The sequence below is a fragment of the Microcoleus sp. N9_A2 genome, assembly GCF_036701775.1.
Lineage (GTDB): Bacteria > Cyanobacteriota > Cyanobacteriia > Cyanobacteriales > Microcoleaceae > Microcoleus.
Window position 1 is genome coordinate 1 of the sequence record NZ_JAUBRH010000024.1, and the last position, 57671, is coordinate 57671.

A 57671-nucleotide genomic window follows, 5' to 3' on the forward strand; every position below is an offset into this window, starting at 1 on the left:
GATTACCCTGTAGAAGCCAGTCATCCCCCGATTTCTCGGTTTCGACTGAACGAATCGCACTTGTACGAAGCATTCACGTCAGAATTAATTAATTGACCCGTCGATGTTTTGTACAAACCACGCTTAATCCGTTTACCAGTAAACACAGGCTCTTTTTCTGTTTTACCGTAAACAGGAATTGGATCTAAACCCAGAAAGTTGGAGCGGGACGTGTAGGATTCTTCCTTCACAATTACCGTGATTCCCGCCAACCGAGCTTTGTACTTCAACATTTCAATTAATCGAGAGTGAGGAATGCTGACAAAGTTTTGATTAGTTCTATTCCCTAACTCGATTTCAGTTTTCCACTGGGCATTCTTGCCAATTACTAACGTCCCAATTTGTTCTGCTGTCAAACGATCAACAATCACACGACTGGTATGATGTAAGTAATTATCGACTTTCTGATTGCGACAGCGTGTTAATCGCTGAATCCGTGGTGAAGTTTTGCGATTTCCTCTCAATTGGGATTGTAATTTTGCTTGGCGTTTGTTGTAGAACTGGTTGATCGATTTTAATGGTCGCCCGTTAATCAACAAAGGGATAAATCCCGGTTGATTTGAAGTTAGCGCTACTAAATTATCCAGCCCCAAATCAATACTAGCTAAAGAGTTGGCCTCGCCAAGGGTGGACTCCGGTTCACGGAGACTACGCTCAGTACAAGCATCGTAAATTACCTCAATTACATAGGAATCACATTTCGGAACCAGTCTAACTTGGCAAACCTGGTCGGGGCTGACTTTGGTTTTAATTGAAAGCTCAGTACCCGAAAGCTTAATGATTCCCTTTTTCAACTGTTTGCTACTAATCGCTTGAATTGTGTAGATTAGAAGGTTTCGCCCTTTGATTTTATCTTTGTACTTTGGCAGTTTTGGGCGACCAGTGAATTTGGAAGAATCAGCCTTGTAAGCTTTAACCGCCTCAAAAAAAGATTTCCAATTCTTGTCTAGCACCATCAAGATTTGCTGGCTGACTTTGGCAGGCAAAGCCTTGTAGGCTTCATGAGACTTCATCAAGCGGTTCATTTCGTTATAACTGACATACTTCCATCCATAAATAAAGCTCTGACGAATGACGTAATTGGCGGCATTGTAGAGGTTTTTGGATTTGAAAGCTAATTCGTCAATTTGGGCGAAACGGTGTTCCGTTGATTTAATGATGTGCTTTTCTGTTAGCTGCATTTAAGGCTTCCATTTTTTAACCTATGTGTAGTTCACTCGACCACCATGATAAGATCATACTACCATTGTTTATAATTGCTTATAAACTCAACGAAGTTTTACAATACTAGGATTTACGCAAAAAAACCGGGTTGCTGTGCAAAATTGTGGGTTGGGAAACGAAAATTTTATGAATAAACCTGGTTTCAGACAGTAACTGTATCCAGGACTCTATATCTGATTTCTGGCTCTGCGCTCAAGCTTTTTTCCCGCGTACTTGAATGCGTTTGTCGGTTTTTTGTTTCTTAATCCAAGAGACAAATTTCTGGAGTTCAGGGTCATTTTTGAGCTTTTCCAGGGTGTTGAGCTCTTGGGCGAGGTGTTTGTTGTCAAATAGAGAGTGAATCTGGCGGTGACAAGCGGAGCAAATGTCGATTGTCGGGCTTGGATCTTCATTTTTCCGCTTGGTGTTTTGTTTGGGGATGAGGTGATGGGCGGTTAATGCTTCCATTTGTCGATCGCACAATTCGCACTGCATAATTTTCTCAATGCTGCTGGATACGAAAATTGCTACTTTTAGTTTAGCGCGATCGGCTTTGAGGAGGTGAATGAAGCTCCATCGCACTCTCCAAACAATAAAAAAACCCCCAATTGGGGGTCATACAAATCTCTTGTGGCAGAGGTTGAAAAGCCTCTGGGATCACAAAATATACAGTAACAGAAACAAAACAATCCAAATCACATCGACAAAGTGCCAGTAAATCTCAGTCGCTTCGATTCCGAAGTGGTGCTCACTAGAATAGTGACCTTGCGCGCGCGATCGCCACACCACCGCCACCATCAGCAGCACTCCTAACGTAACGTGCAAGCCGTGAAAGGCAGTCAAAACGTAAAAGCAACTGGCATACAAATTAGTCGTCAAGCCAAACTCTAAATGAGCGTATTCGTAAACCTGACCGAACAAGAAAACTGCCCCCATAGCAATAGTTACGAGCAGCCAATTACGCATTCCCACCGCATCATTTTTTTTGATTGCAGTATCCGCATTGTGAATCACAAAACTGCTAGCAATCAGAATTACCGTATTGATTCCCGGCAGCAATAACTCGCGATCGGGCGTACCTTCAGGAGGCCACACGGGGGCCATCGCCCGATAAATCAAATACGCGGCAAACATACCGAAAAATATCATGCCTTCAGCGCACAGGAAGACAATTACACCTAACATTCGGTGGTCGGGATGCTCTACACCGTGTGCTTCTACCTCCGCCTCGTGGTGGTAATTCAGGGCTGTTTTTGCCGGATCGATCGCTGGAATTTGCATAATAAATTGGTAATGAAGAAGTCAGTTGTCAGTTGTCAGTTGTCAGTTGTCAGTTGTCAGTAGGCATTAGTCATCAGTCAACAGTCAACAGTCAACAGTCAACAGTCAACAATGCCCAATGACTAATGCCTGATGACTAATAACTATTCGCCATCTTGACTTTCATCAGCAGGAGAATCAATATTTACCTCTGATTCAGGAGCGACCAAAGTTGCAGTACCGCCAAAGAAAGTTGAAGCTTGAGCCTCAGCAATAGGAATACCTGTTTTCTGGGCGTTACGGGTGGCATTTTCCCTCAGCTTGAGCCTGAGACGTTCCCCAGTATTCTGAATTTTTTCCATGCCGTAATCGTAAGGCCCCGTTGCCAATACCGGCACTCCTTCAAAATTTTCGATCGGGGGCGGCGAAGTCGTCATCCATTCCAAACTCAAAGCTTGCCAAGGATTGTCACCTGCTTTCGGGCCGTACCTCCAGCTCCAAATCACATTAATGATAAACGGGATTGTAGACACTGCCAGCATATAAGCACCGATCGTGCAAATGACATTAATTGTGGTAAATTTCGGGTCGTACATTGCCACCCGCCGAGGCATTCCTTGCATCCCCAAAGCGTGCATTGGTAGGAAAGTTACAGTAAAGCCAACATAGGTTAAAACAAAGTGAACTCTACCCCAAAATTCATTAATCATCCGCCCCGTCATTTTGGGGAACCAGTGGTAAAAAGCAGCGTAAATTCCAAACACTGAGCCGCCAAACAGCACGTAGTGTAGGTGAGCTACGACAAAATAAGTGTCGTGAACGTGAATGTCGAAAGGTACGGAAGCTACCATGATCCCGGTGATGCCGCCGAGGACAAATGTTGAGATAAAACCCATCCCAAATAGCATGGCGCTGACAAGCCGGAGTTTGCCTCCCCAAATTGTTGCCAACCAGCTAAATATTTTAATCCCAGTTGGTACGGCGATGATCATAGTGGTGATCATAAAAAACATCCGCAGCCAGCCGGGAGTACCGCTGGTAAACATATGGTGCGCCCACACGATCAAGCCCAAAAAGCTGATTGCGAGACTGGAATAGGCGATCGCCAAATAACCAAAAATTGGCTTGCGGGAATGCACCGGCAAAACTTCTGAAATCACCCCGAAAAAGGGCATAATCATAATGTAAACTGCCGGGTGCGAATAAAACCAGAATAAATGCTGGTAGACGATCGGATCGCCGTTGCCGGTGGGGTTAAAAAATGCCGTCCCCGCTAACAAGTCAAACGACAGCAAAATCAAAGCTGCGGCTAACACTGGAGTAGCAATCAAAGTCAGCGCTGAAGTCGCAATCATCGCCCAGCAAAACAAAGGCATATCATTGAGACCCATGCTCGGAACCCGCATGGTAAAGATGGTAACGGCAAAATTAACCGCCCCCAAAATTGAAGAAGTTCCTAGTATTAAGACGCTGAGAATCCAAATTTCTTCTCCGGCTTGAGCAGTAACTAAGCTCAAAGGCGGATAGGAAGTCCAACCCGCCTGTGGAGCTCCTACCAAAAAACTGCTCAACAGCAACACGCCGCCTACGGGAATCAGCCAAAAGGCGATCGCATTTAGCCGGGGAAATGCCATGTCTTTTGCCCCAATCATTAAGGGGATCAAAAAGTTAGCAAATCCGGCTCCGGCGGGCACAATCCACAGGAAGATCATCACCGTCGCGTGAACAGTAAATAAACTGTTGTAGAGTTCGGGGGTGACAAAATCGGAGTCGGGGGTGGCGAGTTCTGTTCGCACCAAAGTTGCCATCACGCCGCCGATTAGATAGAAAATAAATGTTGTGACTAGGTATTGAATACCGATGACTTTGTGGTCGGTATTAAAAGTGAAGTAGTCGCGCCAATGTCTATGGGCGGGCGCTGTTCCGCGAGCCTCAGTGTTTGCACTTTCTTGGAACTGTGCTTGTGTCATAGTTATTAGTCATTAGTTATTAGTCATTAGTTATTAGCTTAGGATAAAATACCCAGTGCCAGAAACTAATGACTATTTTTAGTGATGAGTTGGGTGAAGTTGTTCTAGGGTTTCGGAATTAATTTTTATTTCCCTGACGTAGGGAGCCAAAAATTCACCGTCTGACAATTCCCCAGGATTGACTGCAACTGCTTGCTCTAAGTTTTGACTGCTAGCAACTTGCTGGCTTTGCAGCCAACCGTCGAATTCTTCTGGCGTGTGAACGACTGCTACAGCTTTCATCGCTCCGTGATAAGCGCCACACAATTCAGCACAAACAACCCGGTATTCGCCGGTTTTAGTTGGTGTAAATCTCAGTTCGCTCGGCCGCCCAGGAATTGCATCTTGTTTGAGGCGAAATTCCGGCAGCCAAAATGCGTGCAGCACGTCTTGAGCTGAGATATTTAGCTGTACGTCGCGGTTGACTGGCATATGCAGTTCGCCGGAACTAACACCGCTTTCTGGATAGCTAAAAATCCAGGCGTACTGCAAACCTGTGACATTTACAACTAAGTCTGCTGGTTTGTTTTCATTTTCTGGGGAAGCGCCGACGCCTAGAGCCACAAGTTTTCTAGACGGAATTTGTGGGGTATTTTGACCTGTTTCTGAGAGTGTGGCGGCGATCGCACTTCCGCGCATTTTAGAGTGCGCTTGCATGGTGCCGTGGTCGTGATTGCCCATCGGATCGAGGCCTCCCATTGAGTTGTAAATCTCAAAACTGTAGACTCCGATTCCTAAAATAATCACCGCCGGCACGGCTGTCCAAAGAATTTCTAAAGGAAAGTTGTCATGCCAAGGCGGCCCGTCTGTGTTGTCTCCTGGACGGCGGCGATATTTAATTGCAGCAAAGATGAGAATTCCCTGGACCATGATAAATAGTCCAGTGGAAATGGTCATCATTGTATTGAATAGTGCGTCTATGTCGGATGCTTCGTCAGAGGCGGCGATCGGCATCAAACCGTGATTCTGCCCGTACCAGAGACTGATCAGAGTCACTACGATGCCGGCGAGCATGGTGAGGATGGAACTTGGAATGTTCACGCTGGTACTTCTTAATAGCGACACTTCTTCGCTTAAAAAATGAAAGAAGCGCCTCTGGGTTATCAAGTTTTAATTGTAAATGGTATTTTTAGTAAAATGTCTATCTTAAGGGTTACTTAAGGCTTAGTATGTTTGACTGAGCGATCGCCAGTGCACACAAATACGTCTTTTGTACCTTGACAAAAATGATTAAAAATGGTAAGCAATTGCTCTGTTTGGCTGCTAAATTTGAGATTGTTTCTCAAACACCATCAAATGCTGCTGGGGCAACATATCTTTTGTCTCTTTCCATACTAAACCGACGGCGGCCATTTCTTTTTTTACCTGCTTCTGCGTCATTTTGTGCAAACCTTTAATGGGAATCAGCGGGTTTTCGCCCCGATACTCGATCGATACCGTGCGGCCTCCCGGTTTGAGTGCTTTGACAATTCCTTGCATCATTTCTCTGGGATATGCAAATTCGTGATAAGCATCGACCATTACAACTAAATCTACGCTATTTTCCGGCAAATTCGGATTGTCCATACTTCCCAAAACTGGCTCAACGTTAGCGATATTTTTTTTTTTTTTATTCAATTCCAGAAAATTAATCATTTCCGGCTGCACGTCAACTGCTAAAACCTTTCCTTCTGGAACTAAGGGAGCGATGCGAAAGCTAAAATAGCCAGTTCCAGCTCCAATGTCGGCGACAATATCGGTTGGTTTTAAATCGAGATTGTTGACTAATCGAGCTGATTTTTCTTCCATGCCGCGAGACGGTCTTTCCAGCCAACCAGCGCCTTGATATCCCATGACTTGGGCAATTTCTCGACCCATGTAAAATTTGCCTGTTCCGTCGGGATTGTGGACGGTTCGCTGCTGGTAAATTGTGTCGCCATTTGCGGTTTTACTTGCTGCTGCACAGGCATTGAGCGGCAACAGGCAAATTATTGCTAAGATAATTGCTGCTAGCGGTTTGAGGAATTGTCGGTTTTTCACAATCGTCCTAATTGTATGTTTAATTTTTTCATTACCAGGCTCTGCGGGGTAATGCAGGAGCAGAGGAAGAGCTTCGCGAATATCGAGAATAGTTTAAAATTTAGCTGACAGCGGATTCTAACAATTTAATTGTACCAGAGTCAGCGTCAATTTCAACTTCTAGACCGATCGGCAAAGTGAACTTATCCCGAATGTGTCCCACCATTGAACCGTACCACGCGGGAATCTTCAAAGGGCGAATGTGGTCGGACAAGACTTGAGGTAAGGTTAGGGACTCTTGGGGTTTTTCAGCTTCGCACTTGGTACAGTCTCCGAAAATAAAACCGGATATTTTATCGAGAATGCCCGCTAATTTGAGCTGCGTCAACATTCTATCGATTCGATAAACTTCTTCGCCCACTTCCTCGACAAACAAAATACAATTTTCCCACTCCGGCAAATAAGCCGAACCCACCATTGCGGCTATTACTGATAAATTGCCACCAATTAGTTTTCCCCTAGCTCTTCCGCCCGTGATTGTTTGAACTGGCACGGTTTTGGAGTTTTGCATCGTAACAGAACCTCCGTCAAACAAAACTTTCTTGAGGTAATCTACTGTAAAGGGGCTCCAAGTTGACGCACCTAAAGGGCCGTGAAAAGTAACTATATTAGTTTTAGCATAAATCGCCAATAACAGCGCAGTAATATCGCTGAATCCCATAATAATTTTGGGATTGTTGCCGATAATATCGTAATCCAGGAGCGGCAATATCCGAGCACAGCCCCAGCCGCCCATCCCGGTAAAAATAGCTCGCACTGAGTCATCGGCAAAGGCTGCGTTGACATCGGCGGCGCGATCGGCATCCTTGCCTGCTAAATAGCCGTAGCGGTCGTAAAAATGCTCTCCCAATTTAACTTTTAATCCCAGCTTTTCGATAACTTTAAAAAAATCCTCGATTTCTTTTTTGTAGTTGAAAGCCGCAGGATTAATTAAAGCTACTGTATCGCCGACTTGCAGGCGGCGCGGCTTATCGATCGCACTTTTGGGAGATAGGTTGGTTTGGGCGAGGGGCAAAAGCTGAGTACCAATAGCAGTCAGCCCAAAAGTTGTGAGCAGAGCGCGGCGGCGGAGAGTCATAGCTGTTAGGTAATTTTTGCTATAATTGTATAGCAAAATCTCTGCCATATCAGTTTAAAATTGCGAGTTTACAATGAAAACCGACACTAAAATCTCAGCTAAAAAATCTTGGGCTAAAGCTTTAGCCCATCCTGCTGGAGAGTTTCCGCTGACTCAGCTATTGGTTAAAAGCGGTAAAATTCCCAACGGATTGCGCGGAACTCTCTACCGCAACGGGCCCGCACGTTTGCAACGCGGTGGCATGAATGCGGGACACTGGTTTGATGGCGATGGTGCAATTTTGGCAGTACATTTTACCGATGTCGGTGCTGCTGCTGTTTATCGCTACGTGCAAACACCGGGATATCAAGCTGAAGAAAAAGCCGATAAATTTCTCTACCCTAATTACGGCATGACAGCACCGGGCCCTGCGTGGCTGCGGTGGACTAAATCTGTGAAAAATGCTGCCAATACTTCAGTTTTAGCTTTGCCCGATCGTCTTTTAGCTTTGTGGGAAGGCGGCTTGCCTCACAGCCTGGATTTGCAAACATTGGAAACTCAGGGAACGGACGATTTAGGAAGTTTAGAGAGCGGATCTTCTTATTCAGCTCACTGCAAGCGCGACCCGATTACTGGGAATATTTTTAACTTTGGAATTACACAGGGTGCTAGTACAAAGTTGAATCTCTATAAAAGCGATAGTACAGGCAAAATATTCCAAAAAGCAACAATTGCTTTAGATGGAATTCCGATGATCCACGATTTTGTTTTTGCAGGGAAGTATCTCATATTTTTTGTGCCACCGATGCGACTAAAACCTTTATCGGTTTTAGCTGGAATTAGCAGTTACAGCGAGTCTTTTGAATGGAAACCCGAGTTAGGAACGCAGATATTAGTTGTTGACTCGGAAACTCTGTCTTTAGTTAGTTGCGGCGAAACCGAACCTTGGTTCCAGTGGCATTTTGCTAACGGTTTTGTCAAGGAAGATGGTTCGGTGGCTGTAGATTTTGTGCGCTTCGCTGACTTTCAAACTAATCAGCGGCTGAAAGAAGTAGCGGCGGGTGAAACTCGCACCGATGCGGAGGGGACTCTGTGGCGGGTTCATCTCAATCCTCAAACTGGCAAAGTGACAGCAGCCGAAGAATTGCTGGATCAAGCTTGCGAGTTTCCGATCGTACCTGCTTCAGAAATAGGGCAAGACGCACGATATATCTATCTGGCAATGTATCGGCCTGACGTTGATATTGTAGCGGAACGTTATGGTGCGATCGCCCGTTTGGACACGCAAAGCCGCAATCTCACAATTGCCGACTTGGGCGAAAATCGCTATCCCACAGAGCCCATCTACGTTCCAGATATTTCCTCGGAGAAAGGTTGGATAGTAACAGTTGTTTACGACGGCAATTCTGACAGCAGCGAAGTCTGGATATTTGACAGCGACGGACTTTCCCGCGAACCTGTTTGCCAGCTAGAACTACCTGGTGTCATACCTTTGGGCTTTCACGGCACTTGGAAATCGGCAGTCTGAGAAAATTGTAAAGAAGTGTTACGGAAGATTTATTAAAAATTGTTGCCGCTTCTGTGTCAAGTTGTTAAGGTGTGTGTAGATAGGAAATTCTCATATCTAGGAGGTGTGGAATTGATAATCTGCATTGCTCAATTATCCTGTGCCAATTCGCACGAATCCCCGGCGATTGTAAGTCGCGGTTGCACAGGATATCGTCTGCCTCTGCGGACTAAAAAAAGAGGGGTAATTAAGCCCTGGCGAATAACCCATCCCGGCGAATATTCCCGGCCAATTTATTCGCAGCTACACAGGCAAAGTCCGCCTCCACGCAGTGAAGAAAGAGGGGTTCTCCAACCCCGGTAAATGACAAATTTGCGGTGAATATCCCCGGTGAATAAATTCGCGGCTACGCAGGCAAAGTCCGCCTCCGCCGACTGAACAAATCCCCGGCGGATAACCAATCTCCGGCCAGTTTATTCGCGGCTACACAGGCAAAGTCCGCCTCCGCGAACTGAATAAAAGCGGTAATAAAGCCCGCTTGGCCAGGATTTATGACTAGGTTTGCCCATCTCAGCTTTGTCTGCTGGCATGAGGTTACAAGACCAGATAATTAACTGATTTCTGGCAAACCCAAAGTTTAGTTCAGCTCACGCGCACGTTAGCGATTCAACAGTTTTTGGTTTTGAGTTAACCCCACAAGTAAATGAGGTCTATCGAAACAAGATAGCCTTTTCAACAATTATGAATTATGAGTTGTTACCGCCAAAACATTCAACTCATAACTAATAATTCACAACTCACAACTCATAACTCCGTGCCGCGGTGAGCATCTACCAAAAGGTTTAATCTATGCAACTTCAAGGAAAAACAGCTCTTGTTACAGGAGCTTCGCGCGGAATTGGGCGATCGATCGCCCTGGAATTAGCCAGACAAGGAGTCAAACGTTTGTTGATTGTGGCGCGCAACCGCAAGCAATTAATTGAACTGGCAGAGGAAATCGATGTTTTTGGCACAGAAGTAGTGCCGTTAGCTTTGGATTTAACTCAGTCAGTAGCGGTGAATATTGCGATCGCCCAAGCTTGGCGAGATTGCGGCCCGATCCACCTGCTAGTCAACTGTGCAGGCGTCGCGCACCAAGCATCATTCTTGCGTTCCCCGCTGCCATTAATCGAGGAAGAAATCGCCTTGAATTTGCTGGGAACCTACACAATTACCCGCTTGATAGCTCGCAGAATGGCGGCGCAAGAAGACGGAACAATCGTCAATGTTTCGAGCTTGATGGGCAAAATTGCTGCTCCGACAATGGCAACTTATTCTGCTACCAAATTTGCCATTTTGGGATTTACTCAAGCTTTGCGTAGCGAGTTAACTCAGTACAATGTTCGAGTCACTGCTTTGCTACCATCTCTAACAGATACGGACATGGTGCGAGACTTGGAGCAATTTCGCTGGGTAGTGCCCACAACTCCCGAAAAAGTTGCCCTAGCGCTTGTCGCGGGATTGCACAAAGATGCGCCGGAAATTTTGGTAGGATACCAAAGTCATTTAGCGGTTTGGTGTCACCGAATTGCTCCTTGGTTGCTGGATTTTGTGTTGCGGATGGCGACTCCAGAACTTCGGGATAAATCGCGGGGCCGTAAATTGCGGGAGGCTTTAGCTAGCGGGCGATAAACCCTTTTATGGGCGGGCTCTCCGGCCCACCCCACAAGAAAACTCATTCTTTTGTGGAACGGGCATCTTGCCCGTTCCTAAGCGCACCTTACATTTGGCAAACACTCTAACTGTTAGTCACTCATCCTCATCAAAAAATAGCGATGGTAAATCCCGTTCTCCCCTCACCACCCTGATAATTTCAATTCCACTGTCTATCGCCCGATAAAGAATAATGTAACCCATGAGAGGAAGCCCCCGCACAGAAGCAGCTACTTCCTCGTAACTACGACCCATCTTAGGAAAGTTAATTAAATTGCGACACTTTCGATTGAACTCCTCGACAAACTGTTCTCCGGATTCAATATTTCTAGCTGCAAAGTAATCGGAAATTTCATCTAAATCGCGACTAGCTTCTGGAGAAACAATGTAGCGACTCATCTTTAGTTCTCCCGCATTTTCCGAAATTTTTCCTGCAATCTTGCTATGACTATTTCTCCATCAATCCCTTCACCGCGATCGAGTTGAGCTATTCCTCTTGATACTTTTGGTCGCGTTTCTTCTACCCATTTTTGATAGCTGTTGCTCTCTTTGGGCTCGCTGTTGTCGGCTAGGAGTTCTAATGCCGCTGCGATTACCTCCTCCGCCGAATGATATCTGCCACTTGTAACTTGTGCTTCTATGAATTTTTCCTGCTCAGGCTTGAGAGTAATTTTCATGGGGGTTTACCTCTGAGAACCTTTAGCTATTATATCATTTCCACTCCCCTTGCAAGGTAAAAGCCGCCCAATAATAGGGCGACTTCCATTTTTCCTGCTGCATCATTTCGATCTGCGCCGCCCTCAAAGCTGCCGCCGGCGCTAACTTTTGTTGCAGCATTTTTTGATAAAACTTTTGCATTAACACAGCAGTTCCTTCATCATCCACACTCCACAAACTCACCGCTACCCGCTGAGCACCTGCATACATAAAACCCCTTGTTAATCCCACCATTCCTTCGCCTTTAACATTCTGTCCCATGCCCGATTGACAAGCACTTAAAACTACTAAATTTGCTGACAGTTTCAAGTTGAAAATATCGGTGAGGCGCAAAAAACCATTGACAAGATTGCCCTTGTCATCTACCATCGACATCACCATTCCTGACAGTTCGGGATTTTTACTGTTGGCAAGGCCGTGGGTGGCTAAGTGAATGATTTGATAATTGACTAAATTTCCATCGGTAGCGGTAGTGCGACTGGCATCAAAATCAAATATTTGACGGCTAGAAGCTGAGGGGAATAAGCTGGATATTGTTTGGGCTTCTTGGCGGGTAAATGGTAGACGATCGGGGGGCCATTTTATCTCGGAAGCGCGAACCGAGCGATTTAAACCGAGGTTATTTGCTTCTAATTTTTCTGTTGTTGCTTGGGTGATTTTTCCTTTAATTCTTTCATCGTCTGGACTGAAAACAGGGTCTGCTAAAATTGCTAAAGTTTGGGTGGGCGGTTTTCTATCTCCGTAATTTTGCCTGAGAATAGCGAGAGTTGAGGCGGAAGGCAGGGTAATAATTTCATGTTCGGCAATTAAGGGAACATTGGTATTTTGTCCGGCGGTAGTGGCAAGAGTTAAAGCTGGGAAAGGGGTATAGTGCAGCACGCCGTCGGGAACAATTAATAAGCGTTTGTTTCCTAATTGGGCTGCGGCGGGCTGTAAAATTAATTGACCCAGATTGGCACTCGCTTCGGCAACTTTTTGGGGAATATCTCTCTGAGTTGGGCTAGTTACTGCGTCTCGGAAATTGCGGGCTGCTGTTTCAATGTCTGCGCGTTTTGGCAATTCATAGCTAGTTAGCCCGGTTGATGTCACAACCCACAAATAACTGCGGTCTGGGCCGAGGGAATACTGCAATAAAATCGTGTTGTCATCGAGAATCTGTTTCTGAATTTCTGTCAGTGTTAAAGGTTGGGGTTGGGTGAGGGCAGCGTAGCGGGAGCTGGCGGTACGAATCTTGGCTTGAAGTTGCTGATATTGTTCCAAAAGTGCGAGGCGCTGTTTGTCAATTTCATCGATTTTAGTTGGATTGGGGTTGGGGCTGCTGATTGTTTCGATGCGCTGCTTTTCAATGGCATCGAGTTGCTGTTGCAGGCTCTTTTCTTGTTGCAGTAAATCGGGGGAAATACCTTCGCGAATGTTGGCGTTACTTTCTTGGAGAAGTTCGAGGAGACTGCGGGCTCTCGAATGTTCGCTGGCTTCTAAGGCTTTGGTATCATAACCGGATTTAGGATTAGTTTTATGCAGTTGCATTAACAAATCGATGTAGAATTCGTAGTAGTTTTGGACGGTGGCAAAGTATGAGCTGCGGAGTTCTGGGCTGGCTATTTTGGTGCGGAGGTTTTCGATGATTTTGATAGAGGACTCAATGTCGTTGAGGGCTTCGCGAAGATTATTTTGGTCGCGTTTGACAAAAGCCCTGTTGTAAAGGGTGACGGCTTCCCCGCTGCGATCGCCTACTGCCCGACTCAGGGGCAGCGACTGGCTGTAATACTCTAGCGCTTTCTGTTTTTCTCCCAAATCTGAGTAGACGGTGCCGATGTTGTTGAGGGTGGCAGCTTCCCCGCTGCGATCGCCTACTGCCCGTCTCAGGGGCAGCGACTGGCTGTAATACTCTAGCGCTTTCTGTTTTTCTTCCCATTCTGAGTAGACATTGCCGATGTTGGTGAGGGTGACGGCTTCCCCGCTGCGATCGCCTACTGCCCGTCTCAGGGGCAGCGACTGGCCCAAATACTCTAGCGCTTTCTGTTTTTCTCCTAAATCTGAGTAGACAATGCCGATGTGGCTGAGGGTGACGGCTTCCCCGCTGCGATTGCCTACTGCCCGAAACAGGGGAAGCGACTGACTAAAATACTCTAGCGCCTTCTGTTGTTCTCCCAATTCTAAGTAGACTACGCCGATGTTGTTGAGGGTGATGGCTTCCCTGCTGCGATTGCCTACTGCCCGACTCAGGGGCAGCGACTGGCTGTAATACTCTAGCGCCTTCTGTTTTTCTCCCAATTGTGAGTAGACATCGCCGATGTTGGTGAGGGTAACAGCTTCCCCGCCGCGATCGCCTACTGCCCGAAACAGAGGAAGCGACTGGCTGTAATACTCTAGCGCTTTCTGGTTTTCTCCCAAGTCTGAGTAGACAGTGCCGATGTTGGTGAGGGTAACAGCTTCCCCGCCGCGATCGCCTGTTGCCCGAAACAGGGGCAGCGACTGGCTGCAATACTCTAGCGCCTTCTGTTGTTCTCCCAATTCTGAGTAGATACCGCCGATGTTGTTGAGGGTGGTAGCTTCCTCACTGCGATTGCCTACTGCCCGAAACAGGGGAAGCGCCTGACTAAAATACTCTAGCGCTTTCTGTTGTTCTCCCAATTCTGAGTAGATACCGCCGATGTTGATGAGGGCGTAAGCTTCTTCACTGCTATCGCCTGTTGCCCGAAACAGGGGAAGCGACTGACTAAAATACTCTAGCGCTTTCTGTTGTTCTCCCAATTCTGAGTAGATACCGCCGATGATTCTGAGGGCGAGAGCTTCGGCACTGCGATCACCGAGGATTCGAAATAGGGGAAGGGACTGGCTGTAACACTCTAGCGCTTTCTGTTGTTCTCCCAAGTGTGAGTAGACGGTGCCGATGTTGTGGAGGGTGGCAGCTTCCCCGCTGCTATCGCCTGTTGCCCGAAACAGGGAAAGCGACTGGCTGTAATACTCTAGCGCCTTCTGTTGTTCTCCCAATTCTGAGTAGAGTAAGCCGATGCTCGTGAGGATACCAGCTTCTTGATAGCGAGCACCCGCTCTTCTATACACCTTTAATACTTCTTCAAGTTTGAAGATCGCATTTCTTTTTGAGTCCGCTGTTTCTTGCTGGACAAGTTTCTCTGCCTCTTTATATACTTTTTTGGCAGCCTCACTACTGTTAGTTTGTGCCGTGTGTACGACTTTGCCAACGGACACGGCTGCTGCAACTGGCTGACTTAGCTGAACCGAAAGTGCGATCGACATACCAGCCAAAACCCATTGAGTGCGATCGAACATAGCCACCCCTTTTGTATTTTTGTCAATCTTAATCACTAGCTCGCTTAGTGTAAAGGCAGGAAGAAGTCAGGGCGATCGGCATTTTTGCTAGAGTTAACGAGTAGGTGCGATTCCCTGCGGGATCGCTACGCCGCGCGTACTTTTTCCCAGCATGAACAACATCCTAACTACCCCCGATCCGGTAACAACCCACTGGGATTGCCCCGAATGCGGCGGCACCGGTACCCTCAGCCCAGAAATTTGCCCTGTTTGTCTCGGAGCAAAATACATCGATCTCGCAACAATAACTAACTGGATGCTCGATTTTATGGAATCTCGTGGCTGCGATCGAGCTGAGATCGATCGATTGCGAACCGAAAGCCCAGACCCCCTAACATTAACTTTTTGCCTCGAAGTTTGTATCGCCCTTAAATAAACAATTTACCAGTTACCAATTACCAATTCCCTATTCCCAATATTCAGTGTCCCTTAACCGGATGTTGACCGTAAAAAGGCAAAGCATCCGACCAATCAGGACGACTTCCTTGTTTCCACTCCAAATAAGCCAATTCCAACACACTAGAAACCGACCAACCCAACTCGCTGCCAACTTCAATTAACTGATAAGAATTTTCCCAACTTTCCAACTTTTCCTGCCAGGATTCCGCCGTCATTACAGTATCGGTAAACAACTCAGTTAAACCAGAATCTTTGTTAACTGAATAAACCGCGCCAAACAATTGATCCCGCTGTGCAGGCATTTGCAGCGCAATATCCTGATTTGAGGTAGATTTTTTACTGCTGCTGCAAGCGACAGCCGCCAAAGTTGAAACCGCAAAAACCGGAATATCCAACTGTTGAGCTAAAGTGCGCGCCGTCACCATACCCATCCGAGTGCCCGTGAAACCTCCTGGCCCCTTCGCCACTGCAATAAAAGCCAAATTCGCCCAAGTTTGCGGCTGAATAAACTCGACTAAATACTGATGCAAATGAGTTGCTAAATCGCGATCCAAATTCCACGTTTGGCAGCGAGAATCCCCGGCAAAATTGCTGATGGCTAAACCGAGTTCGCGACTCGCTGTGTGCAGGGCTAAGCCATATTTTTTAACTGATGTTCTGTCTTGGGGATTGCTATTCACGATTACTGATAATTTTCCTTAACAAAAAACAGAGGCAAAGCCACAACTAAGCAACCCAAAAGAACGCCAAATATTCCCGTATTTAAAATTCTTGAATTACCCATGCCACCAGTTATTAAAAACAGCAATACTAAACTTGCAAATAAATTTTTATTTGCAAATTCTTTTTGTTGGGAAACTTGATGCTTCACCGTCATAAAACCAGAAGCAACTATTAGCGCGAACCAAGAATTAAAAATTACTATTTGAGAGCCAAAGATAAACCAAACTAAGGCAAACATTAGCGTATCTAGCCAAAAATCCTGAGTTTTCAACTTCGGCAGCCAAAATTCTTGGGTAGCAACAGGGGCGATTTTTTTGACTAATTGATTGTGTTGCAGCCGCACGAGTTTGTTTCTCAATTGAATCTTGGGATCGATTTGCAATATTTGCTTCCACTCCGGGCGACGAGAATTGTTGAGTCTTCCCAAAAGCTTCACGGCTGCGACTTTATTTAACTCCAAATCGGTGAGTCTGGTGGCAATTATTTGAGATAAGTGCGGATAGTAAACGGGGTTGTCTTCGGTTCTGTTGATGACGATATTGAGCTGTTGCTTGGCTTGACTGACTTGGATTGTAACATTGTACGGGGCGATCGCCTCTTGTAAAGCTTGCTGAATTTCGGCTTGCTGTTGGCGAGTGAAAAGCGACACACCGGGCGCAGGTGTAACCACCCGTTCTGCGGGCGTTTCCGGCGCGTCTAGCATCGGCTGTGCGTCTAAATACACGGGTTGGGGATTCAAGTGCCGGATGACTGCTGATGCTGAGCTGTAGCGCCGATTGGTGGCACTTTGAAGCATGGTGTCGAGGATGCGGCCGAAATCATCGCTAACAGCAGTCTTCAAATAATTTCGCCAAGCCCAAGAATCCTCGGTGCTGTCGAACAAATCGAAGGGAGGAATGTGAGTCAGCAAGTGAATGCAGGTAACGCCCAAACTGTAGATATCGCTGGCAAAAACTGCTTTTCCCATCAATTGTTCTGGGGCTGTATAAGCAGCACTGCCGATGATTGTACCTGTTTGCGGCAACCCGGTTGCTGTTACTTTCTTAGCTGCACCAAAGTCTACTAAAACGATATCTTTTTGGAAAGGAGAGGGTTGATAGGAACTTTCTAAGGCTGGTAAAGGAGTTGGAGATAGTCGGCGGCGAATGATATTTTCTGGTTTGATATCGCGGTGAATAACTTTGGATTTGTGGACGAAGTGGAGCACTGGCAATAAATCGTTGAGGATTTGCCGAATTTGATTTTCGGTGAATGCTCCTTTTTGTTCTAATTCTCTGGCTAGGTTTTTGCCGTCTATAAATTCTTGTACTAAATACTGTCTCCCGTCTTGTTCAAAATGCGCGATTAATTCTGGAATCTGGGGATGTTTTCCCAAGGTTTCTAGCTGGGCGGCTTCTTGGTGAAATAGTTGAGCGGCTTTTTCTGCTGCGGTATTTTGCTGCAAAAATTGCTTGATTACGCACTGCGAAAAAATCAGGGGTTTGGTTTCATCAACTGCTAGAAATGTTCGGCCAAAGCCTCCTTGCCCGATCGCCTTTATGGTACGGTAGCGAGATGCTGAGGGCGATTGTTCGTTAGTTAACAACAATTTTGAGCCACAACTTTGGCACAATTCTGCATCACCTGGGTTTTGCGGATTCTGACAAGTTGGGTTTAAGCAATAGCTCATTTGATTTTAGATTTTAGATTTTAGATTTTAGATTTTAGATTTAGGAATTGGGCATTGGCCAAACAGGGCATTGGGCATTGGCCAAACAGGGCATTGGGCATTGGCCAAACATGGCATTGGTAATTGGTAATTGGTAATTGACAACCCCAAGCTAGTAACACATAACTAATGACAAACGATTCATGACCAGTGACAAATAACGTTCGCTAGGGGCTGAAAGCACTGATAACTAATGACTGATGACTGATGACTAATGACTAATGACTGATGACTGATGACTACTGCCAACTGCCAACTGACTAATAACTTAAGTCGGTACGAGTTCGCCGGGCCGCAATTTTGCCCATTTACCGGTCTCTTGCTTGAAACTTTCACAGCCGACTACATCCCATTCCATTTCAATTTCGTCTTGGCGGGGGCGGATATTGACGTTGATGGTGGGTTCTACGGGGTCGAAATCGGGTGTTTCGGTGAGGTGGATTTGTTCGTGCTGTCCTTCTACGGCGTGGTAGGTGAAGCAGCGGTCTACATAGTGGCAGTTAATACAAATACACATTCTTGATATCCTCTGTGCATTTCAAAAAGATTGGTGAAATTTGAGCTTTCTGTTAATCTAGCGTAGCAAGAGTTTAATTGTTTGTAAGGAAAGTAGATTTTTGTTGCGATGCCGATTAATTTGCCAACTGCGCTATCTCCTGAGACTTGGCCGTTCGATTTGGAACTGCTGACACCGCCTGTTTATCTGGTGGGCGGTGCGGTGCGGGATGCGCTGCTGGGACGCCGATCGCACTATTTTGATTTGGATTTCGTTATGCTAACACGGGCGGTGAAGACTGCTCGAAAAATTGCCGATCGCACGAAAGGCGGATTTGTCTTGTTGGATGCGGAACGACAGATTGCGCGGGTGGTGTTTGCGGGCGGTACGGCGGATTTTGCGGAGGCTTTGGGGGGGAGTCTGGAGGGGGATTTGTTGCGCCGGGATTTTCGGATAAATGCGATCGCCTGCAATCCTTTTACCGGAGAAATCATCGATCCTTTGGACGGTCAAACTGATTTGCGGTTGGGTTTGCTGCGGATGATTTCGCGATCGAATTTGGAAGACGATCCGCTGAGGTTATTAAGAGCTTACCGCCAAGCGGCGCAGTTGGGTTTTGCGATCGAACCGGAAACTCAATCTGCGATTCGAGAATTAGCGCCGTTGTTGAGTCGGGTGGCGGTGGAACGGGTGCGGACGGAATTAGGTTATTTGTTGAGCAATCATAACGGTATTCCTTGGATTTGTCGCGGTTGCGAAGATGGTTTGTTTTCGATTTGGTTTGCAAGTGCGATCGACCGTTTCGATATCTTGACAAAAATCGACTCCTGTGCTGCTGATTTGGCGGCAATTTATCCAGACTTGGGGAGAGAATTTGGGCGATCGATTCGAGATACAATTAAAACGCCGTTGTTGGCAGTTGGGAAGTTGGCTATTTTAGCAAATTCCGACCCGACAATCGCTGAAACAGAGTTGCTGCGGTTGAAGTACAGCAATGCAGAGATTAAAAGTGCGATCGGGCTTTTGAAATACTTGCCCAAACTGCAAGCAAAACCGATTGCAGAAATGTCCTTGCGAAAACAATATTTTTTGTTTCGGGATGTAGGAATAGTATTTCCAGTTTTAGCAGTTTTAGCCCTAGCCGCGGGAGTCGCAGTTGATGATATTTCCCTGCTAATTAATCGCTACCTCGATGCCGATGACATTATCGCTCATCCCACCCAATTAGTTAGCGGCAATGAGTTAATGGAATCTTTGAATATTCCCAGAAGTCCGCTCATCGGTCAATTATTAATGGAGATTCAATTAGCGCGGGTAGAAGGGAGAATTGCGACTCGCGAAGAGGCGCTGAAACTGGCCGCCGACTTGATTGAAGTTGATTAATATTTGGGAAATATCGCAACAACAGTCTTGCTAGAAGCCAGTTCACCAACCATCTGTAATTCACATCCCAAATATCTATCAACCAGCCCCAGCGATCATCTGTAAATGCGTCTACATTTATCTGCGTTGCATCTGCTTGACATCTGCGGTTTAATTATCAATCTAAAAACAATGCAATAAGTTTATTTAAGGCTGGCTGTTAATTCGGCCGGCAATTGAAACTTACCATCTGCACCCGCTTCCAACTCAAAAAATTGCAAGACAGCATCAACATTCAGCGGCCCGTAAATGTGCGGGTAATCTTCACCAGCGGCAAATTCATACTTAACTTCAGATTCTACTTTCTCCGAATCAATCCACAGCAGCAACAATCCTGTTTGTCCCACAAAAAATTTATTAGCAGATTTCACAACTTGCGGCAAAGTCGAACAGTGGATAAATCCTTCAGTATCTAGCGTATCCCCGCGATAGAATTGCACTTGTTTGGCTTGTTCCCACTGTTGGCTGCGGGTGATGTGAAAGATAACGCTCATAATTAGATTGGTTTTAAGTGCGACTGGTACAAAACTTACAAATGCGGGGTCAAAAACTCGGTTTCTGTACCAAAATATTTCGCTATTAGCGACAATTTTTCAAAGAAACCGGATTTTTTTGCCTTCGTTGCGCCGCAGTACAATTCGACAAGGAAAACTCCCGCCGCAACTTACTGTCAGCGTCTTAATTTTAGCACCGATCGCCCGCGCTGCACCCGGAGCCACGCCAGTCATTTTTTCTGTTTGCTGACGGTAATCCTCACTAGAAACTTAGCACGTCACCAGTACATCCGATCGCCCGAGAACTCTCATATCTTCCTCATCGAGTTCGACTGGTGTACCGCTGCGAATTAGTTCCACAAAATCCTCATTCGGCACCATAATGCACAAAGTGTACAAACGTTCATTGCCCGTATTTTTAATTACATGAGTACCGGTTGGAGGCACTAACAAACTATCACCCGGTTTAATACTAACTGTTTTGCCGTCGCAGGTGGCTTCCCCTGTTCCTTTGAGTACAAAAAACATTTCTACTGCAAATTGATGGCGGTTAGGAGGAGTTTTGCCACCCGCATCGAAGATTTCGATGCAAACTGTTAAGGAAACATTAGCTATTACCGGATCGAAGACGATAGCTAATCTATTAGTATCGCCCGGACTGATGCGAAATGCTTGGTAGTCTTTCGGAGATTTTATCACAGGAATCATGCACTGATTTGTCATTTTTTTATTGTTAGTTATGGTTGAAGGCAGTAGTCAGTAGTCAGTAGTTATTGGTTGTTGGTTGTTGGTTATTGGTTATTGGTTATTAGTTATTAGTTATTGGTGGCCACTCACAAATAATGTCAGACAAATAACAATGCTATAGATAGCCAATGCCCAATTCCCAATGCCGAATGCCGAATGCCGAATGCCGAATGCCCTGTTTGGCCAATTCCCAATTCCCAATTCCCAATTCCCAATGACTAATGACTAATGACTACTGACTGTTATTTAATTGCTTCTAACATAGCCTGAGAATCAGACAAAAAGCCAAAACATTGTTTAACGTTATAAAGAGTAGCTTGCCAGCAATAATCTGGCGATGTCGTAGCGGTACAATCTTTGACTAAAATACAGTCGTAACCGAGGAAATTAGCATCTTGCAGTGTAGCCATGACGCACTGATCGGCGTTTACTCCTCCGAAGAAAAGTGTAGTTCTGCCGAGGTTCCGCAAGATACTATCTAAAGGAGTATCCCAAAAGCCACTCATCCGATATTTATCCACACAAATATCCTCCGGTTTCTGTTCCAATTCATAGACAACCTGCGCCGCCCAACTCCCCGCCATCAGTACAGGTGCGCCGTTTTTTGGCAGGGGATCTCCCAAACCTACGCCGTCGCCTGTGGGATTGTAAACGTGACGGGAAGCTGCACTAATATTGAGTAAATCGGGGCGGTTTCCCCAGTTGATCCAAATAATTGGCATTGCGTGCGATCGCAATTTTGGCAGTAAATTTTGTAAAGGATTAATTGGAGTGCGCGCAGGTGTAACATCGACGCCGATGTGTGCTAGCCAACCGTCGGGGTGACAAAAATCATTTTGCATATCTATCACCAACATTGCTGCTTTTGCTAAATCCAAACGCAGGGTTTTCGTTTCTGTTTCTAGGATAACAGGTTGAGGCGCGATCGGCGATCGGGTGATGTCGGCAATTTTTTCATCAACTTTCCAAGCATTCGGGGCTACGCCCAAGGTGCGGAGAGAATCGGGATTCATATTTTACGTTTAAGTCGATTGACTTACTTAAGGTTAGCAGGCACTGACTAAAAGATTAAATGACATTAAACATTACAATAGTAATAGATGTGAATTCACCAGAAGGGGTCAATCTGTGAGCTTTACAATTCAAAATGTTTTAATTCCCGTTGAGGGTGGTTATACAACCGGAGACGTGCAGGTGGTGGATAATTGCATAAGTGCGATCGGGTTGCACAATCGGTACTTTAATACCATCTATTACCAAGGAGAGAATAAGAGGACTGCAACAGTAATCGACGGCAAAAATAAGCTACTTCTACCCGGTTTTGTCAACGCGCACACCCACTCTTCTGAAATGTGGCAGCGCGGGATTATTCCGCCTTTACCTCTGGAATTGTGGCTGACCGACTTGTACGATTTTACCCCACTCGAACCCGAACAAATTTATTTAAGCGCCTTGGGAACAGCGGTAGAAACTTTGCTATCCGGCGGTACGAGTGTCGTAGATCATTTAGTTTTGATTCCGGGGCAAGAATTAGAGACAATTGCCGCCGCGGTTCGCGCTTATCAAGAAATCGGCATCCGCGCTTTTATCGGGCCGTTAATTCAAGATGAATCTCTGACAGCGGGAATGCCTGCGGGCGAGGGCGGCATCGAACACGCGGCTTACATTCGCTCGACAAAGGCAACTTTAGAACTCATGGAAGCCGTTATCAAACAGTTTCACAATCCCGAAAAAGGTGTTAATATATTGATGGCACCGACGGGAATTCAACTGTGTTCCGATGCTTTGTTTGAAGGCTGCATCGAATTGAGCGATCGCTACAATCTTTGCCGCCACGCCCACCTCCTAGAAACCTCAGCCCAAAAACAACTAGCTCACGAAAAATACGGTTGCAGCGCCGTCGAACACCTGCAAAAAATCGGTTTTTTAACTCCTCGTACTTCCTTAGCCCACTGCGTCTGGCTGGAAGATTCGGACATCGCAATTCTAGCAGAAACTGAATCGACTGTTGTACACAATCCCCTGAGCAACCTGCGGTTGGGAAGCGGGATTGCACCGATTTTGAAATGCCGCCAAGCCGGAGTAAACGTATCTTTCGGCTGCGACGGCGCCGCTAGCAACGACTCTCAGGATTTGCTGGAAGCAATTAAAATGGGTTCGATTTTGCACAATATTACGGATTTGGATTACCGCCACTGGATTACGTCGCGAGAGTCTGTAGAAATGGCATCGCTGGGAGGAGCAAAAGGCTTGAATCTTGCCGATGAAATGGGTTCGCTGACTGTCGGGAAAAAAGCAGATTTTGTGCTGTACGATTTAACCAGTTTATCATTGTTGCCGCGCACCGATCCGATCGGCTTGCTAATATTAGGGCGCCCGACTAATGCGGTACACAGTGTTTGGGTAAACGGCAAGCATATTATTGGCGAAGGTAAGGTAAAAACCATCGATGTTGATGCTTTGAGGCGGGAATTATTCGATCGCAGCGAGTGGACTAGCAAGCGTCAATCGCAAACCGTGAGCAAGATTGAATCGCACTACCGCCAAGTGATGAAATTGCCTGGTTATTCTTAAGGGATCGCAGAAATACTCGGCGGTTGAAACCGCGGCTATACAGACAAAACCCGCCTCCGCGGGTTGAAGAATAAAGGTGCGCCATGCGCACCCTACAGTATGATGTTAAACTGTGGTGTTTGCGAAAAATTGATGATTAAACTGCACAAATGGCGGCGGATACTGGCTTTAATAGTTGTTTTTGCGATCGCCCTTACCTCCTCCGCCCTTTTCTCCCCCCGTCTATTGGCTCAAACCCCGCCCAAAACCCCAACAACCGAATTGCGAGGCGTGTGGCTGACTAATATTGACAGCGACGTTATTTTCTCGCGCAACAGCATCATTAACGCTGTAAATCGACTGGAAACACTCAACTTTAACACCATCTATCCTACGGTTTGGCAAGGAGGCTACACGCTTTATCCCAGTGCAGCAGCCAAAAAAGTATTCGGAAAGTCGATCGACCCATCACCCGGATTGAAAGACCGAGACATACTCAAAGAAATTATAGCACAATCGCACCCAAAAAATATAGCAGTAATTCCTTGGTTTGAATTTGGTTTCATGGCACCCGCCGAATCAGAATTAGCCACACTTCACCCCGACTGGTTGGCGAAGCGGCGCGACGGTTCAACTATTTGGAAAGAAGGCGAACACGATCGAGTTTGGCTGAATCCCTTTCATGCCGAAGTACAGCAATTTATCTTAGATTTAATCCTAGAAATTGTCGATAATTACGATATAGATGGAATTCAATTTGACGACCACTTCGGTTTACCAGTAGAATTTGGCTACGAACCGCTAACAGTGTCAATGTATCAGGAACAAATCAAAAGCCCTCCTTCCAATGACCCCCGCGAAACCTTCTGGGTGCGCTGGCGCGCCGACAAAATCAACGACTTTATGGGACGAATTTCCCGGGCCATCAAATCCCGCAAACAAAAATGTATTGTCAGCTTATCTCCCAACCCCCTGCACTTTGCTTTGCCAGCCCACTTGCAGGACTGGTTTAGCTGGGAAAGACGCGGCTATATCGAAGAACTTATAGTGCAGGTTTATCGCAGCGATATCAAGCGTTTTAACGCCGAATTGGAACGGGAAGAACTCAAATTAGCTAAAACGCACATTCCAACTGCGATCGGCATTTTAACAGGATTGAAAAATAATTCAATTCCGCTGAAACTCATTCAAGATCAAGTCCAAGAAGTGCGAAAAAGAAATTTTGCAGGCGTTTCCTTCTTTTTCTACGAAAGTTTGTCGAATTGGGCTAACGAAACCCCCGAACAGCGCAATTTGGCATTGCAAGAATTATTTCCCACAAAGATGCAGCGCCCGCCATCCGAAGGTAGAATTTGAAACTAACGGTTAAAATGAGAAAAATCATAAAGCGCTTAGGAATTGTCATCTTATCTTTTACCGCTTGCCTAACAATTGGCTATCTCACTCCCACAAAGTGGGGAAATTACTCGCAAACAGATTGTACGGTTTCCGTGCAAATTTATAACGGAGGCATCCACACCGAAATTATTGTTCCAGTTAAAAATGAATATTTTGACTGGAATCAATATTTACCGCTAACAGAAATAGGACGCGATGCGACTTCCGATTATAAATATCTATCTTTTGGCTGGGGAGATAGAGCTTTTATGCTAGAAAATCCCAGCTCAGGAAGTATCAACCCAGTTACAGGTTTCAAGGCGCTTATTTTCCCTAATCCATCTACCGTACAAGTCCAAGGTTATCGGGTTTTTCCCCCAGATCGAGAAACCAAATGTGTTAAAATGAGCGGAGAAAATTATTTGAGGATGGTAATTTTTATTCAAAATACATTCCAATTAGACGGCGGAGGTAATAAAATAAAAATTAGCTACGGCTACAACAAAAACGACAGTTTTTATGAAGCCAAAGACAGTTACTCTATTTTGAGAACTTGCAACGACTGGACGGCAGAAGCTTTGCGAAAAGCTGAGGTAAATACTCCTGTATGGTCAACTCTATCGTCATCGATCATGTTTCATTTAAACAGCGGTTGCGAATGTATAGTCAGTAGTCAGTAGTCATTTGTTATTTGTTACTCGCTTGGGGCTGGCAATAACGAATAACCGATTACCAATTCCCGATGCCCAATTCCCAATTCCCAATTCCCAATTCCCAATTCCCAATTACCAATTCCCAAATCATGAATGTAATTCCAGCGATCGACCTATTGGACGGAAAATGCGTCAGATTGTATCAGGGAGACTACACCAAGTCTCAAACTTTTAACGACAATCCCGTCGAAGTCGCCAGACAGTGGGTAAATCAAGGCGCGACAATGCTGCATTTGGTAGACCTCGATGGGGCAAAAGCGGGTCATCCCGTCAATCAAGCAGCCATTGAGGCGATCGTCCGCGCCGTAGACGTTCCCTGTCAAGTAGGCGGCGGAATGCGCGATCGCGCTTCTGTTGCTGCTATCCTCAATTTAGGAGTCAAGCGCGCCATTCTCGGGACTGTCGCCGTCGAACAACCGGAATTAGTAGGCGAATTGTGCGCCGAATTTCCCGGTCAAATTCTGGTGGGAATCGATGCCAGAAACGGTAAAGTTGCTACTAGAGGCTGGTTGGAAACTTCAGAAGTTTTAGCAACAGAATTGGCGCAAAAAATGGCCGAATGGGGGGCAGCAGAAATTATTTACACTGATATTCACCGCGATGGTACTATGGAAGGGCCGAACTTGGAATCTTTGCGCGAAATTGCTAACGCTATTTCGATTCCAGTGATTGCATCGGGCGGCGTTAGTTCGATCGCAGATTTGTTGACATTGTTGGCATTGGAACCAATTGGTGTCAAAAGCGCGATCGTCGGTAGAGCAATTTATACCGGTGATATCTTGCTAAAAGAAGCAATTCAAGCTGTCGGACAAGGGCGGTGGCAAGATGTTCCCCCAGATTTGGGTTCTTCCAGTTTTGCTTGAACATCTGAATCCGGTGCCGCCAGCCTTTAAAAAACTGGAACTCCTAAGTTTGTGTGCATCTAGAATTATCTGATTTGAATGTCTTTCTTATCATCATTGTACCATGTTTTTAAACCCAACAATGACAGCTTTAAGTTCTGGGATAGCATCCTTAGTTGCTCCCATACCTTTGTTAGCAACAGTCGATCCCGAAAATTCGCCGCTCGTTCTGAGCGGAGTTCTGCTCAGTTTGGTAGTGATTTATCTTGCCAGCAAATTAGGCGCGGAAGCGGCTCTGAAGTTTAATCTTCCACCTGTTTTGGGTGAACTTGTAGCAGGGGTGATTGTTGGCGTATCCGCTTTGAACCTGATCGTTTTTCCCGAAGGCGGACTGTCAGCTTCCAACTCAGGAATTATGACTGTTTTGCAGTCGATAAATTCTATGTCCCCTGCCGCCGTCACCAGCGTGTTTGAATCGCAGAGCGAAATCGTTTCTGTGCTGGCTGAATTGGGGGTAATTATTCTACTGTTTGAAATTGGTTTGGAGTCGGATCTCAGACAACTCAAAGAAGTAGGAATTCAAGCCACCTTTGTCGCTGTTGTCGGCGTAGCAGTTCCCTTTGCAGCCGGTACTGCGGGCTTGATGATAATTTTTCACACAGCGGCGATTCCGGCAATTTTTGCCGGGGCTGCTTTGACGGCAACCAGCATCGGAATTACATCGAAAGTTTTGTCTGAATTGGGAAGGCTCAAATCAAAAGAAGGTCAAATCATTGTCGGTGCAGCAGTGATTGATGACGTGCTGGGAATTATTGTCTTGGCGGTAGTTGCTAGTTTAGCGAAAACAGGTGAAATTGATGTTGTTAATGTCATCTATCTGATCGTCGGTGCAACTACATTTCTGCTAGGTTCAATTCTGTTGGGCGGCATCTTTAATAAAACCTTTGCCTCAGCAGTTGAAAAACTCAAAACTCGCGGTAATATCGTTATCCCGGCATTTATTTTTGCTTTTTTCATGGCTTTTATCGGCAACGCAATTCATCTCGAAGCGATTTTGGGTGCATTTGCGGCTGGTTTAGTGCTAGATGAAAGCGATGCCCGCAACGAGTTGGATGAGTTGATTAAACCCGTCGCTGATTTGTTTGTACCCATCTTTTTTGTGACGGTGGGAGCGCGCGCCGATTTGGGCGTTTTGAACCCAACAGTGCCGGATAATCGGGCGGGACTTTTGATTGCCGTGTTTTTGATTGTAGTGGCGATTTTGGGCAAGTTGATAACTGGTTGGGCGGTGTTTGGTCAGCCTGGAATCAATCGATTGGCGATCGGAGTTGGGATGATTCCTCGGGGCGAAGTCGGGTTAGTTTTTGCCGGTATCGGTTCGGCTAGCGGGGCTTTGGATAAGCCGCTGGAGGTTTCGATTATTATCATGGTAATTCTGACGACTTTTTTGGCTCCGCCTTTTCTACGGATTGCCTTTGGCGATACGGTAGAGCCTCCAGCTAGCGGGGAACCTTCCAGCGAGCAAACAGCAATTGGCGGGTGATTATCTGTTGGGTATCTAACAAATAAAGAAACGGCGTCGTGCCGTTTCCCTACTAAAATTAACCCGCAATTTAACTGGTTCCTAGGCTCATCACCTGGGAACTTTTATCACTCTTGCTCTGCCTCGCTTTAACTGGTAACGAGTAAAAGCACTATAATTGTGGGAAATACTTGATCTGGTATTTGCAGCTATGGTTCAAACAACGGAACATCTTTACATTGTCAGAGATCAGCAAATTCTCAGCGGTGAGCCGATCGTCAAGGGCACGCGGACATCTGTTAGGGCGATCGTTGAAACTTGGCGTATGGGCATTTCACCTGAAGAAATTCCCAACGGTCTTCCTCACCTAACGCTGGCACAGGTATTCGATGCGTTGAGCTATTACAGTGACCATCAAGATGAGATTAATACTTATATTGAACGCAACCAAATTCCTGATGATTTAATTATGCAAAGTCTCAGAAACCGGGTTTATCAGAAAATTTGAGTTGGGTAGCGTAATATTTAGGAAGAAACCGGGTTTCTGGCAATTCTGCAAAGTCTAAGAAACCCGGTTTCTGGGAAAATCTAAGTTGAGTAGCGTAATATTTAGGAAGAAACCGGGTTTCTGGTAATTATCCAACAAATTTCACCTGCAATTTACCAAAAAAAATAAGGAAACAAAAACAAATAAGGATGCGGTACTGCCGCATCCCTATAGAAATTAACTCAATTTGCTATTACTTAACAAACAGCATTTCTTGATAAGTAGGCAGCGGCCACAAATCATCAGCCACTTCACCTTCCAAAGCATCAGCATACTGCCTAACCTCATCCATCAAAGGGCGAATTGTTTGCGAAGCGTACTGCATATGCTCGTCTGTTGTAGCAAAATCGTGTTTGGTCAAAGCATCAGTCAACTTGCTCGCAGTATCCATCATTGACTTAACCAGAACCGCTACTTTTTCGGCAGTGGCTTTTTCCAATTCAATGCCAATTTCTTTCAACTTATAAATCGTGGTAGAAAGATCGGACAAATAGCTCACCGCTGCCGGATAAATCATAGTTTTCGTCATGCTCAGTACCAGTTTTGCTTCGACTTCAATTGCCAGCAAATACTGCTCTGCATACACGTCATAACGGCTTTCGAGTTCAACCGGAGTCAGAACACCTGTCTTTTTAAACAAGTCCTCAACGTATCCTTCCTTCAACGCGGACAAAGCATCTGCCGTAGTCCGCAAGTTGGCTAAACCCCGTTCTTCAACAGCCATTTTGTGCCATTCTTCAGAATAGCCGTTGCCACCAAATAGCACCGCGCCGTGCTCGTCCATCACTTCTTTCAGGAGGGTTTGGATAGCAGCATTCAGTTCAGTGCCCTTAGCCAAGTCGCTTTCTAATTTGTTAGCAACCCAGTCCAAAGAATCTGCAAGAATAGTATTCATTGCCACCAGCGGGCCGGAAACAGATTGACCGGAACCTACAGCACGGAATTCAAAGCGGTTTCCCGTAAAGGCAAAGGGCGAAGTCCGGTTTCTGTCGCCGGCATCTTTTACGAAAGTAGGCAGTGTTTCTACGCCTAAATTCATGATTCCGCGATCTTTAGAACCTTTAACTCCGCCCTTGCTAATTTGCTCGAAGATATCTTCTAATTGCGAGCCCAAATAGACGGAAATAATTGCTGGTGGAGCTTCATTAGCACCCAAACGGTGGTCGTTGCTGGCAGTTGCAACTACTGCGCGCAACAAGGAGCCGTATTTGTGAACGCCGCGAATTACAGCGCCGCAGAACACTAGGAATTGTATGTTAGAGTGCGGTGTATCGCCGGGGTCTAATAAGTTGCCTTGGGTGGCGTTACCGACTGACCAGTTGACGTGTTTGCCGGAACCGTTGATTCCTGCGAAGGGCTTCTCGTGCAGCAAGCACATAAAACCATGTTTCTTCGCTGTGTTGCGGAGAATTGTCATGGTTAATTGTTGGTGGTCACTGGCGACGTTTGCTGCTTCAAAAAATGGTGCAATTTCAAATTGACCGGGTGCTACTTCGTTGTGGCGGGTTTTGGCAGGAATTCCCAGGCGGTACATTCTTTCTTCTACTTCTTGCATGAAGACTTGAACGCGCTCTGGGATTGCTCCAAAATAGTGGTCGTCAAATTGCTGACCTTTGGCCGGAGGTTTGCCAAAGAGGGTGCGACCGGCTAGCAGTAAGTCGGGGCGGCTGTGGGCGAAGTTGGAATCTATTAGGAAGTATTCTTGTTCGCAACCGCAACTGGAATTTACGGGAGCAACTTCGGTGTTTCCTAACAGCTTTAATACTCTGGTTGCTGCTTTGTTCATGGCGCCAATGGAGCGCAAAAGCGGGGTTTTCTTGTCTAGGGCTTCACCTGTCCAAGAGATGAAAACAGTGGGAATGCACAAAGTCATGCCGTTGTCTGTTTCCATGACATAGGCGGGGCTGGTGACATCCCAGGCTGTGTATCCGCGAGCGGCGGCGGTGGAACGAATGCCGCCGTTGGGAAAGGAGGAACCGTCGGGTTCGCCTTGTACTAAAAGTTTACCTGCAAATTCTGAGATGACGGAGCCGTCGCTTTGGACTGAGATGAAACCGTCGTGTTTTTCGGCGGTGCTGTTGGTTAGCGGGTAGAATACGTGGGCGTAGTACAGGGCTCCTTTGGAAATGGCCCAATCTTTCATTGCTACTGCAATTACATCAGCTACGGAAGGATCGAGGGTTTGCCCGGTTTGAATGGTATTTTTTACTGATTTGAAAATATTTTTGGGCAGTCTTGCTTGCATTTGGCTCAGACTAAAAACGTCTGTTGCCCACATATCTTCTAACCGCTTGGGAGGCTTGGGTGGGGTCAGTTGGCGGTTGACGATTTGAGAAATTGCTTGAACGCGCGATTGGTTTCCACTCATGGTTATTTTTATTGGGATTAGGGGAGCAGTAGTTGTGAAAAATAGGGGTTAGGGCAAGTCTAACCGTTGATGAATCTGTTAGATTTTACTAACATTTTTAGTCAAGGCTAACTTTTTGGAGAAGGCCTTTTTTGGCAGGATCTGAAGGATTGGAGGAGCGAGGCGCAATCACTTCGCTTTCTGTGTTGCTGAGAATCCAGTGTTCGATAGATGCGGTGGGATTTCAGTTTTTAGCAATAAAATAGATGACAAGAGGCTGTACTAACTTTAGTTAACATCATAGATGTGGTCGGTGCACAGATTTAGTAGCTAATTTTAACCCTGGTAAGCTCAAAAATTTTGTGCGAGTCAATTCCGATTAATTCTGGTCAAAACTACTTATGGTTTTTAACGGTTCGACGATCGATAAATCGCAGTCCAGCAAACAACGCACTCGTTTATGGTTTTGGGGAATTATGGAGAGTACACAGTCTACACTTGGAAAGTTTAAACAATCATTAACCAAATAAATGTATCCTAAGCTACAGAATTCTGATTTTTTTTCAGAAAGGTCGATCGCACCGAGCGCACACAACCGCAGGATTTCAGTGTAACAGTACGCGGGGCGCTGAAACTGAGGGCGATCGTACATTTACAGGACTTACCCAGGCACACTATATAGTGTGGCAAGAAAAGGATCTCGCTTTGACTTTGCTGAATTCGGGTATGAAATTTGTAGGGCAATCCCCCGGTGGTTACCCCACCACTGACGGGTAAGCTTTGATTCAACAGCAACGCCACAAAACTTTCTCGGAGCCGTAATGGGGATTTCTATGAATTTAAAATGAAGAGACTTAGAGCAATAGTTCAGACAGTTTGAGGCCCCGTTCATTGAGCACAAATGAGTAAATTTTAAACTTTTATTTAACTCGTTGGTAATCCGAAGACTTCAGAGCATGAGCCAAAAAGCGTTCTGTGTAGTACAAAGCAAGTTGATTGCTCGGCCCATTAAAAACTGCATCAAAGGCGTGTTCAGCCCAAGGGATTTCAAGCAAAATAGCGCGATTGCCCGTGGCTCGCAATCGTTGGTAGAGCGATCGACCAAACTTAGGCTGAACTATATGGTCGCGACCTGCATAAACCAGTAGAGAAGGGGGAAGATTGGGTTTAATATAATTTATGGGAGAAGCCTGACGGTAAAGCTCGTTGAGTTCATCTGGGGTTCCTCCCAGAAAGGCACGCAAGACGGCTCGAACATTTATGGCATCAGGAAAAGGTGGGTCATTGTATCCCCGGATCAGGTCATTTGGCCCGTAATAGTTCACCACTGCTCGAACGGGAAGCACGCTTGAATCATAAGCAGTTAGCATTGCTAAATGGGCACCGGCAGACCTTCCCATCAGAGCAATTCTATTGAGATCGATTTCCCAATCATTGGCATGATTTTTGATATAGGAAAGAGCGGCTTGTACGTCCTCAAGCTGAGCAGGAAATCGATACTTGGGAGCGTGGCGGTAATCAATTGCAACCACACAATAGCCTTGAGCGGCCATGTAGCGACTGAATTCCTCATTGTAATCGGGATTGCCTCTGAGCCAAGCTCCCCCGTAGAGCGTGATTATCGCCGGATATTTGCCAATTTGCATCGGCCGGTAAAGGTTTAGTTTCAGTGAAACTCCGTCAGGGTTGGCAAATACAATAGTGCGATCAATCCTAACCTCTCTGAGGGGAATTCCTCGGAACGAATCTGCGAGAATAAACGGTTGAGGGCGTAGCTGCGCGCGATCGGCTGGAGGAATGGCTGCTAAATAGTTTTCCCCTAAAACTGCTTGCATTTGGGTAGCTATGGCTGCATTGGCTGCGGGGAACTGCATCAGGGGTAGCAGGCCCAGGATTAGGGCGAACAGGTTACAAATTGACAAAATAATGTAGACTTTGCCTTGATGCCGCCTCAAAAGGTTCAGCAGAAGGGCGATCGTATTGATACCGACCAACCAAGGACTGATTTCTGGTGCACCCACCGCCAAAGGGTACAGGAACAGCGTGGGTGCTGGTACGATGACCCAGAGACTGAGAAATAGTGCGATCGCACTCAGGAACCAAGAAATAAATGGCGAGACTAAGAATGCTGCCAATAAAGGTAACTTTTTGCGGTTCTTCTTGTGGAGCATCGGATTTTCGCAGCCTAATTTTTAATCAGTTTAAACTAATACCATCGCCATAAAAATAGGCTACAATGACACTGAGATTTTAACAAGTGTTGCAGAAAAGTAGATTTCCCAGAAAAAACTGATTTAACAGTTAGTTCGTTAAAAATAACTTTGTTGCATTAGATACTACCAGCTCTTGCAGAGATAATGGGGCTACAAAACGCCCAACGGTTGCATCACATTCTTACCCAATTACGCCGGGAGGCTCAAGCCTTGAGAAGCCAAAGGCTAGAATTAATTTTAAAAATTATTAAGCCGATCGACATAGTTCTCATCATTGACGAAACGGCATATCTAAAGAAAGTAAAACCCACAGATCGCGCTGTCTTTTTGAGCGAATAAACCTTACTTAATTTTTGCTTTCACGGCCCTAGACTCCACTGTGAATCCTGGAATATCTTGCAGTTCTGTTTCGCTCAAACTGTACTGTTCGCAAACCAAACTTAAACGAGTCCCGGTACTTTTAACGGCGTTGACAGAGTGAGTCAAATCTCCTTGAAAATAGATCAGCGAGTTGGCTTGCGGCTTAATCTGCCCGACTTGCTGTTTGTTGCGCCGCAGTATCAATTCTCCCCCTTGCAAGTTGGGGGGAACTTGTACGTACAAAACGCTGACGGCTGCGGGAGGTTCAACAGTTTTGCAGTACGATCGCAAAGATCGATCGATATGCGGATCGACACGGGAACCTTCACCCAGCAGCAGGGGATTGAGATAAAAAGCGTTGCATTCAGGGTTTAATGCTCTGTCTAGATAGGGTTTGAAGAAGGGGAAGCGGCGCTCTACTTCGGCAATTTCGGAACGCTTAAACACCACGGAAAAGCCTTTTGTGCCGATGAAATCGCGGTTGAGGTTGTTGATGGCAAAATAAGGTGAGGCGAGAATTGCTCCTCGCAAGTCGTTGAGATAGTCGATCGAGAAAGCGTTAGGATGTTGGCTGTAATATTTCAAGGCGCTTAAAAATCATCAAAGTTTAACGGAAACAGCGGATCGGAATGTAGCAATCGTTGATATTTGGGATTGTTTGGTTCCTCGCGCGGGATCTATGGAAGTTAAAAATTATAGTCTATTCTAGGAGCGACTGTAAGATAATTATGCGTTTTTTTCGTTTTGGCTGTCTTGGTATTTTAGGCTTGTTAATTATCCTCTCGGTAGCGCCCCGAGAAATCATGAAATCGGGTATTCGCAGCGCTGATTGGAGTCCAGACGGCCAATATGCGATCGCCATTGTCAGACATCCGATGCTGTTTGCTATGCCCGGTGGGGGCAGCGATGCGCCTTGCGATGTATTTTTGTTCGATGCGTCTGGAAGGGAGTTGAAGAGTACAAGTTTTGAGATGGTGCAACTTGTGTCTGCGGGCTGGCAGGGCGATATCGTTGAAGTTGGAATGTTTGAGCGATGGGAATTGCCCAAAATAGATAATATCAACATTCTGCTGTTTAGTGCTGCTTACACGGGCAATTTGTTGGAAGTTAAAAAACTCTTGGCCAACAATGCGGATGTTCATTTCAAGACTTATTTAGACCAAACACTGTTACACGCGGCTGCTTTTGGCGGGAATCAGACTATTGTACAGTTGTTTCTGCAAAAAGGATTGGATGTAAGGGCGATCGACAAAGCAGGAAAAACTGCCCTGCACATGGCGGCTGCTGGAGGGGGTAGCGGGGTGATAGACTTATTGATCGCCAGCGGTGCAGATATGGAGGCGATCGATCGCAATCAACGCACGGCACTCAACATCGCAGCAGAAAGCGGTAATTTTGCAGCAATGAAAGCCTTGATTAATCGAGGTGCTAATGTGAAAAACGACCAAATTTTGTTTGCTGTTATTAGCAGGTTTAAACCGGGCAAAAAGAAACTAGAGATGGTTGAATTAATCCTAAAAAATCAAGCCCAAATTCCTCAAGGATTGTTGTACAGTGCGGTGTCTTGCGGAGATATTGACCTGGTAAAATTATTGATCGATCGCGGTGCTGATGTCAACGCTCCCGATCCTTACGACAATACTACTCTATTGATGAGAATTGTGCAACCTAACACTGGTATTTCTGGGCTATTAAAACCTAAATTTGTGAAGTTGTTTCTTTCAAAGGGTGCGGATGTGAACGCTCGTAATAAAAATGGTGCAACGGCTTTAACCATTGCTGAAAAATCATCAACTTCGGAGATTTTTAAGTTGCTCAAGCATAACGGCGCTAACAGATAACTCGGCGGTTGAAACCTATCCTAAACAAACTTTCTGCCGCACCTATAATCAGCTTCACCGAACGTCCTACGCAGACAGTTTTAGTATAACATCAAATCGATCTATCTATCGTACTCTTGGTAGATAAAAACTTGACTAACAGATTTTGGTTGATTCTGTTTTTTGATGCGAACCAAGCGATTGGTAAGGTCGGGATTTTCACTTAAGCAGGCATGAAGTGCTTGGGCTTGTCCTCCATAATCCCGATCGTCCTTACAGATGATGATACCTGAGTGAGCAACACCAGTTCTGTGTAGTGCAATAAAATCATCGCGGTTTAACGTGACTAGAATTCGCTGCTGTTGGGTAGCGAAAGCGAGGACTGTCTCATCGGGGATACCCTGGTTAGCATTTTGAGCCTCGTAGCAAGTGAGGAAATCGTATTCTAGTTGCCGCAAGTGTCCAACAATATCTAGGGGAAAGTTTTCGTCACAATAGATTTTAGTCATCTACCCCGTCTGAGTTATTATAAGCGATCGCGCGATCGACTTCTGAGGAGTTTTGTTCGTAGTATTCCCAAGCAGCAGCGAGGTTTTGGGGAGTTAGGCTTGGATAGTTACGCAGAAGTTCTGAATCGCCTGCACCTTGCTGGCGGAAAGAAACCAGCGTCCAAACGGGAATCCGGGTACTGCGAATGCGGGCATTACCGCCACAAATGCCGGGAGTTTTCTCGATCGCATTAGCTTTGAGACGGCTTTCTAACAGTCCTCTTTCTTCGGGGGAAAGCGATTCTATAACTTGGACAAGCGACTCGATTAATCGCGCATTCATACTGAAATTGAGCTAAGGCTATGACATTATTGTAGCCTACTTCCCCCCAAAATTATTGAATATGGAAAATTGCTCTACCTAGTTCATCCTTTGGTCAGATGACAGTCCTGAATTCCTTCAGCAAGATAGATAATATTTTAGGTCAGGGTAGATGCCGCAATACTTCGGAAAACTCCAAACAACAGAACAGCCTTGGTCAACCATCGACTCCGTACAATCGATCGCTCGAACCGACGATCGCACAATTCACTTCAACTGCGGCGAAACTTCCCTCAACATCAGCATCCTCGCACCGAATTTAGTCCGAGTGCGAATGTCCCCGACGGGCGAATTCACAACTCGTAGCGTAGCGGGGCGTAAGCCATCGTACTCAGTAACTCTCCCTGACGAAGAGTGGGAAATTGTACCGTTTGAAGTGCGAGAAACCGACGAAAAAATCGAAATAGAAACAGCACAAATAACAGTTTCTGTCAAGCGCGATCGCCCTGGAGTCGAATGCTTTGACAAATCGGGAAAACCCTTTGCTAGCGACTGCGATCGCGCCCTAGGATGGCGCGCCGGCGCAACCGCAGGCTGGAAGCGCATCGAAGCCGACGAACACTTCTACGGTTTCGGCCAGCGCACCGGCTTTCTCGACAAACTCTCCGAAGTCAAGACAAACTGGACAATAGACGCGCTTGACTACAATTCCCTCAGCGATGAAATGTACCAGGCGATCCCATTTTACATCGCCCTGAATCCCGATCGCGCTTACGGCATTTTCTTCAACACTACATTTTGGAGTCAATTCGACATCGGCGCCGAAAAACCGGGCGTGTTGCGGATGGAAACCAGAGGCCCCGAACTCGACTACTACATCATCTACGGCCCGGAACCCGCCCAAATTTTAGCCACCTACACGCAGTTAACCGGGCGGATGCCAATGCCGCCAAAATGGGCGCTGGGATACCACCAATGCCGCTGGAGCTACGACTCCGAGGACGTTGTGCGGGAGTTGGCCAAGGAATTTCGCGATCGGGCGATTCCCTGCGATGTCATCCACCTCGACATCGACTATATGCACGGCTACCGCGTTTTTACCTGGAGCCCGAAGCGTTTCCCCGATCCCGCGAAACTGATCGCAGACTTGACAGCAGCCGGTTTTAAGGTTGTCACGATTGTCGATCCCGGTGTCAAGTATGAACCGGAAGGAGATTATGAAGTATTCGATCAGGGTGTGGAAAACGACTATTTCGTCCGCACCGCAGAGGGAAGGCTATTCCACGGTTACGTTTGGCCCGAAAAAGCGGTGTTTCCCGACTTCCTGCGGCCAGAGGTGCGCGAGTGGTGGGGCGGCTTGCACAAAGCCCTTACAGATATGGGCGTTGCGGGGATTTGGAACGACATGAACGAACCTTCGATCGCAGAACGGCCTTTTGGCGACGGCCACCAACACATCTGGTTTCCGCTGGATGCACCGCAAGGCCCGGAATCCGAGGGCGCCACCCACGCGGAAACGCACAATTTGTATGGTTTAATGATGGCGAAAGCTTGTGCCCAGGGCTTGCGAAAAGTCCGAAAGGGCGATCGATCTTTTGTGCTGACGCGATCGGGTTTTGCCGGCGTTCAGCGTTACTCCTCGGTATGGATGGGTGACAATCAATCGCTGTGGGATCATTTAGAAATGTCGATGCCGATGCTTTGCAATATGGGGCTTTCCGGCGTGGCGTTTGTCGGTTGCGACATCGGCGGTTTTGCGGAGAATGCAACCGCCGAAATGTTCGCGCGGTGGATGCAGGTGGGAATGCTGTATCCCTTGATGCGCGGTCATTCGGCGATAAGTACGGCGCAGCACGAACCGTGGGTTTTTGGATCTCGCACTGAGAAAATTTGCCGCGAATATATCAATTTGCGCTATCAGTTGTTGCCCTACATTTACACCTTGTTTTGGCAAGCTGCGACTGCGGGAACACCGATTTTACGACCGTTACTTTATCACTTTCCGCGCGATCAGGCAACTTATCACCTTTACGATCAAGTATTACTCGGCCCGTCGCTGATGGCTGCACCCGTTTACAGGCCGGGCGTTGAGCATCGCGCCGTGTATTTGCCGGAGGGGACTTGGTACGATTGGTGGACGGGCGAATGCTATCAGGGCCCGACGCACATTTTAGCTTATGCACCTTTGGAGAGAATGCCGCTTTACGTGCGGGGCGGGGGCATAATTGCGATCGCCCCCGTGCAGCAATTTGTGAGCGAAGAACCAGTTGATTCTTTAAAAATGCGAATTTGGCCCGGAAGCGGTGAATGGACGCTTTATGAGGATGACGGACACAGTTTTGATCACGAACAAGGTGTCTGGGCAACGACTAATTACCAGGTGTATTTGGCAGGGGACAAAATCATCGTTGAAATTGCCGCGCGGGAGGGAAAATTTGCGATTTGCGATCGCGAAGTTACTGTAGAAGTTGTTGGGATTGGCGAACAGCAATTTACAGATGATGGTACGGTTCGGCGTTTGACATTTTAAGCAAGGTTCTCAACCATATCCGTAGGGACACAGCACTGCTGTGTCCTCGTATCTCGATCTGGTATAGTTTGAGATGGAAAGGGCGATCGGATCGCGGAAAAAAGATGAGCCTGTTATTCTGGTGTGGTTGCGTTGCCCTTTGAAATCGGCGAGTATCAGCGAGTTGCTATCAAAATTGTGGACGCTCGGAGTCTTTAAAAATTAACAAATGGAGGAATAAACAATGGTAATAGAAGAATATTTTGATTTTTTAGCCGATGATGACATTCGAGTAAAAGGGACAAGAGTAGGAATAGAAAGCATCCTCTATGAATATATTTATCAGCAACGTTCACCAGAGGAAATTTTAAAACACTTTTACACTTTGACCCTCGATCAAGTTTATGCGACAATCCTGTATTATTTGAACAATAAAGCTGCCTTAGATAAATATATCACAGACTGGCTCGAATGGTCGCACGAACAACGAAAAGCTCAAGAATTAAACCCTCATCCAGCTTCGGTCAGGCTCCAAAAAATCAAGGAAGAAAGAAATAAAAAAAATGGCACTCAAGTATCTCATGGATGAAAATATTGACCCGATTTATCCTACTCAAATTCGGAGCAAACAAGTAGGATTAATTATTCGGGTCATTGGCGAACCTTCCATACCAGCAAAAGGAACTAAAGACCCTGAAATTTTAGAATGGTGTGAAAAATATGACTTTATCCTAGTCACGAATAACCGTAAATCTATGCCTGTTCACTTAAACGATCATTTGCAAGCCAATCGTCATATCCCTGGGATATTTATTTTAAACGCTAATTTAAGCATTGGGCAAAACATCGATGAATTAATTTTGATTGCTGAATGTTCTTTTTTCAATGAATATCAAGACCAAATTATACATCTACCTATCACTAAAGAGGTTTCCTGATGATTCAAGCGATACCGAAATTAATAACTTTTGACGACTTCCTGGAATGGAAGCCAGAAAAAGGACACCATGAACTACATAACGGAGTTATTGTTGAAATGCCCAATCCAACTGGTAAACACTCAGCGATTGCCGGTTTTCAGTCGCTCGAATTGGGCTTTGAAATCAGGCGATTGCAACTTCCTTACTTTATTCCCAAGGAATGTACAATTAAATTTAGCGATAACTCTGGCTACGATCCTGATGTAATTGTATTAGATAAACAAGCTGTAGAAGCCAATGAGTCTCGATGGGAAAGAGAATCAGTCATCACTCAGGGAAATTCCGTTAAATTAGTTGTTGAAGTTGTCAGCACTAATTGGCGGGATGATTATGCCCACAAAATGATTGACTATGAAGCACTAGGCATTCCTGAATATTGGATTGTAGATTATTTAGGTTTAGGCGGTAGCCGTTATATTGGTTCTCCGAAACAGCCGACTTTATCAGTTTATCAGCTAGTAGATGGCGAGTATCAAATTAAGCTGTTTCGAGGAGATGAAAGGGTTGAATCGGCCGTGTTTTCAGAGTTGAATTTGACCGCAAAGCAAATTTTTAACGGTGGGTAAGTGTAATGCACTGATAAATTTTCAACCAAACTGAGAAACTTGAGGATAAAGAAACAGAAATTATGTCATCATTATTTACAATGATTAACCGATAATCTGTTATAATCTACATAGATAACTTAGATGAGATTTTATTATTACCACATTTATGCTAGAACCCTATCACCTAGCTAATTTCTTGGTTTGGATGGCAAAAAAAACAAAAATTTAATTACTTGGAGAGAAATAAAATGTTTACAAGAATTGAAGAAGTTAAGAAGCAGTTATCTAGTCAAAGTGAGCAAGAAAGACTTGCTGCTTTATCAGAAACTCTCAATTATGGTCAACAAGGTTTAGAACTATTGATTGAACAGTCTATCAAAGATCAATCAGAGAGAGTTAAACAATTTGCCTACAGAGTTTTTCGTGGTGATAATTTTTGGTTGAGGGAAAATACACCAGAAAACTTAATTACTTGCCCAACAGATATTATTACTTGTCTAGCAATAAGTGCAGATAATACTATTTTAGTAGGAGGGAGTTGGAACAAGATTTGGGTATGGAATTTGCAAACGGGGGAAATAATTCATAGTATTGAAGGACATTCGCACTGGGTTTTGTCTGTGGCTATTAGTCCTGATGGAAATACTTTGGTTAGCGGAAGTGCCGATAAAACTATTAAGGTATGGAATTTAAAAACTGGGAAGCTTATTCATACATTAAATAGGCTAAGTTGGCATGGTTGGGTTACTGCTGTTGCTATCACTCCTGATGGAAAAACCATTGTCAGCGGTAGCACAAACAAAAATATAAAAATATGGAATTTAACAACGGGCCAATTAAATCAAACTATAGAAAGTTCAAAAAAACTATCTTCTGTTTTGAGCTTATGTATTTCTCATGAAGGAAAATTTATCGTTTGCGGTAGCACTAATAAAAAAATTACAGTATGGGACTTACATAGCGGTCAATTCATACGTAGTCTTGAAGGAGAATCGGATTGGATTCAATCTTTAAGTATTACTTCAGACAACACAACCTTAATTAGTGGAAGTCGTGATGGTGTTGTCAACTTTTGGAAATCACAATCTGAAGAAGGATCTTCAAATAAATTGGGCGCTGGGGTTATTGTTGCAGGTACAGGATTAACTACGGCAATTGGATTTGCATTTGGTGGCCCAATAGGTGCATTAATAGGTGCAGGCCTAGGTGCCGGAATCTTGGGAGGTGGTAACTTTTATACTCAATTTCCGGCTGACACTTTAGAACTTGTAAATACTTCTAAATATCAAGGATTAATTAATTCTATAGCTTGTCATGTCGAGCAAAATATACTTGTAGTAGGTTTTTCCAAAAAAATTAACATCTTTGATTTAAAAGATAATAGAATCATCTACACTTCACCCGAACAGCCTGAATTGATTAGCTCTGTAGCAATTAATTGTGAGGGAAAAACTCTTGCTGTTGCAGGTAAAAATTGGGTAACATTATTGGAAGCAACAACAGGAAAACCACTCCATCCTATTAAAGGATGTTCTGATCCAAAACTAAGCAATATTGTTATTTCTGAAATTCCCCAAGCAATCATTTGTGGTCAAGCCCTGAATTTTACAGTTAAAGGTTTAGACCAGAATAATAGAGATATGAGCCTTAACAATACAGATGTTAAATGGGAAACTACCGGAGGGAAAATCGAACAAGGTTTATTTACAGCAGGTCAACGGGAAGGAAGATTTGAAGTTAAAGCAAAGATAGGCATTTTTGAGGCTTCTGTCACAATTACTATTATTCAGCCTCCTAGAATCACAGAAATTTCTGTTACTCCCACTAGCATTATTTTAGAGTTTGGTAAAACGCAACAATTTACAGCACAAGTTTTAGATCAACGCAGAAATCCCATGCGGGAAACTGTATTATGGGAAGTAAGCGGAGGTGGAACAATTGACCAAAATGGCAATTTTATAGCTGGAAGCAAGCAAGGTAAATTTGAAATCATAGCTTCAGTTAGTTCAATTCGTCGAGTTATTCCAATTACGATTATTGAACCTCCGAGACTAGCAGAACTAATTATTATATTTTCAATACCTCAATTAGAGTTTGGTCAGAGCTTTCAGTTTCAAGTTAAGGGCTTAGATCAGTATGGTAACAGCATACAAACTGGGAGAATTACTTGGTCAACAAGTAGCGGCGGTGGAATAATTGACCAAACTGGCTATTTTATAGCTGGAAGCAAGCAAGGAGATTTTGAAATTATAGCTTCAGTCAGTTCAATGCGTCGAGTTATCCCAATTACGATTATTGCACCTCCTAAGCTAACAGAAATAATTTTTACATCCTCAACATCTCAATTAGAGTTTGGTCAGAGCTTTCAGTTTGAAGTTCAAGGATTAGATCAGTATGGTAACAACATACAAACTGGAAAAGTTACTTGGTCAGCAATTAGTGGAAACATTGACAATTGGGGCATATTTTATGCGGGCGACCGAGAAGAAACTGTTATTATTAAAGCAAGTATAGGGACAATTAACACTTGCACAGAAGTTAAAGTTTACGAACCTTCTCGGTTAACATTCATAGAGATTTTCCCTTCATCTGTTATTTTAGAGCCAGGAGAAAGCCAAAAATTTAATGTGGTTTCTTTAAATCAACGAGGTGAAGAAATATCTGTCAGCGATATTGAATGGAATGCAACAGGCGGCTTCATTGATCAAAGTGGCAATTTTTGTAGTGGAGAACAGCAAAAAGGTGATTGTCAAGTAACCGTCAATGTAGGAGATTTAAGTGCTAACGCTGAAGTTACTGTTACTCCTGTTCTGAGAGGGCTAAAAATATCTCCTGAACAGGTAGAACTTAAACCAGAAGAAAAATTTACTTTGACTGTAACTGGATTAGATCAGGTAGGCGATTCTTTAGAAATAACGAATGTTATATGGACAACTACAAAGGGTGGATCAATTACCGATAAAGGAACTTTTAAAGGCGATTATAAAAAGCGCGAAGTTACTGTTAACGCAAAATTAGGAAAACTTAGCGATACAGCTAAAGTTATCCTCCTGCCGGTTTTAAGACGTTTAGAAGTTCAACCTGGTTTTGTTTATCTTAACTCAAGCGAACCTCAAACATTTGTTGTTAAAGGATTCGATCAATTCGGCTATCCAATCGCGCCCGGTGAGGTTTATTGGGAAACAACAGGAGGTAAAATTGGTCAAGATGGTACATTAACTTTTACTCAGAATGAGCAAGGTTATTTTCAAGTAACTGCAACCTCTCAATTAGCTCCCAAGTATACACAAGAGATAAGAAAACTCTTTTTATATACGGGAATTTCTAGCAGAATAATATCTTACTTGATTTCTTATCAAACGCTGCTCCAAGAGATGTTTGCTTTAGATTCAGGTTCAACAGATACCGAAGAACACTTAGATGATTTAAGATTAGATTCAGTTTCAACAGATACCGATGAACACTTGGATGATTCAAGAGTTTATGAGACACAATTAGATCCAAATACAGAGGCTGTCCCAGAGACGAATACTATAGTTGAAGCTGACGAACAACTAGATAGAGAGAGAGATAAAAAAACAGATATTGATACAATTGGAGATACAAATGTATTAGATTTTTCTACAGCTTTAGAAGGGTGGTTGTTGAAAAAGCTGCGACAGCTAATAGCTAGGGTTTTCTTCTCGATCAGTCGTTACTGTTTGAATGAAGCGAGTGCAAACTTAAATGCTTCTGCTGATGTCTTTGTTTTGGCTGTTGAATACAATCCCTATCAATATTTTGAGTGTCTTAATATCCTTGATGGTTCTTTTGGTAGTGATTTGGGTCATGATTTCGGGTGGTATCATACTTCTTTGGCTATTACACCAGATGGACAGAGACTTGTTAGGGGTAGTGGGTGTGACAATACTATAAAAATCTGGAATTTAAACACCGGAGAGTTACTTAGTACGCTAGAAGCCTGTGTTTACTGTGTTGCGATTACTCCCGACGGGCAAACGCTTGTTAGTGCGGGTTGCGATAACACTATTAAAATTTGGGATTTAAAGACTAACGAGTTACTACACTCTCTACATTGTTCAAATGAAGTTTATTTAGTAGCAATTACACCCGATGGCCAAAAGTTAATTAGTGTAGAAGACTGCAACATTATTCAAATATGGGATTTAAACAACCAAGAACTCTTAAAAAATTTGGGGACTTATTCATTACACTATTGGCATCTTTATTATTGGAGGAGTAACTCTATTGTTATTTCTCCAGACCAAGAGATAATAATTGTGGGAAGAAGAATAATTAAATCCTATGATTTAAAAACAGGAAAGTTGCTAACTATTATAGGAAGTAATCTTGGATGGGTTTATGCTTTGGCTATTACGCCAGATGGTAAAACACTCATTAGCAGCCATGACAAAAAGATTAAAATTTGGGATTTAACGGCGAAGAAATATCCAGATGTTCGGCTGACTTTAAAGAGTTCTGCTGAAGTAGTCGATGCTCTTACACTTACACCAGATAGTCAAAGAATTGTATCGGCTGGTTATAGAAAAATAAATGACGATTATGAGTCATTTATTGAGATATGGGACTTAAATACTGGAGAACAACTTCACTCTATAAAAGAGGATTCTACAAGCGATAGTTGCGTTTATTGCCTTGCCATTACGCCAGATGGAAAACAAATTATCAGTGGTCATGGTGATGGAACTATTCGTATATGGGGAATACCAGAGTTGAGTCTGTAAGAATAGCTCGTGAAAAGCACCTTTGTTATAATATACCGTCCAGGGATGACTAGACCCGACACCGACCCACAAATAATGCAACCTATCCAAATTACCACCTTCCAAGCTTTGCGCCGCAGCTTGGGCCTGATAATCAAAGCCGCACCAATAGAACTCCGAAATTTAATAATACTCAACATCATCGGCGGTGCTGCCCCATCTGCCGTGCTTTTTTTAGATAAATTAATCATTGATGAAGTATCTAGGTTGCTATCGCAAACCCAAACAGCACAGCCCTTTGCTTTGATGCTTTCCCGGCCAATATTGCTGTGGAGTATTGCCGGAGTCTTAAGTCTCAGGTTAGTCGGCGATGCCCTAGACACAATGGGCTCTTTTGTCTCGACATCTTTGCGCGATCGCGTTCAAGGCTTTGTCGAAGGAAAAGTCCTCGAAAAAGTCGCTAATTTCGACGATATTGCCCTCTTTGAAAACCCCGAACTATTAAATATAGTAGAACTAGCCAAAACGGGAGTATTCAAAATACAGCAACTAGCCTTTACCATCAGCATGACAGTCACCGGAATTTTTATATTTATTCCATCGATAGGCCTTGCTGCTGCAATAGCTTGGTGGGTGCCAGTGGTGATGTTGATTTCATCCTGTCCCTCAATTTACATCCAAAGAAAATATAGCAAAATCATCTGGAGAGTTCAAAGAAAGCAAGCTAAAATCAGCCGCGAGATGAACTTATCCGCTAGAGTTTTGACGGGCGAAGAATATGCTAAAGAATTGCGTTTGTTTGGCTTGCAGGAACTTTGGCTCAAACGCTGGCAGGATCAGTTTTTGCAATTTTTTAGCGAGATGCAGCAAATCCGAAAAAAAGGAGCAATTGTTTTACTTTTGTGGTCAGTGTTTAGTAGAATCGGAGTAGCTTTGCCATTTGTTTATGTGGTAATGGGAGCTTTGGGTGGTCGCTATACTTTGGGAGATTTGGCGCTTTATTCGGGTTTGATTGTTCAGGTGGAGCAAAGTTTGCAATTACTTATAGGCAATTATGCTAATTTGTACGATATTTCCCTCGGCGTTAGTCCAATTTTTCAACTGTTAGAACTCACACCAGAGTTGCAGTCTCCGCTTGTAGATGTAGCATCTCGGCTCCCTAGTTTACCAGAAGACGGGCAAGATTCCCGGCCCACAAAAGATAAAATTGGCATCGAGATTAAGCATCTATCTTTCTGCTATCCCGGTAGCAATAAAAGCACGGTTGAAGATATCAACTTAACGATTAATCCGGGGGAAATGGTAGTGCTTGTTGGTGAAAATGGCGCAGGTAAAACAACTCTTGGCAAACTCCTCGGCCGCCTGTACGACCCGACAAGTGGTACGATCGCCTGGAACGGTCAAGATTTGCGATCGTACTCCCTATCATACGTGCGATCGCGCATAGCAGTAGTCATGCAAGATTACGCCCGCTTCCCCTCCACAGTCCGCGAAAACGTCGGTTTCGGCGACTTGCTTTCCCTGTCGGATGACACCGCAATTAATCAAGCAATTTCCGAATCAGGAATCTCCGCTAAAGTCAACAGTTTAGACAAAGGTTTAGAAACACCCTTGGGCAAACAATTAGAAGACGGTATCGACTTATCCGGGGGACAGTGGCAAAGAATTGCGATCGCCCGCGCCCTCATGCGGCTTTCTACAGCCGAAGTCCTAATTTTTGACGAACCAACCGCCGCCCTCGACCCCAAGACAGAACACGAAATTTACAGCATCTTCCGCCAAATCGCCGTCGGGAAAACAACGATTGTCATCAGCCACAGATTGGGATTGGCCAAAATTGCCGATCGCATCGCCGTCATGGAAAATGGTAAAATAGCCGAAATCGGAACTCACGACGAATTGATCGCATCCAACGGAATTTACTGTTCCATGTTCACCCGTCAAGCTAGTAGCTACATTTAGAGTTAAACAAGGTGAATCCGCCGCTACCTAGAAAATCTTTTTCTTAGCAGCGACTACGACTTGGGGAATATTTTCCTTACCAGCCACAGGATAACTAATATCAGCCCCCCAAATCCTAAACCGAAAGCCAAACTCAAGACAATCGTCGCGGTGAAAGGATGAAGCGGGAGGGAAGAATCGGGTTGCCATTTAATGGGTGTATCTTTGATTAGAGGATAGGCTGCTGAAAAGATTTGGCCGCCGCCGATCGCAGTTCCGACAAAAAATATGATATTCTCAAGTTGGCGATCGCGATATTTCTCATTTTTTTCCTGTTGCGCGTCCAATTCCACCTGTTCGATTTCCACCATGCCGCGGATTGTGGAGATTGTCTGCTGGAACAAATCTTGATTGGCAATCAGGTAGTTTAAGTATTTTTGAATTTGACTTTGATATTTGCGATCGGACAAATCCCGAAACTTCTGCAAAAACTCTAGATTGTCACCTATGGACAAACCTGTAATTCTAGCATAAGCTTCCTCATAATTGTCAGTATTAATATCAGTCGTAATACTGAATTCTCCCAAATGCCGCAATTCCTGACCATAATGTTTGTCCGATGGATGCTTAAATTTGACTCGGTAGCAGGCCGCTTTGGGGATTTAATTGCTTTAAACTTGCTACTGAAATGGTATCATCATCTTTATAATAAAAAGTCAAGTCTGCGGTGTAGGTGTCGTGAATTCGTCTAGCCTCAATTGAGCCGTTGAGTTTGAGATTATACTGCTGAATAAGAGGCTAAAATTTTATAATTTTGCCATCTGTTAGCAATTTTTGATCGCTCAAGTTGGCATCTTCGCCCGCTGCATGATACTTTCCATCTTGGTAGCAGATGAGATTGTTTCGGAGGGATTTGAGTTCGGGAAAATCGAATTTTTCGCCGACATTATCGGCGAGGTTTTGCCAGAGATGTTCGGCATTTTGGGCTGTTTGTTGGTAGCCTTCGTCTCCGTCATTTCGCCGGTGGAAAGGATAGAGGGTGATGCTGGTATTTCTAATTTGCGGTGGTGGCTTCATAATCAAACTTTGTGGAATATACTGACATTATATCCGGTAAAATAAACATAATTTCGGTAGCTTGTCTGCAAGTTCGATAGTCCGATAGTCCGATAGTCCGACATTCCGACATTCCGACATTCCGATAGTCCGATAGTCCGACATTCCGACATTCCGACATTCCGACATTCCGACAGGGGTTAAAACCCCTGTCTCATAGCTAAAGTCGGTTTCAACCGACTGGGGAGATATTACAATGCTTGTTAAAAATTGTGTTCTTCAGTCCTCTTTGAGAGGACTTTTGCTATGAGACGGGGGTTTTTAACCCCCGGCGGACTTGTGGGTTAGCGTGGGATTTTGGACGCTGATGATTGTGGTGAATAATCGCAGGTTTGCGATCGCATTTCTATCGTTGAGTGGCGAGAAACCGGGTTTCTGCGACAATTTTTGATTGAGTACGAAAAATCTAGCAAGAAACCCGGTTTCTGAGATTCGCGACAGTATTTATGTTGGATTCTCAACCGATTCCGTCCCAGAATCACCGGTTTCAACCACCGAAACCGGCGGCCCAGACGGATATAGCCTCATCATATTATCCATCAGCACTTCCATAAACTCCCTCACAACTTTTTCCGGTGCATCGCCATCAGTACCACCAGGCCCAGCTTGCTCGATTTCGTTCTCTAAATTCTTTTCAATTTGCGATCTAGTTTCGCACCATGCCCGGATTTTTTCTGCTACAATCTGCACATTATCTGTTGATTCCACATCAAGCGCAGCTAAATCATTAACAAATAACTTCGGTTCCGATATTTTCAATAACTTAGCTAAACCCGCCCCAATCTCTTCAGATGTATAATTATCGGGTAGTGACATTTTTAGCCTCCTTAAATCTACTTGTTGAATCTCTAATGGTAAACTTTCGGTTTCGCCGATTAAGGTAAATGCAGCCCAGGCTATCGGACTGGGAAATCGTTCCTTTGTTGTTAGCATAGCATACCGCAACGCCGCCGCTCTGTTATCGCCTCGTGCTAAATTTTGGTAAAATTCAATCATCAGTAATTTGGCTGAAATTACTCCCATATTCCACAGGGAGACGATGATACTCGGTACTCCCGCGAGGATGAAACACCGCGATAGTCCGTTGACTCCATCTCCCGTGATTGTACCGCGGCCTGTGCTGCAAGCGCTTAATACTACGAGTTCGGAATTGAGTTTTAATTTGAGGATTTCGGCGGCATTCAGCGCGCCGTCGTCGTCTCCTGAAGCAGCTAAAATAATCGTGCCGGGAATGCCGGAACCTTGGAAATCGTCGAGGAGTCCGTGGGCGGATAAATGGACGATGCGGGTGTTTAGCATCTGGTCTAATATGGCGGCTTTGGTGGCATTTTTTCCGCTAATTGCTGCGGTTCCTAAAATCGCGGCTATGGCTTCGGCGGCTTCTTTTGCCCTCGATATTTGTCGGAGTTTGTAGGGGTTTTTTTGGAATTTTGCAGCAATAGTTGGATCGCCGACTATCAGGGCTGCTTGTCTCAATCCTTTGATGTTTTCTTGGTGTTGGCTGGTTTGTTCTAATACTTGGATGGATGGGGCGGTGAGGATGGTATGGTCTTCGATTAAGTAGCGGTTGTTGGCGGATTGCAGGGCCGTGAAGGGGACTAAAAATAGTTCGTAGTGGGGGATGAAGATGACGAGGGAATCGGGGTCAGTTGGGAGTAAATCGGCTATGGGTTCGATCAGGATTTGATGGAGTATTTTTAGTAAGCGGCGTTGTGTCTCTATACTAGAATTGGGCTCCATCTGAATTTTGTTGCCTTCATCATCGGTTTCATCAACTCCGATGGAGACGCGGGTTTTGAGGATGATTTGTTTGAGGGATAGCTTTTGTTGGTTGAGGGGTTCGAGGTTGGCGGCGCGATGGGTGATGTTGCCGTTTGGTTGGATTACCCAGATGTAAAGGTTGTCTGAATCGATAATCGAATATTCAACGATTGTGGAATTTTTCTGTTGGGCGATTTGTTGGACTCTGGGAATTGATAATGTACTTGTGACTTCGTTGGTTGCTAAGTCGGTTGTTAAGAGGTTTTCTTGCAATAATTCTGCGAAGGCGCGGGTACGACCCATTTCGGAGATTTCTAGGGCTTCATCAAATTTAGTTTGGGCGACTAGGACTTGTTGCAGGTTGCGATAGGCAGATACTTGGGTTTCAAAGATTGATACTTTGTGGTCATTGTTGACTAATTCAGACCGAAGAGTTTCCAGAATTATGATTGATTCACGAAGTTTTGCTTCTGCTTCTGCGAGTTGGTTATTTTAGAAAAAAATTAAACCTAGATTGTTCAAAAAAATGGCTTCTCCTTGGCGATCGCCTATTTCCCGTGAAATCTCTAAAGACTGTTGGCAAAAGTCGATCGCCCGATTGTACTGCCCTAGGGATTGGTAAGCATTGCCCAAATGGCCGAAGGCATGACCTTCTCCCACGCGATCTCCGATTTCCCGTTTAATCACTAAAGACTGTTGGTGAAAGTCGATCGCCCGATCGTACTGCCCTAGGGAATAGTAAGCACAGCCCAAATTGCCTAATGAAGCAGCTTCTTTTTGGCGATTTCCGATTTCCAGATAGATAGTTAATGCCTGTTCCCAAGACTGCAAAGATTCTCGAAATTGACTGATTTTATACTGCTGATTCGCTTATTTCAACAGTCTGTCTGCTTCCGCTTTTTGTTCAATTTTTGCTAGGAAATCGCCGACTCGTCGTGCTAATTTCTTCACCCAATTAAACATTGTCACCATCTCCTTTTTCTCTAAGATTATCTGCCACTTCTAGCATTGCCGCCACCAAGCCATCATCCAGCAAATCCGGGTGACTTTTCAATATCTGGGCTTCTTCGCCGGTGGGACAAGTTAGAAGTTGATTAATCAGGTTGAGATAGGCTGGTTGGCGTTCAGAGTTCATGGGGGAGTTAGGGGAAGGTTGAAGGGTGAAGGCTCAATTAAATTGCGATTGATTGATTATAGATTGAACTGGGATTAGCGTGGGTGGCGAGAAACCGGGTTTCTGCGACAATTTAGGTTAAGCACAAGAAATCTCGGAAGAAACCCGGTTTCTGAGATTAGTATGCGCTCTAATTTCCGCTGCGTGGCGAGAAACCGGGTTTCTGCGACAATTTGGTATATGTAGGGTGTGTCGCCATCGACAATCTCTGAAAAAGAGTAAAAATCTAATAGCGACGCACCTTACACATTGAGATTAGGATGGGTGGCGAGAAACCGGGTTTCTGCGACAATCTCGGCTGAGCACAAGAAATCTCGGAAGAAACCCGGTTTCTTAGATTAGCAGTCCAACCGGGCGATCTGTTTGTCCCGAAGTCCGCCGGGGATTTAAATCCCTGTCTCATAGCCAAAGTCGGTTGAAACCGACTGGGGAGATATGGCAATCCTTCTTCAAAAATTTGTCTTTCAGTCCTCTTTGAGAGGACTTTCGCTATGAGACGGGGGTTTTCAACCCCCGGCGGACTTGTGGGTTAGCGTGAGGATTTTGAGCGCGGGCGATTGCAGTGAATTATCGGAGATTTGCGCTCTAATTTCTTTAGTTAGGTGGCGAGAAACCGGGTTTCTGCGACAATTTAGGTTAACTACCAGAGATATCGCAAGAAACCCGGTTTCTGGAATTAGGGTGAGTGGCGAGAAACCGGGTTTCTGCGACAATTTAGGTTAAGTACCAGAGATATCGGAAGAAACCCGGTTTCTGGGATTGTGCGACATTTTTTACAATGGAATCCAATCCAACTTATCGATCCATTCTTCAGCCTCAGAAGTCTCCCAAACCATCACAATTTCCTCAGCCCACCTGCCTAAACTTGCACTCGGACGCACCCAAAAAAGTCCCCACATTTGTCCTCCTCCTGCCGCCCTGTAGTCTGCCAAATGTCCCGGAATACTTTTGCGATTATCCGTCACCAATAGTCGCTGCGACGATACCAAATACGTGAGAATACCTGGATCTAAAGTTCCCAATGGTGGTGCACCCAAATCACCCACCCGCAAAATATCTATTTCCGGTTGCAGGAGTAAAACAGCAGTCTTAAGTTTACTAGGCAAATTTTCATCTATTAAGAAACGAGTTTTCACTGAATTCTTAGTAACTCCTGTTCTCGTTGTGCTTTAATTAATCTCATACGTTTTACTACATCAGAAGGTTCTTTAGCCAACCATTCCTGATAACGTTCTTCCCGCCACCGGGCCAAGCGCAACATATAAGCATCCATCTGTCTGCGATTGTGCAGATAGTACGTGAGACTAGCGTAAATTTTCTCAAAGTTCAGACTTGGTAATTCTTCCAGAATTTGCTCTGGCGAATATCCGCTCAAGTAATATTTAATCACATCATCGATGCCAATCCGATGTCCTTTGATGCGGATATCATCGGGGTCGAGAAACTCAAAATAATCTTCTAGCTGCATTTGTTTATATCCCAACTCTTAAATTAATTATATCTCAATCGTTTTTGAGTATAACTTTTTTAGGAAAATTCTTGCTGGCGAGAAACCGGGTTTCTGCGACAATTTTCGGCTGAGTACGAGAAATATAGGAAGAAACCCGGTTTCTGGGATTAGTCCAGGTCGAATTCTATCGCTGCGTGGCGAGAAACCGGGTTTCTGCGAATAATCTGGGCTAAGTACGAGAAATAAGGGAAGAAACCCGGTTTCTGGGATTAGCTGCGTGGCGAGAAACTGGGTTTCTGCGACAATTTGGATTGAGTACCAGAAATAAGGCAAGAAACCCGGTTTCTGAGATTAGCCTCCATCCACACAAAGGATCGCAAATTACCTCCCAGTCAGCGTATCCGCATAAGGATCTGGCAAAGCTTGCTGCACCTCCAAAAGCGACAAAGAATCACCCGTCAACGGTTCGCTAATCAATTTTTTTTTTAGCTCATCCCCTCGCCTGTCGCGCTCTTGCAACTTCAGCAATTCCTCTTGATAAACAGCAACAATTCGCCCTAAACTCACCACCAAATCATCCCAATTTTCATCTCCTACCAACTTCTCAGAAATTCCCTCAAATAACTCTCCCGCCTGCCTTTTTTGAACATAAGCCTTCAAAAGCTTTCCCGACTTTTGCAAAACCGCCTGATAAATATCCCCATCCGACCACCACAGCCCCTGTTGACTCAGCAGCCAAGTTAAAATATACTCGCGAGCGTGTTGCTCCTTCACCCAGGCTGCCAGATACTGCAAATCTTCCATAATTACAACAGTCTCCTAAATTTTTCTCAAAATGTCCGTGTTTGTATCTATCGTTACTGCGATCGACTCAATATCTGTCTCATTATCACTCACCGATCTCTTTAATATCCCTTAAATCTTAAAAAAACCCTACTGATTCACCAAACATCAATTTTTTGAATATAGAAGTACACTTAAACCGACATCTTGTATCAAGCTCGGTTAACAAGCTTTCCGGCCTGTTCCACAAAGAGTAAATTCTTTCTCAGGTTGAGAAGGCTCTGAGTTTCCCACTTACCCAGTATTTTTATGACAAAGCAAAATTTTGGTTTAATCGGTCTAGCAGTGATGGGCGAAAACCTAGCCCTCAACGTCGAAAGCAGAGGTTTCTCCGTGGCTGTGTACAACCGCACAACAGCTAAAACCGACGACTTCATGGCAAAACGCGCCCAGGGCAAAAACATTGTAGCCGCCAAGACTCTCACAGAATTCGTCGATGTCCTAGAAACCCCGCGCCGCATTTTAGTGATGGTGCAAGCTGGCAAACCAGTAGATGCGGTTATCGACCAGCTCAAACCCATGCTGTCACCGGGCGACATGATTATTGACGGCGGCAACTCCCTGTACGACGACACCGAACGCCGCACCAAAGATTTAGAAGCAGCCGGACTGGGATTTGTCGGTATGGGCATCAGCGGCGGCGAAGAAGGCGCCCTCAACGGTGCTAGCCTCATGCCCGGTGGCACCCACGCTGCTTACGGCATACTGGAGCCGATTCTCGTCAAAATTGCGGCTCAAGTAGATGATGGCCCCTGCGTCACTTTCATCGGCCCTGGTGGCGCTGGTCACTACGTGAAGATGGTTCACAACGGCATTGAGTACGGGGATATGCAATTAATTGCTGAAGCCTACGATTTGCTCAAAAACGTGGCTGGACTCAGCGGCCAGGAGTTGCAGGAAGTGTTTGCCGAATGGAATACTACCGACGAACTCAACTCGTTTTTGATTGAAATTACGGCTAATATTTTCAAGTACATTGACCCGGAAACTAAGCAACCCTTAGTTGAGGTAATTATGGACGCTGCCGGTCAAAAAGGCACCGGCCGCTGGACTGTAATGAGTGCTTTAGAATTGGGCGTGAGCATTCCCACAATTATCGCTGCGGTGAATGCCAGAATCATGTCTTCTTACAAAGCAGAGCGCGTCAATGCTTCCCACGAACTGACGGGGCCTAGCACCAAGTACGAAGGCGATCCTAAAGAGTTTGTGAACAAAGTTCGCGATGCACTTTACTGCTCGAAGATTTGCTCCTACGCACAAGGTATGGCGCTGTTGAGCGCTGCTTCTAAGTCGTACAATTATGACTTGAGTTTGAGCGAAATTTCCCGAATTTGGAAAGGCGGCTGTATCATTCGCGCTCGGTTTTTGGACAAGATTAAAACAGCTTTCAAGGATGATCCTGCGTTGCCGAATTTGCTGTTAGCGCCGGAGTTCAAACAGAGCATTCTCGATCGCCAAACAGCTTGGCGCGAAGTGTTGTCTACGGCTAGCCTGCTGGGGATTGCTGTACCGGCCTTCAGCGCCTCGCTGGACTATTTCGACAGCTATCGGCGCGAAAGATTGCCGCAAAACCTCACGCAAGCTCAGCGCGATTATTTCGGGGCTCACACCTACGAGCGCACCGACAAACCGCGCGGCGAATTCTTCCACTCTGAGTGGACGCAGGCTGCTAAAGAGTCGCTGCAAACTGGTACTGCTGATTAATTAGTTTTTGTAGGGTGCGTTTCGGCGCACCTTACAAATTGCTCAGGGGTTGCAAATTGTTTTGACGTTTTTTTTCGAGATAGGTTTTAATATATTCGTCGTTAAAGAGCGATCGCCTGACTGTTTGAATAATACTTGAACTTGAGTACACAAAAAGCCCAAGTCCAAGTTATTCAAGTTCAAAGCAAAGATTACCGGGAATCAAAACAATTCAACCAGCACTCGATCCCCACCTATCAACCGTTTGCTGCAAACCCTCTCGGTAGGTGGGATAGCGTGGAGTCCACCCAAACTGCTTGCGGAATGAGTCGCCCCCAACGGTAGTAGAAAGGTTTAACAAATCCACTTTGGTTTCAGCAGTTAAGGGTGGTCATCTGGCAAAAGGCTGAACTAAGTAAATCAACGTAATTAAAAGTAAAACTATCTCCATCTGCATATGTTAGAACCCCGAATTCTTAAAGAAGTCGGGGTTCTGGGTATTCTGTTTGTTGAGGTGGGCCTACTTACAGGCTATCAGGCTATTCTGTTTTAGGATTGGACCGGACGCGTTGGCGAAGACCAAGAACCAGCCTACTATTGAGTATACTAACACTAATTTACTCTTGGGGAGAACTAGCTTAATTTTGTCTATAACTCTTTTCATAGCTTTTTTCCTCCTTTTTCGTTAGTGGGAGACTGGGTTTTCCTTTTCCGTAGCTCAATAGCCACATAAACAAACGCTCTAGAAATATGCGCCATGCTCTTAGCCTTCGCCAATTCATCCCTCCCTTCTGGGAAGAAGCTTTTGGATCTCAGAGATTAACGAACCTATACACTTATTTTAGAATGGTTTTCATGGATTGACTAGCGATTGAGTAGCGTGATAACCGAACATTGCTAGCGGGAAATAATTGGTAATTTAAGCTTCTGTAAACCACTTGTTGAGGGGTGACAACTCTTGCCCATAGCTTAGCAGCGTATTTGCCACTTGCGGGGTCACGTTCACCACCAGATCTGCATTGGCGAGCAGAATCGCATCCCTGAGTTCAACAGCATTGGATGAGTCAGTTTCTACCGCGATTCCGCCGTGGGAACGCACAATTGCTGCACCATCTTTGTCCTGCGTCAATCCAGTTACTTTGTGTCCCTGCGCTACAAACTGCCGGACGGTTTCTTGTCCGAGTTCAGTATCTGCGCCTGTAATGACAATGCTCAGCTTTGTGTCTGTCATGTATTTTGATAACGTGTCTTCTATATGCTTACTATTTCTGACCGCAGTGGCGCGACCCTCTATTGATAGAAAAAGTAGTTATTTTAGAGATCAGTTGCTGGTAATTTTTCTACTGAATACCCCGATCCTCGGCTTATTAAAGAAGTCGGGTATCTAAAATAGACCTCTTGCAAAATAATTTTATGCTATAATCAAAGGTTTGGCTTAAGTGGAGCAGATTGCAGGTTATATCAGCACTTGACAATTATGAGTTAGCTCTGGGGTCTCAAACTCAAAACCTTTAATTGTAACATAGATTTTTTTTGCAAGAGGTCTAATAAGACGATTTTATGTTGAATTTATCAGTAATTAAGATCACAATGTGCTTGTGATCTTGGTAGATAACTATACTGAGGAAATCTGGTATGGTAAATAATCCTTTTAAATAAATGTAATATTATGTGGCCTTTTATAGTAGGAGGCGCTGCCGTTGCAGTTGCTATTGCAAAATCGGTAGTTGATAGATGGAAAGAAGAAGAGAAAGAAGAAGAGAGAAAAGAAGAAGAGGAAAAAAAACGTTTATTAGACAGTGGCATTTGGGAAGTAGATGAAATGACAGGAAAAGAGTTTGAAAGATTTCTAGATGTCCATTTTAGAAATTTTGGTTATGGTGTTACTTTAACTCAAGATAGTCAAGATTATGGGGCGGATTTAATTTTATACAAAGATGGAGCAAAAACCGTGGTTCAAGCGAAAAGAAGCAAAAATCCCGTTGGGATTAAAGCAGTTCAAGAAGTAGCCGGAGCCGTCAGACATTACAACGGAAATAAAGGAAGAGTCATCACCAACAACAGATTTACTGAAAATGCTTACAACCTTGCTGAATCTAACGACATAGAGTTATGGGATAGAAAAAGACTCATCGAATTCATCCTGACAGCTAAGAATTGTAAATAACTTATCTACCCAAGTAAGTTATATATAAAAGATGCACTGCTTTCCCGGTATCTTTAATTTCACTTATTCATCATGTTACTAATTTCTAATACTGTGTTCATTCCAAATGGCGAAATCGAGATTAGTGCCATTCGATCTCAAGGCGCGGGCGGGCAAAATGTAAATAAGGTGGCGAGTGCTATTCACCTGCGCTTTGATATCCCCGCTTCCTCATTGCCCGATCGCTACAAGCAGCGTTTATTGCTAATCAGTGACCAGCGCATCACCCAAGAAGGCGTGATTGTGATTAAGTCTCAGGAACACCGCAGCCAGGAACAAAACCGGGAGGAGGCTTTGAGACGGCTGCAAGAGTTGATCAAAAGTGCGATCGTCATCCCGAAAAGGCGCAAACCCAGCAAAGCCACTCGTAGTTCCCAGCGCAAGCGTCTCGACAGCAAAACCAAGCGGGGGCAGATTAAGGCTCTGAGAGGGAAAATTACGGATTGATCGTTGAAAGTGCGATCGACCTTTTTGACTTTTTAGTTATCACTCAGGATTTGGTGGGCCTAAGTCATTCGGTAAGTCATTAAGTGTTTTTCCGAGAGCTTTGCACAGGGCTTTCATTTGAGCAATTGTCAGTTCGGGTTCGTCTAGTCCTCTTTCCCAGTTACTGATTGCTTGTTGACTTAGGGTTTTTGCGCCCGTTTTGTCGGGAATTTGTTTTGCTAAGGCCGATTGCGATAAACCAACAGCCTCCCGCAAGATTTGCAGTGCTGGTATATCTTTGGACTCTTGAGTTTGTTTCTTTCGGGGCATATCATAGGAGAT

General features: G+C 44.9%; 52 protein-coding genes and 1 pseudogene. 21 read left to right on the forward strand and 32 right to left on the reverse strand.

Annotated features, from left to right (window positions below):
* Nucleotides 1-62: 62 nt before the first annotated feature.
* From QUA44_RS15655 to QUA44_RS15685, 7 genes and pseudogenes are all read right to left on the reverse strand, one after another.
* Nucleotides 63-1220, reverse strand: a pseudogene (locus tag QUA44_RS15655) (RNA-guided endonuclease InsQ/TnpB family protein); the annotation flags it as partial.
* A gap of 235 nt (nt 1221-1455) precedes the next feature.
* The gene (locus tag QUA44_RS15660) at nt 1456-1824 is read right to left on the reverse strand and encodes an HNH endonuclease (protein WP_333252400.1); all 369 of its coding nucleotides are present in this window, start codon (nt 1822-1824) and stop codon (nt 1456-1458) included.
* Nucleotides 1825-1899: 75 nt separating this feature from the next.
* The gene (locus tag QUA44_RS15665) at nt 1900-2523 is read right to left on the reverse strand and encodes a heme-copper oxidase subunit III (RefSeq protein ID WP_333252399.1); all 624 of its coding nucleotides are present in this window, start codon (nt 2521-2523) and stop codon (nt 1900-1902) included.
* A 143-nt stretch (nt 2524-2666) separates the two neighbouring features.
* Entirely contained in the window at nt 2667-4472 is a 1806-nt protein-coding gene (ctaD, locus tag QUA44_RS15670) for a cytochrome c oxidase subunit I (protein WP_333252398.1), read from the reverse strand.
* A 78-nt stretch (nt 4473-4550) separates the two neighbouring features.
* Nucleotides 4551-5552, reverse strand: a complete 1002-nt coding sequence (locus tag QUA44_RS15675; protein WP_333252397.1) for a cytochrome c oxidase subunit II — start codon at nt 5550-5552, stop codon at nt 4551-4553.
* A 222-nt stretch (nt 5553-5774) separates the two neighbouring features.
* Nucleotides 5775-6533 carry a class I SAM-dependent methyltransferase gene (locus QUA44_RS15680; protein ID WP_333252404.1) on the reverse strand — a complete coding sequence of 253 codons (759 nt, stop codon included), beginning with the start codon at nt 6531-6533 and terminating at the stop codon, nt 5775-5777.
* A 97-nt stretch (nt 6534-6630) separates the two neighbouring features.
* Nucleotides 6631-7647, reverse strand: coding sequence for an LD-carboxypeptidase (locus QUA44_RS15685; RefSeq protein WP_333252403.1), 1017 nt, complete (start codon nt 7645-7647; stop codon nt 6631-6633).
* 73 nt (nt 7648-7720) lie between these two features.
* Here QUA44_RS15685 and QUA44_RS15690 point away from each other — a divergent pair, with 73 nt between their 5' ends.
* Together QUA44_RS15690 and QUA44_RS15695 are read left to right on the forward strand one after the other, a co-directional pair.
* A complete protein-coding gene (locus QUA44_RS15690; protein WP_333252396.1) occupies nt 7721-9154 on the forward strand; it encodes a carotenoid oxygenase family protein in 1434 nt (477 codons plus the stop codon).
* An 828-nt stretch (nt 9155-9982) separates the two neighbouring features.
* On the forward strand, nt 9983-10804 hold the full coding sequence (locus tag QUA44_RS15695; RefSeq protein WP_333252395.1) for an SDR family NAD(P)-dependent oxidoreductase: 822 nt from the start codon (nt 9983-9985) through the stop codon (nt 10802-10804).
* Between the two features lie 117 nt (nt 10805-10921).
* Here QUA44_RS15695 and QUA44_RS15700 read toward each other — a convergent pair whose 3' ends face one another.
* The 3 genes from QUA44_RS15700 to QUA44_RS15710 are packed head-to-tail and all read right to left on the reverse strand — an operon-like array spanning nt 10922 to nt 14836.
* Nucleotides 10922-11224, reverse strand: a complete 303-nt coding sequence (locus QUA44_RS15700; RefSeq protein ID WP_333252394.1) for a type II toxin-antitoxin system RelE/ParE family toxin — start codon at nt 11222-11224, stop codon at nt 10922-10924.
* Between the two features lie 2 nt (nt 11225-11226).
* On the reverse strand, nt 11227-11502 hold the full coding sequence (locus tag QUA44_RS15705) for a type II toxin-antitoxin system ParD family antitoxin (RefSeq protein WP_333252393.1): 276 nt from the start codon (nt 11500-11502) through the stop codon (nt 11227-11229).
* A 34-nt stretch (nt 11503-11536) separates the two neighbouring features.
* A complete protein-coding gene (locus QUA44_RS15710) occupies nt 11537-14836 on the reverse strand; it encodes a tetratricopeptide repeat protein (protein WP_445243671.1) in 3300 nt (1099 codons plus the stop codon).
* A gap of 151 nt (nt 14837-14987) precedes the next feature.
* Between QUA44_RS15710 and QUA44_RS15715 the strand changes: the two genes are divergently transcribed.
* A complete protein-coding gene (locus QUA44_RS15715; protein WP_333028109.1) occupies nt 14988-15251 on the forward strand; it encodes a hypothetical protein in 264 nt (87 codons plus the stop codon).
* A gap of 43 nt (nt 15252-15294) precedes the next feature.
* Here QUA44_RS15715 and tsaB read toward each other — a convergent pair whose 3' ends face one another.
* From tsaB to QUA44_RS15730, 3 genes are all read right to left on the reverse strand, one after another.
* Nucleotides 15295-15954 (reverse strand): tRNA (adenosine(37)-N6)-threonylcarbamoyltransferase complex dimerization subunit type 1 TsaB, encoded by a 660-nt coding sequence (tsaB, locus tag QUA44_RS15720; RefSeq protein ID WP_333252392.1) that lies wholly within the window; start codon nt 15952-15954, stop codon nt 15295-15297.
* A 2-nt stretch (nt 15955-15956) separates the two neighbouring features.
* On the reverse strand, nt 15957-17666 hold the full coding sequence (locus tag QUA44_RS15725) for a serine/threonine-protein kinase (protein ID WP_333252391.1): 1710 nt from the start codon (nt 17664-17666) through the stop codon (nt 15957-15959).
* Between the two features lie 307 nt (nt 17667-17973).
* Complete coding sequence (locus QUA44_RS15730; RefSeq protein ID WP_332984083.1) at nt 17974-18222, reverse strand: Ycf34 family protein; 249 nt, start codon at nt 18220-18222, stop codon at nt 17974-17976.
* A gap of 108 nt (nt 18223-18330) precedes the next feature.
* On the opposite strand from QUA44_RS15730, the gene QUA44_RS15735 reads away from it, so the two are divergent.
* The gene (locus QUA44_RS15735) at nt 18331-19584 is read left to right on the forward strand and encodes a CCA tRNA nucleotidyltransferase (RefSeq protein ID WP_333089861.1); all 1254 of its coding nucleotides are present in this window, start codon (nt 18331-18333) and stop codon (nt 19582-19584) included.
* A 182-nt stretch (nt 19585-19766) separates the two neighbouring features.
* Here QUA44_RS15735 and QUA44_RS15740 read toward each other — a convergent pair whose 3' ends face one another.
* The 4 genes from QUA44_RS15740 to QUA44_RS15755 form a co-directional block, all read right to left on the reverse strand.
* Nucleotides 19767-20117 carry a DUF952 domain-containing protein gene (locus QUA44_RS15740; protein ID WP_333115320.1) on the reverse strand — a complete coding sequence of 117 codons (351 nt, stop codon included), beginning with the start codon at nt 20115-20117 and terminating at the stop codon, nt 19767-19769.
* Nucleotides 20118-20216: 99 nt separating this feature from the next.
* Nucleotides 20217-20351 (reverse strand): hypothetical protein, encoded by a 135-nt coding sequence (locus tag QUA44_RS15745; RefSeq protein ID WP_333252390.1) that lies wholly within the window; start codon nt 20349-20351, stop codon nt 20217-20219.
* A gap of 36 nt (nt 20352-20387) precedes the next feature.
* On the reverse strand, nt 20388-20825 hold the full coding sequence (locus QUA44_RS15750; protein WP_333309780.1) for a cupin domain-containing protein: 438 nt from the start codon (nt 20823-20825) through the stop codon (nt 20388-20390).
* Nucleotides 20826-21106: 281 nt separating this feature from the next.
* Nucleotides 21107-21877: a cysteine hydrolase family protein gene (locus QUA44_RS15755; protein ID WP_333252389.1), complete on the reverse strand. Its 771-nt coding sequence runs from the start codon at nt 21875-21877 to the stop codon at nt 21107-21109.
* A gap of 115 nt (nt 21878-21992) precedes the next feature.
* Between QUA44_RS15755 and QUA44_RS15760 the strand changes: the two genes are divergently transcribed.
* From QUA44_RS15760 to QUA44_RS15785, 6 genes are all read left to right on the forward strand, one after another.
* Nucleotides 21993-23438 (forward strand): amidohydrolase, encoded by a 1446-nt coding sequence (locus tag QUA44_RS15760; protein WP_333089866.1) that lies wholly within the window; start codon nt 21993-21995, stop codon nt 23436-23438.
* Between the two features lie 132 nt (nt 23439-23570).
* Nucleotides 23571-24773 (forward strand): glycoside hydrolase family 10 protein, encoded by a 1203-nt coding sequence (locus QUA44_RS15765; RefSeq protein ID WP_333252388.1) that lies wholly within the window; start codon nt 23571-23573, stop codon nt 24771-24773.
* Nucleotides 24774-24787: 14 nt separating this feature from the next.
* Entirely contained in the window at nt 24788-25474 is a 687-nt protein-coding gene (locus QUA44_RS15770) for a DUF2459 domain-containing protein (protein WP_333252387.1), read from the forward strand.
* A 122-nt stretch (nt 25475-25596) separates the two neighbouring features.
* The gene (gene hisA / locus QUA44_RS15775) at nt 25597-26370 is read left to right on the forward strand and encodes a 1-(5-phosphoribosyl)-5-[(5-phosphoribosylamino)methylideneamino]imidazole-4-carboxamide isomerase (protein WP_333252386.1); all 774 of its coding nucleotides are present in this window, start codon (nt 25597-25599) and stop codon (nt 26368-26370) included.
* A gap of 121 nt (nt 26371-26491) precedes the next feature.
* Nucleotides 26492-27892 carry a cation:proton antiporter gene (locus tag QUA44_RS15780; RefSeq protein ID WP_333252385.1) on the forward strand — a complete coding sequence of 467 codons (1401 nt, stop codon included), beginning with the start codon at nt 26492-26494 and terminating at the stop codon, nt 27890-27892.
* A 190-nt stretch (nt 27893-28082) separates the two neighbouring features.
* The gene (locus QUA44_RS15785) at nt 28083-28379 is read left to right on the forward strand and encodes a DUF433 domain-containing protein (RefSeq protein WP_333252384.1); all 297 of its coding nucleotides are present in this window, start codon (nt 28083-28085) and stop codon (nt 28377-28379) included.
* Nucleotides 28380-28611: 232 nt separating this feature from the next.
* On the opposite strand, the gene QUA44_RS15790 is transcribed toward QUA44_RS15785, so the two are convergent.
* Both QUA44_RS15790 and QUA44_RS15795 read right to left on the reverse strand, forming a co-directional pair.
* Nucleotides 28612-30786 carry a glutamine synthetase III gene (locus QUA44_RS15790; protein ID WP_333252383.1) on the reverse strand — a complete coding sequence of 725 codons (2175 nt, stop codon included), beginning with the start codon at nt 30784-30786 and terminating at the stop codon, nt 28612-28614.
* 899 nt (nt 30787-31685) lie between these two features.
* Nucleotides 31686-32936 carry an alpha/beta hydrolase gene (locus QUA44_RS15795; RefSeq protein WP_333252382.1) on the reverse strand — a complete coding sequence of 417 codons (1251 nt, stop codon included), beginning with the start codon at nt 32934-32936 and terminating at the stop codon, nt 31686-31688.
* Nucleotides 32937-33122: 186 nt separating this feature from the next.
* Between QUA44_RS15795 and QUA44_RS15800 the strand changes: the two genes are divergently transcribed.
* On the forward strand, nt 33123-33317 hold the full coding sequence (locus tag QUA44_RS15800) for a hypothetical protein (RefSeq protein ID WP_333252381.1): 195 nt from the start codon (nt 33123-33125) through the stop codon (nt 33315-33317).
* 3 nt (nt 33318-33320) lie between these two features.
* On the opposite strand, the gene QUA44_RS15805 is transcribed toward QUA44_RS15800, so the two are convergent.
* Entirely contained in the window at nt 33321-33923 is a 603-nt protein-coding gene (locus QUA44_RS15805) for a 2OG-Fe(II) oxygenase (protein ID WP_333252380.1), read from the reverse strand.
* A 143-nt stretch (nt 33924-34066) separates the two neighbouring features.
* Between QUA44_RS15805 and QUA44_RS15810 the strand changes: the two genes are divergently transcribed.
* Nucleotides 34067-35179 (forward strand): ankyrin repeat domain-containing protein, encoded by a 1113-nt coding sequence (locus QUA44_RS15810; RefSeq protein ID WP_333252379.1) that lies wholly within the window; start codon nt 34067-34069, stop codon nt 35177-35179.
* A 101-nt stretch (nt 35180-35280) separates the two neighbouring features.
* Here QUA44_RS15810 and QUA44_RS15815 read toward each other — a convergent pair whose 3' ends face one another.
* The gene (locus tag QUA44_RS15815; protein WP_333252378.1) at nt 35281-35667 is read right to left on the reverse strand and encodes a DUF5615 family PIN-like protein; all 387 of its coding nucleotides are present in this window, start codon (nt 35665-35667) and stop codon (nt 35281-35283) included.
* Entirely contained in the window at nt 35660-35989 is a 330-nt protein-coding gene (locus tag QUA44_RS15820) for a DUF433 domain-containing protein (RefSeq protein WP_332990934.1), read from the reverse strand. Before QUA44_RS15820 ends, QUA44_RS15815 begins: the two co-directional genes overlap by 8 nt.
* A 151-nt stretch (nt 35990-36140) precedes the next feature.
* Between QUA44_RS15820 and QUA44_RS15825 the strand changes: the two genes are divergently transcribed.
* From QUA44_RS15825 to QUA44_RS15850, 6 genes are all read left to right on the forward strand, one after another.
* Nucleotides 36141-38498, forward strand: coding sequence for a glycoside hydrolase family 31 protein (locus QUA44_RS15825; protein ID WP_333252377.1), 2358 nt, complete (start codon nt 36141-36143; stop codon nt 38496-38498).
* A 223-nt stretch (nt 38499-38721) separates the two neighbouring features.
* Entirely contained in the window at nt 38722-39066 is a 345-nt protein-coding gene (locus QUA44_RS15830; protein WP_333252376.1) for a DUF433 domain-containing protein, read from the forward strand.
* Nucleotides 39059-39415, forward strand: coding sequence for a hypothetical protein (locus QUA44_RS15835; protein WP_333309784.1), 357 nt, complete (start codon nt 39059-39061; stop codon nt 39413-39415). The genes QUA44_RS15830 and QUA44_RS15835 overlap by 8 nt, the downstream gene beginning before the upstream one ends.
* Nucleotides 39415-40023, forward strand: a complete 609-nt coding sequence (locus QUA44_RS15840) for a Uma2 family endonuclease (protein ID WP_333252374.1) — start codon at nt 39415-39417, stop codon at nt 40021-40023. The genes QUA44_RS15835 and QUA44_RS15840 overlap by 1 nt, the downstream gene beginning before the upstream one ends.
* A gap of 230 nt (nt 40024-40253) precedes the next feature.
* On the forward strand, nt 40254-44750 hold the full coding sequence (locus QUA44_RS15845; RefSeq protein WP_333252373.1) for an Ig-like domain-containing protein: 4497 nt from the start codon (nt 40254-40256) through the stop codon (nt 44748-44750).
* Nucleotides 44751-44825: 75 nt separating this feature from the next.
* Nucleotides 44826-46691 (forward strand): ABC transporter ATP-binding protein, encoded by a 1866-nt coding sequence (locus QUA44_RS15850; protein WP_333252372.1) that lies wholly within the window; start codon nt 44826-44828, stop codon nt 46689-46691.
* 53 nt (nt 46692-46744) lie between these two features.
* Here QUA44_RS15850 and QUA44_RS15855 read toward each other — a convergent pair whose 3' ends face one another.
* From QUA44_RS15855 to QUA44_RS15890, 8 genes are all read right to left on the reverse strand, one after another.
* Entirely contained in the window at nt 46745-47257 is a 513-nt protein-coding gene (locus tag QUA44_RS15855; protein ID WP_333252371.1) for a hypothetical protein, read from the reverse strand.
* Between the two features lie 211 nt (nt 47258-47468).
* A complete protein-coding gene (locus QUA44_RS15860) occupies nt 47469-47747 on the reverse strand; it encodes a hypothetical protein (RefSeq protein WP_333252370.1) in 279 nt (92 codons plus the stop codon).
* Nucleotides 47748-48230: 483 nt separating this feature from the next.
* A complete protein-coding gene (locus QUA44_RS15865) occupies nt 48231-49850 on the reverse strand; it encodes a CHAT domain-containing protein (RefSeq protein WP_333252369.1) in 1620 nt (539 codons plus the stop codon).
* A gap of 189 nt (nt 49851-50039) precedes the next feature.
* Complete coding sequence (locus QUA44_RS15870; protein WP_445243670.1) at nt 50040-50399, reverse strand: tetratricopeptide repeat protein; 360 nt, start codon at nt 50397-50399, stop codon at nt 50040-50042.
* 103 nt (nt 50400-50502) lie between these two features.
* Complete coding sequence (locus QUA44_RS15875) at nt 50503-50682, reverse strand: hypothetical protein (protein ID WP_333252367.1); 180 nt, start codon at nt 50680-50682, stop codon at nt 50503-50505.
* Between the two features lie 812 nt (nt 50683-51494).
* Nucleotides 51495-51857, reverse strand: coding sequence for a DUF5615 family PIN-like protein (locus tag QUA44_RS15880; RefSeq protein WP_333252366.1), 363 nt, complete (start codon nt 51855-51857; stop codon nt 51495-51497).
* The gene (locus QUA44_RS15885; RefSeq protein ID WP_332983727.1) at nt 51854-52189 is read right to left on the reverse strand and encodes a DUF433 domain-containing protein; all 336 of its coding nucleotides are present in this window, start codon (nt 52187-52189) and stop codon (nt 51854-51856) included. Before QUA44_RS15885 ends, QUA44_RS15880 begins: the two co-directional genes overlap by 4 nt.
* Nucleotides 52190-52552: 363 nt before the next feature.
* Complete coding sequence (locus QUA44_RS15890; RefSeq protein ID WP_333252365.1) at nt 52553-52975, reverse strand: hypothetical protein; 423 nt, start codon at nt 52973-52975, stop codon at nt 52553-52555.
* Nucleotides 52976-53263: 288 nt separating this feature from the next.
* Here QUA44_RS15890 and gnd point away from each other — a divergent pair, with 288 nt between their 5' ends.
* A complete protein-coding gene (gnd, locus tag QUA44_RS15895) occupies nt 53264-54718 on the forward strand; it encodes a decarboxylating NADP(+)-dependent phosphogluconate dehydrogenase (RefSeq protein WP_333252364.1) in 1455 nt (484 codons plus the stop codon).
* A gap of 898 nt (nt 54719-55616) precedes the next feature.
* On the opposite strand, the gene QUA44_RS15900 is transcribed toward gnd, so the two are convergent.
* Nucleotides 55617-55928, reverse strand: a complete 312-nt coding sequence (locus QUA44_RS15900; RefSeq protein ID WP_333252363.1) for an NAD-dependent epimerase/dehydratase family protein — start codon at nt 55926-55928, stop codon at nt 55617-55619.
* A 438-nt stretch (nt 55929-56366) separates the two neighbouring features.
* Here QUA44_RS15900 and QUA44_RS15905 point away from each other — a divergent pair, with 438 nt between their 5' ends.
* Both QUA44_RS15905 and arfB read left to right on the forward strand, forming a co-directional pair.
* Nucleotides 56367-56864: a restriction endonuclease gene (locus QUA44_RS15905; RefSeq protein WP_333252362.1), complete on the forward strand. Its 498-nt coding sequence runs from the start codon at nt 56367-56369 to the stop codon at nt 56862-56864.
* A gap of 72 nt (nt 56865-56936) precedes the next feature.
* The gene (arfB, locus tag QUA44_RS15910) at nt 56937-57350 is read left to right on the forward strand and encodes an alternative ribosome rescue aminoacyl-tRNA hydrolase ArfB (RefSeq protein ID WP_333252361.1); all 414 of its coding nucleotides are present in this window, start codon (nt 56937-56939) and stop codon (nt 57348-57350) included.
* 39 nt (nt 57351-57389) lie between these two features.
* Here the strand turns inward: arfB and QUA44_RS15915 are convergent, their stop codons facing one another.
* Complete coding sequence (locus QUA44_RS15915) at nt 57390-57659, reverse strand: helix-turn-helix transcriptional regulator (RefSeq protein ID WP_333252360.1); 270 nt, start codon at nt 57657-57659, stop codon at nt 57390-57392.
* Between the last annotated feature and the right edge of the window lie 12 nt (nt 57660-57671).

Bases quoted from the DNA above. Each gene is read 5' to 3' on its own strand.
- QUA44_RS15665 (WP_333252399.1), bottom strand. From the start codon at position 2,523: ATGCAAATTCCAGCGATCGATCCGGCAAAAACAGCCCTGAATTACCAC.
- ctaD (WP_333252398.1), bottom strand. From the start codon at position 4,472: ATGACACAAGCACAGTTCCAAGAAAGTGCAAACACTGAGGCTCGCGGA.
- QUA44_RS15685 (WP_333252403.1), bottom strand. From the start codon at position 7,647: ATGACTCTCCGCCGCCGCGCTCTGCTCACAACTTTTGGGCTGACTGCT.
- QUA44_RS15690 (WP_333252396.1), top strand. From the start codon at position 7,721: ATGAAAACCGACACTAAAATCTCAGCTAAAAAATCTTGGGCTAAAGCT.
- QUA44_RS15695 (WP_333252395.1), top strand. From the start codon at position 9,983: ATGCAACTTCAAGGAAAAACAGCTCTTGTTACAGGAGCTTCGCGCGGA.
- QUA44_RS15700 (WP_333252394.1), bottom strand. From the start codon at position 11,224: ATGAGTCGCTACATTGTTTCTCCAGAAGCTAGTCGCGATTTAGATGAA.
- QUA44_RS15705 (WP_333252393.1), bottom strand. From the start codon at position 11,502: ATGAAAATTACTCTCAAGCCTGAGCAGGAAAAATTCATAGAAGCACAA.
- QUA44_RS15710 (WP_445243671.1), bottom strand. From the start codon at position 14,836: ATGTTCGATCGCACTCAATGGGTTTTGGCTGGTATGTCGATCGCACTT.
- QUA44_RS15715 (WP_333028109.1), top strand. From the start codon at position 14,988: ATGAACAACATCCTAACTACCCCCGATCCGGTAACAACCCACTGGGAT.
- QUA44_RS15725 (WP_333252391.1), bottom strand. From the start codon at position 17,666: ATGAGCTATTGCTTAAACCCAACTTGTCAGAATCCGCAAAACCCAGGT.
- QUA44_RS15730 (WP_332984083.1), bottom strand. From the start codon at position 18,222: ATGTGTATTTGTATTAACTGCCACTATGTAGACCGCTGCTTCACCTAC.
- QUA44_RS15735 (WP_333089861.1), top strand. From the start codon at position 18,331: ATGCCGATTAATTTGCCAACTGCGCTATCTCCTGAGACTTGGCCGTTC.
- QUA44_RS15740 (WP_333115320.1), bottom strand. From the start codon at position 20,117: ATGAGCGTTATCTTTCACATCACCCGCAGCCAACAGTGGGAACAAGCC.
- QUA44_RS15745 (WP_333252390.1), bottom strand. From the start codon at position 20,351: ATGACTGGCGTGGCTCCGGGTGCAGCGCGGGCGATCGGTGCTAAAATT.
- QUA44_RS15750 (WP_333309780.1), bottom strand. From the start codon at position 20,825: ATGATTCCTGTGATAAAATCTCCGAAAGACTACCAAGCATTTCGCATC.
- QUA44_RS15755 (WP_333252389.1), bottom strand. From the start codon at position 21,877: ATGAATCCCGATTCTCTCCGCACCTTGGGCGTAGCCCCGAATGCTTGG.
- QUA44_RS15765 (WP_333252388.1), top strand. From the start codon at position 23,571: ATGATTAAACTGCACAAATGGCGGCGGATACTGGCTTTAATAGTTGTT.
- QUA44_RS15770 (WP_333252387.1), top strand. From the start codon at position 24,788: ATGAGAAAAATCATAAAGCGCTTAGGAATTGTCATCTTATCTTTTACC.
- hisA (WP_333252386.1), top strand. From the start codon at position 25,597: ATGAATGTAATTCCAGCGATCGACCTATTGGACGGAAAATGCGTCAGA.
- QUA44_RS15780 (WP_333252385.1), top strand. From the start codon at position 26,492: ATGACAGCTTTAAGTTCTGGGATAGCATCCTTAGTTGCTCCCATACCT.
- QUA44_RS15785 (WP_333252384.1), top strand. From the start codon at position 28,083: ATGGTTCAAACAACGGAACATCTTTACATTGTCAGAGATCAGCAAATT.
- QUA44_RS15790 (WP_333252383.1), bottom strand. From the start codon at position 30,786: ATGAGTGGAAACCAATCGCGCGTTCAAGCAATTTCTCAAATCGTCAAC.
- QUA44_RS15795 (WP_333252382.1), bottom strand. From the start codon at position 32,936: ATGCTCCACAAGAAGAACCGCAAAAAGTTACCTTTATTGGCAGCATTC.
- QUA44_RS15800 (WP_333252381.1), top strand. From the start codon at position 33,123: ATGGGGCTACAAAACGCCCAACGGTTGCATCACATTCTTACCCAATTA.
- QUA44_RS15810 (WP_333252379.1), top strand. From the start codon at position 34,067: ATGCGTTTTTTTCGTTTTGGCTGTCTTGGTATTTTAGGCTTGTTAATT.
- QUA44_RS15815 (WP_333252378.1), bottom strand. From the start codon at position 35,667: ATGACTAAAATCTATTGTGACGAAAACTTTCCCCTAGATATTGTTGGA.
- QUA44_RS15820 (WP_332990934.1), bottom strand. From the start codon at position 35,989: ATGAATGCGCGATTAATCGAGTCGCTTGTCCAAGTTATAGAATCGCTT.
- QUA44_RS15825 (WP_333252377.1), top strand. From the start codon at position 36,141: ATGCCGCAATACTTCGGAAAACTCCAAACAACAGAACAGCCTTGGTCA.
- QUA44_RS15830 (WP_333252376.1), top strand. From the start codon at position 38,722: ATGGTAATAGAAGAATATTTTGATTTTTTAGCCGATGATGACATTCGA.
- QUA44_RS15835 (WP_333309784.1), top strand. From the start codon at position 39,059: ATGGATGAAAATATTGACCCGATTTATCCTACTCAAATTCGGAGCAAA.
- QUA44_RS15840 (WP_333252374.1), top strand. From the start codon at position 39,415: ATGATTCAAGCGATACCGAAATTAATAACTTTTGACGACTTCCTGGAA.
- QUA44_RS15845 (WP_333252373.1), top strand. From the start codon at position 40,254: ATGTTTACAAGAATTGAAGAAGTTAAGAAGCAGTTATCTAGTCAAAGT.
- QUA44_RS15850 (WP_333252372.1), top strand. From the start codon at position 44,826: ATGCAACCTATCCAAATTACCACCTTCCAAGCTTTGCGCCGCAGCTTG.
- QUA44_RS15860 (WP_333252370.1), bottom strand. From the start codon at position 47,747: ATGAAGCCACCACCGCAAATTAGAAATACCAGCATCACCCTCTATCCT.
- QUA44_RS15865 (WP_333252369.1), bottom strand. From the start codon at position 49,850: ATGGGTCGTACCCGCGCCTTCGCAGAATTATTGCAAGAAAACCTCTTA.
- QUA44_RS15875 (WP_333252367.1), bottom strand. From the start codon at position 50,682: ATGAACTCTGAACGCCAACCAGCCTATCTCAACCTGATTAATCAACTT.
- QUA44_RS15885 (WP_332983727.1), bottom strand. From the start codon at position 52,189: ATGCAGCTAGAAGATTATTTTGAGTTTCTCGACCCCGATGATATCCGC.
- QUA44_RS15890 (WP_333252365.1), bottom strand. From the start codon at position 52,975: ATGGAAGATTTGCAGTATCTGGCAGCCTGGGTGAAGGAGCAACACGCT.
- gnd (WP_333252364.1), top strand. From the start codon at position 53,264: ATGACAAAGCAAAATTTTGGTTTAATCGGTCTAGCAGTGATGGGCGAA.
- QUA44_RS15900 (WP_333252363.1), bottom strand. From the start codon at position 55,928: ATGACAGACACAAAGCTGAGCATTGTCATTACAGGCGCAGATACTGAA.
- QUA44_RS15905 (WP_333252362.1), top strand. From the start codon at position 56,367: ATGTGGCCTTTTATAGTAGGAGGCGCTGCCGTTGCAGTTGCTATTGCA.
- arfB (WP_333252361.1), top strand. From the start codon at position 56,937: ATGTTACTAATTTCTAATACTGTGTTCATTCCAAATGGCGAAATCGAG.
- QUA44_RS15915 (WP_333252360.1), bottom strand. From the start codon at position 57,659: ATGCCCCGAAAGAAACAAACTCAAGAGTCCAAAGATATACCAGCACTG.